The organism is Skermanella mucosa, assembly GCF_016765655.2.
Taxonomy (GTDB): Bacteria; Pseudomonadota; Alphaproteobacteria; order Azospirillales; family Azospirillaceae; genus Skermanella; species Skermanella mucosa.
Genome location: NZ_CP086106.1, coordinates 5,412,513 through 5,469,226 on the forward strand (window position 1 = coordinate 5,412,513; position 56,714 = coordinate 5,469,226).

At 67.9% G+C, this 56,714-nt stretch carries 51 protein-coding genes (2 of these 51 cut by a window edge); 21 read left to right on the top strand and 30 right to left on the bottom strand.

From position 1 onward, the window contains the following. Positions 1-507 carry the 3' portion of a sensor histidine kinase gene (locus JL100_RS25090; protein ID WP_202680604.1) on the top strand. 870 nt of this gene lie to the left of the window's left edge, so 507 of the gene's 1,377 nt are visible here — the last part of the coding sequence; the start codon falls outside the window, past its left edge; its stop codon occupies positions 505-507. Between the two features lie 16 nt (positions 508-523). On the opposite strand, the gene JL100_RS25095 is transcribed toward JL100_RS25090, so the two are convergent. Then, complete coding sequence (locus JL100_RS25095; RefSeq protein WP_202680605.1) at positions 524-1,126, bottom strand: TetR/AcrR family transcriptional regulator; 603 nt, start codon at positions 1,124-1,126, stop codon at positions 524-526. A 347-nt stretch (positions 1,127-1,473) separates the two neighbouring features. On the opposite strand from JL100_RS25095, the gene JL100_RS25100 reads away from it, so the two are divergent. Genes JL100_RS25100 through JL100_RS25115 form a run of 4 tightly spaced genes read left to right on the top strand, consistent with a single transcriptional unit; the run spans position 1,474 to position 7,599 of the window. Beyond that, positions 1,474-2,544: an efflux RND transporter periplasmic adaptor subunit gene (locus JL100_RS25100; protein WP_323378314.1), complete on the top strand. Its 1,071-nt coding sequence runs from the start codon at positions 1,474-1,476 to the stop codon at positions 2,542-2,544. Between the two features lie 27 nt (positions 2,545-2,571). Beyond that, positions 2,572-5,715 (top strand): efflux RND transporter permease subunit, encoded by a 3,144-nt coding sequence (locus JL100_RS25105; RefSeq protein WP_202680607.1) that lies wholly within the window; start codon positions 2,572-2,574, stop codon positions 5,713-5,715. Between the two features lie 28 nt (positions 5,716-5,743). Then, on the top strand, positions 5,744-7,246 hold the full coding sequence (locus JL100_RS25110; RefSeq protein WP_202680772.1) for an efflux transporter outer membrane subunit: 1,503 nt from the start codon (positions 5,744-5,746) through the stop codon (positions 7,244-7,246). Then, on the top strand, positions 7,243-7,599 hold the full coding sequence (locus JL100_RS25115) for a Lin0512 family protein (RefSeq protein ID WP_202680608.1): 357 nt from the start codon (positions 7,243-7,245) through the stop codon (positions 7,597-7,599). Before JL100_RS25110 ends, JL100_RS25115 begins: the two co-directional genes overlap by 4 nt. 57 nt (positions 7,600-7,656) lie before the next feature. On the opposite strand, the gene JL100_RS25120 is transcribed toward JL100_RS25115, so the two are convergent. From JL100_RS25120 to pip, 11 genes are all read right to left on the bottom strand, one after another. Then, positions 7,657-10,545: a PAS domain S-box protein gene (locus tag JL100_RS25120; protein ID WP_202680609.1), complete on the bottom strand. Its 2,889-nt coding sequence runs from the start codon at positions 10,543-10,545 to the stop codon at positions 7,657-7,659. Positions 10,546-10,725: 180 nt separating this feature from the next. Continuing rightward, positions 10,726-11,052: a hypothetical protein gene (locus JL100_RS25125; RefSeq protein WP_202680610.1), complete on the bottom strand. Its 327-nt coding sequence runs from the start codon at positions 11,050-11,052 to the stop codon at positions 10,726-10,728. A 193-nt stretch (positions 11,053-11,245) separates the two neighbouring features. Next, the gene (locus tag JL100_RS25130) at positions 11,246-12,190 is read right to left on the bottom strand and encodes a cation diffusion facilitator family transporter (protein ID WP_202680611.1); all 945 of its coding nucleotides are present in this window, start codon (positions 12,188-12,190) and stop codon (positions 11,246-11,248) included. Between the two features lie 111 nt (positions 12,191-12,301). After that, complete coding sequence (gene pheT / locus JL100_RS25135) at positions 12,302-14,707, bottom strand: phenylalanine--tRNA ligase subunit beta (protein ID WP_202680612.1); 2,406 nt, start codon at positions 14,705-14,707, stop codon at positions 12,302-12,304. A 12-nt stretch (positions 14,708-14,719) separates the two neighbouring features. Then, a complete protein-coding gene (gene pheS / locus JL100_RS25140) occupies positions 14,720-15,799 on the bottom strand; it encodes a phenylalanine--tRNA ligase subunit alpha (protein WP_202680613.1) in 1,080 nt (359 codons plus the stop codon). A gap of 135 nt (positions 15,800-15,934) precedes the next feature. Continuing rightward, positions 15,935-16,300, bottom strand: a complete 366-nt coding sequence (gene rplT, locus JL100_RS25145) for a 50S ribosomal protein L20 (protein WP_202680614.1) — start codon at positions 16,298-16,300, stop codon at positions 15,935-15,937. 16 nt (positions 16,301-16,316) lie between these two features. Continuing rightward, the gene (gene rpmI / locus JL100_RS25150) at positions 16,317-16,517 is read right to left on the bottom strand and encodes a 50S ribosomal protein L35 (RefSeq protein ID WP_158047224.1); all 201 of its coding nucleotides are present in this window, start codon (positions 16,515-16,517) and stop codon (positions 16,317-16,319) included. Between the two features lie 262 nt (positions 16,518-16,779). Continuing rightward, positions 16,780-18,528 (bottom strand): methyl-accepting chemotaxis protein, encoded by a 1,749-nt coding sequence (locus JL100_RS25155; RefSeq protein WP_202680615.1) that lies wholly within the window; start codon positions 18,526-18,528, stop codon positions 16,780-16,782. A gap of 264 nt (positions 18,529-18,792) precedes the next feature. After that, entirely contained in the window at positions 18,793-18,990 is a 198-nt protein-coding gene (locus JL100_RS25160) for a hypothetical protein (protein WP_202680616.1), read from the bottom strand. Between the two features lie 145 nt (positions 18,991-19,135). Further along, positions 19,136-19,690 (bottom strand): hypothetical protein, encoded by a 555-nt coding sequence (locus JL100_RS25165; RefSeq protein WP_202680617.1) that lies wholly within the window; start codon positions 19,688-19,690, stop codon positions 19,136-19,138. A gap of 91 nt (positions 19,691-19,781) precedes the next feature. Beyond that, positions 19,782-20,732, bottom strand: a complete 951-nt coding sequence (gene pip, locus JL100_RS25170; protein WP_202680618.1) for a prolyl aminopeptidase — start codon at positions 20,730-20,732, stop codon at positions 19,782-19,784. Positions 20,733-20,832: 100 nt separating this feature from the next. Between pip and JL100_RS25175 the strand changes: the two genes are divergently transcribed. Beyond that, positions 20,833-21,627, top strand: coding sequence for a thermonuclease family protein (locus tag JL100_RS25175; protein WP_228420899.1), 795 nt, complete (start codon positions 20,833-20,835; stop codon positions 21,625-21,627). A gap of 93 nt (positions 21,628-21,720) precedes the next feature. Here JL100_RS25175 and clpX read toward each other — a convergent pair whose 3' ends face one another. After that, entirely contained in the window at positions 21,721-22,965 is a 1,245-nt protein-coding gene (clpX, locus tag JL100_RS25180; RefSeq protein ID WP_202680620.1) for an ATP-dependent Clp protease ATP-binding subunit ClpX, read from the bottom strand. A 407-nt stretch (positions 22,966-23,372) separates the two neighbouring features. Between clpX and JL100_RS25185 the strand changes: the two genes are divergently transcribed. Next, positions 23,373-25,292 (top strand): adenylate/guanylate cyclase domain-containing protein, encoded by a 1,920-nt coding sequence (locus JL100_RS25185; RefSeq protein ID WP_202680621.1) that lies wholly within the window; start codon positions 23,373-23,375, stop codon positions 25,290-25,292. A gap of 33 nt (positions 25,293-25,325) precedes the next feature. Here JL100_RS25185 and htpG read toward each other — a convergent pair whose 3' ends face one another. Beyond that, a complete protein-coding gene (gene htpG / locus JL100_RS25190) occupies positions 25,326-27,206 on the bottom strand; it encodes a molecular chaperone HtpG (RefSeq protein ID WP_202680622.1) in 1,881 nt (626 codons plus the stop codon). A 167-nt stretch (positions 27,207-27,373) separates the two neighbouring features. Between htpG and JL100_RS25195 the strand changes: the two genes are divergently transcribed. Genes JL100_RS25195 through JL100_RS25205 form a run of 3 tightly spaced genes read left to right on the top strand, consistent with a single transcriptional unit; the run spans position 27,374 to position 31,186 of the window. After that, a complete protein-coding gene (locus JL100_RS25195; RefSeq protein ID WP_228420900.1) occupies positions 27,374-29,935 on the top strand; it encodes a helicase-related protein in 2,562 nt (853 codons plus the stop codon). After that, on the top strand, positions 29,932-30,366 hold the full coding sequence (locus JL100_RS25200) for an RNA-binding S4 domain-containing protein (protein WP_202680624.1): 435 nt from the start codon (positions 29,932-29,934) through the stop codon (positions 30,364-30,366). Before JL100_RS25195 ends, JL100_RS25200 begins: the two co-directional genes overlap by 4 nt. Before the next feature lie 58 nt (positions 30,367-30,424). Further along, the gene (locus tag JL100_RS25205; RefSeq protein WP_202680625.1) at positions 30,425-31,186 is read left to right on the top strand and encodes a TerC family protein; all 762 of its coding nucleotides are present in this window, start codon (positions 30,425-30,427) and stop codon (positions 31,184-31,186) included. Between the two features lie 38 nt (positions 31,187-31,224). Here JL100_RS25205 and JL100_RS25210 read toward each other — a convergent pair whose 3' ends face one another. Further along, on the bottom strand, positions 31,225-31,842 hold the full coding sequence (locus JL100_RS25210; RefSeq protein ID WP_228420901.1) for a DUF938 domain-containing protein: 618 nt from the start codon (positions 31,840-31,842) through the stop codon (positions 31,225-31,227). Between the two features lie 140 nt (positions 31,843-31,982). On the opposite strand from JL100_RS25210, the gene JL100_RS25215 reads away from it, so the two are divergent. The 5 genes from JL100_RS25215 (at position 31,983) to JL100_RS25235 (ending at position 35,762) form a co-directional block, all read left to right on the top strand. Further along, positions 31,983-32,504, top strand: a complete 522-nt coding sequence (locus JL100_RS25215; protein ID WP_228420902.1) for a tellurite resistance TerB family protein — start codon at positions 31,983-31,985, stop codon at positions 32,502-32,504. Positions 32,505-32,569: 65 nt separating this feature from the next. Then, positions 32,570-32,908, top strand: coding sequence for a ferredoxin FdxA (gene fdxA, locus JL100_RS25220; RefSeq protein WP_202680626.1), 339 nt, complete (start codon positions 32,570-32,572; stop codon positions 32,906-32,908). Positions 32,909-33,246: 338 nt separating this feature from the next. Beyond that, a complete protein-coding gene (locus tag JL100_RS25225) occupies positions 33,247-33,750 on the top strand; it encodes a CarD family transcriptional regulator (RefSeq protein WP_158047236.1) in 504 nt (167 codons plus the stop codon). A 134-nt stretch (positions 33,751-33,884) separates the two neighbouring features. Further along, positions 33,885-34,715, top strand: coding sequence for a metallophosphoesterase family protein (locus tag JL100_RS25230; RefSeq protein WP_202680627.1), 831 nt, complete (start codon positions 33,885-33,887; stop codon positions 34,713-34,715). A 219-nt stretch (positions 34,716-34,934) separates the two neighbouring features. Continuing rightward, positions 34,935-35,762, top strand: coding sequence for an RNA polymerase factor sigma-32 (locus JL100_RS25235; RefSeq protein ID WP_407696905.1), 828 nt, complete (start codon positions 34,935-34,937; stop codon positions 35,760-35,762). A gap of 66 nt (positions 35,763-35,828) precedes the next feature. On the opposite strand, the gene JL100_RS25240 is transcribed toward JL100_RS25235, so the two are convergent. The 6 genes from JL100_RS25240 to JL100_RS25265 all read right to left on the bottom strand — a co-directional run bounded on the left by JL100_RS25240 (position 35,829) and on the right by JL100_RS25265 (position 41,887). Beyond that, positions 35,829-36,650, bottom strand: coding sequence for a ferritin-like domain-containing protein (locus JL100_RS25240; RefSeq protein ID WP_202680629.1), 822 nt, complete (start codon positions 36,648-36,650; stop codon positions 35,829-35,831). 124 nt (positions 36,651-36,774) lie between these two features. Then, positions 36,775-37,191 carry a F0F1 ATP synthase subunit epsilon gene (locus tag JL100_RS25245; RefSeq protein ID WP_202680630.1) on the bottom strand — a complete coding sequence of 139 codons (417 nt, stop codon included), beginning with the start codon at positions 37,189-37,191 and terminating at the stop codon, positions 36,775-36,777. A gap of 72 nt (positions 37,192-37,263) precedes the next feature. After that, a complete protein-coding gene (gene atpD / locus JL100_RS25250) occupies positions 37,264-38,730 on the bottom strand; it encodes a F0F1 ATP synthase subunit beta (protein ID WP_202680631.1) in 1,467 nt (488 codons plus the stop codon). 60 nt (positions 38,731-38,790) lie between these two features. Then, positions 38,791-39,693 (bottom strand): F0F1 ATP synthase subunit gamma, encoded by a 903-nt coding sequence (locus JL100_RS25255; protein ID WP_202680632.1) that lies wholly within the window; start codon positions 39,691-39,693, stop codon positions 38,791-38,793. A 104-nt stretch (positions 39,694-39,797) separates the two neighbouring features. After that, positions 39,798-41,327 (bottom strand): F0F1 ATP synthase subunit alpha, encoded by a 1,530-nt coding sequence (atpA, locus tag JL100_RS25260; protein ID WP_202680633.1) that lies wholly within the window; start codon positions 41,325-41,327, stop codon positions 39,798-39,800. Continuing rightward, complete coding sequence (locus tag JL100_RS25265) at positions 41,327-41,887, bottom strand: F0F1 ATP synthase subunit delta (RefSeq protein ID WP_202680634.1); 561 nt, start codon at positions 41,885-41,887, stop codon at positions 41,327-41,329. Before JL100_RS25265 ends, atpA begins: the two co-directional genes overlap by 1 nt. 374 nt (positions 41,888-42,261) lie before the next feature. Between JL100_RS25265 and JL100_RS25270 the strand changes: the two genes are divergently transcribed. Next, the gene (locus JL100_RS25270; protein WP_202680635.1) at positions 42,262-42,591 is read left to right on the top strand and encodes a hypothetical protein; all 330 of its coding nucleotides are present in this window, start codon (positions 42,262-42,264) and stop codon (positions 42,589-42,591) included. 7 nt (positions 42,592-42,598) lie between these two features. Here the strand turns inward: JL100_RS25270 and JL100_RS25275 are convergent, their stop codons facing one another. The 3 genes from JL100_RS25275 to JL100_RS25285 form a co-directional block, all read right to left on the bottom strand. Next, positions 42,599-42,895: a BrnA antitoxin family protein gene (locus JL100_RS25275; protein WP_201074528.1), complete on the bottom strand. Its 297-nt coding sequence runs from the start codon at positions 42,893-42,895 to the stop codon at positions 42,599-42,601. Between the two features lie 4 nt (positions 42,896-42,899). After that, the gene (locus JL100_RS25280) at positions 42,900-43,184 is read right to left on the bottom strand and encodes a BrnT family toxin (RefSeq protein WP_202680636.1); all 285 of its coding nucleotides are present in this window, start codon (positions 43,182-43,184) and stop codon (positions 42,900-42,902) included. 97 nt (positions 43,185-43,281) lie between these two features. Next, positions 43,282-45,522, bottom strand: a complete 2,241-nt coding sequence (locus JL100_RS25285; RefSeq protein ID WP_202680637.1) for a primosomal protein N' — start codon at positions 45,520-45,522, stop codon at positions 43,282-43,284. A gap of 88 nt (positions 45,523-45,610) precedes the next feature. Here JL100_RS25285 and fsa point away from each other — a divergent pair, with 88 nt between their 5' ends. From fsa to JL100_RS25300, 3 genes are all read left to right on the top strand, one after another. Next, the gene (fsa, locus tag JL100_RS25290; RefSeq protein ID WP_202680638.1) at positions 45,611-46,282 is read left to right on the top strand and encodes a fructose-6-phosphate aldolase; all 672 of its coding nucleotides are present in this window, start codon (positions 45,611-45,613) and stop codon (positions 46,280-46,282) included. A 113-nt stretch (positions 46,283-46,395) separates the two neighbouring features. Next, positions 46,396-47,076: a DUF484 family protein gene (locus JL100_RS25295; RefSeq protein ID WP_228420903.1), complete on the top strand. Its 681-nt coding sequence runs from the start codon at positions 46,396-46,398 to the stop codon at positions 47,074-47,076. Then, on the top strand, positions 47,055-48,020 hold the full coding sequence (locus JL100_RS25300; RefSeq protein WP_202680639.1) for a tyrosine recombinase XerC: 966 nt from the start codon (positions 47,055-47,057) through the stop codon (positions 48,018-48,020). The genes JL100_RS25295 and JL100_RS25300 overlap by 22 nt, the downstream gene beginning before the upstream one ends. Before the next feature lie 38 nt (positions 48,021-48,058). Here the strand turns inward: JL100_RS25300 and JL100_RS25305 are convergent, their stop codons facing one another. Continuing rightward, positions 48,059-49,336, bottom strand: a complete 1,278-nt coding sequence (locus JL100_RS25305; RefSeq protein ID WP_228420904.1) for an MFS transporter — start codon at positions 49,334-49,336, stop codon at positions 48,059-48,061. After that, positions 49,314-50,720, bottom strand: coding sequence for a dihydrolipoyl dehydrogenase (lpdA, locus tag JL100_RS25310; protein WP_202680640.1), 1,407 nt, complete (start codon positions 50,718-50,720; stop codon positions 49,314-49,316). The genes JL100_RS25305 and lpdA overlap by 23 nt, the downstream gene beginning before the upstream one ends. A gap of 306 nt (positions 50,721-51,026) precedes the next feature. Here lpdA and JL100_RS25315 point away from each other — a divergent pair, with 306 nt between their 5' ends. Further along, entirely contained in the window at positions 51,027-51,845 is an 819-nt protein-coding gene (locus tag JL100_RS25315; RefSeq protein ID WP_202680641.1) for a hypothetical protein, read from the top strand. Between the two features lie 80 nt (positions 51,846-51,925). Continuing rightward, positions 51,926-52,507, top strand: a complete 582-nt coding sequence (locus tag JL100_RS25320; protein ID WP_202680642.1) for a hypothetical protein — start codon at positions 51,926-51,928, stop codon at positions 52,505-52,507. Positions 52,508-52,544: 37 nt separating this feature from the next. Here JL100_RS25320 and JL100_RS25325 read toward each other — a convergent pair whose 3' ends face one another. From JL100_RS25325 to JL100_RS25340, 4 genes are all read right to left on the bottom strand, one after another. Continuing rightward, positions 52,545-53,330: a response regulator gene (locus JL100_RS25325; RefSeq protein WP_202680643.1), complete on the bottom strand. Its 786-nt coding sequence runs from the start codon at positions 53,328-53,330 to the stop codon at positions 52,545-52,547. Next, positions 53,327-53,800 carry a chemotaxis protein CheX gene (locus JL100_RS25330; RefSeq protein ID WP_202680644.1) on the bottom strand — a complete coding sequence of 158 codons (474 nt, stop codon included), beginning with the start codon at positions 53,798-53,800 and terminating at the stop codon, positions 53,327-53,329. The genes JL100_RS25325 and JL100_RS25330 overlap by 4 nt, the downstream gene beginning before the upstream one ends. Before the next feature lie 91 nt (positions 53,801-53,891). After that, positions 53,892-55,151, bottom strand: a complete 1,260-nt coding sequence (gene odhB, locus JL100_RS25335) for a 2-oxoglutarate dehydrogenase complex dihydrolipoyllysine-residue succinyltransferase (protein WP_202680645.1) — start codon at positions 55,149-55,151, stop codon at positions 53,892-53,894. A gap of 89 nt (positions 55,152-55,240) precedes the next feature. Then, positions 55,241-56,714, bottom strand: partial view of a 2-oxoglutarate dehydrogenase E1 component gene (locus tag JL100_RS25340; RefSeq protein ID WP_202680646.1) — the 3' portion only. Its footprint extends 1,463 nt past the window's final position; the window shows 1,474 of its 2,937 coding nt (coding positions 1,464-2,937); its start codon lies off the right edge, out of view; the stop codon is at positions 55,241-55,243.

The window sequence follows — 56,714 nt, forward strand, 5'->3', positions numbered from 1 at the left end:
ATCCTGGACCTGCTGGACTATTCACGGGTCGGCCGGCGCTCGAAGCCGATGGCGCCGACCCCGGTGGCCGACGTCATCGCAACCGCCTGCCACAATCTCCAGGTGGCCCTTGACGAAAGCGCCGCCGTACTCCGGATACCTCCCGACCTGCCCGTGGTGCCGGCCGACGACAACGAACTGGCGCGGCTCTTCCAGAACCTGATCGGCAACGCGGTGAAATACCGCTCTCCAGGCACGGTGCCGGAAATCTCGATCGACTGGGCCGACGAGCCCGGCCGCTGGCGCTTCGGCGTGACCGACAACGGCCTCGGCATCGCGGTGGAGCATTTCGACCGCATCTTCATGGTGTTCCAGCGGCTCCACGGCCGCGGCGACTACGACGGCACCGGCATAGGCCTGGCGATCTGCCGCAAGATCGTCGAGCACCATGGCGGCCGGATCTGGGTCACCTCCGAACCCGGCCAAGGCAGCACCTTCCACTTCACCCTGGCGAAGTCGACGGAATGACCGCCCGAAGCGGCTGTCAGCGCACGCCGTCGAGGAAGATCCCGACCGCTGCCTCGACATGGCGGGCCATTTCCTCCGGCGTCGCCAGTTCGGACGGGCGCAGCAGCATCTTCAGGTACTGGTCGCCATGCAGCAGCCCCATGAAGGTGGCGGCGGCCCGGTCGGGATCGGCGACGTTCAGTTCGCCGCGCGCGGTGGCCGACCGCAGGTAATCGGACAGGATGCCCTTGATGGTGGCGGGGCCGCCCTTCAGGAAGGCGTCGATCGCCCTGGGCAGCTGATCGGCGTTGGCGATCATCAGGCGCATGATCTTCGGGCTGTCCGGCGACAGGATGCCTTGGACGAAGTTCATGCCGAAGTCCGCCAGGGCCCGCTCGGGATCACTGTGGTTGAACGGGATGTTGCGGAAACGCTCGACGAACTCCTCGCATTTCAGGGTGATCACGGTCTCGAACAGACCGTCCTTGTCGCCGAACGCCTCGTAGACGGTCGACCGCGACCCGCCCGACAGGGCTATGATGTCGGCCAGCGTGGTCCGCTCGAAACCCTTCTCCAGGAACAGCGTCCAGGCGGCGTCGAGTATGGCGCGGCGCCGCGCGTCCCCTCGCGGCCCGCACATCTTGAAACATCCCTCGAGCGTCATGAGCGCACCGCCGTGCCCCGTCCCCCATGCACCCCGTCGCCCCCTGCCATTCAGCATCCTCCGATCAGACAGACTTGTTCTTTGCACCTGCGCACTATACTGTATCGTACAGTACAGAGCCGTCCGGTTCAATGCGGGTGTGCGTCCTGCCGCCCGCCGGGTCGCTTCTTCAAGAAAAACAGACAGGTCATGGGGCTGCGATGATGAATTTCTGGTCAGTCAGGAACTCCTCGATTGCCGTTGCGATGCTTTTTCTCGCGACGGGGTGTGATGACACGGGCGCCGTAACCCAACAGGGTGGCCAGGGCCGCCCGCCGGCGGAGGTGGGTGTCGTCACGCTGCAGCCGCAGTCGGTCGATGTCACCACGGAGCTGCCGGGACGGACCACGGCGGCGCGGCTGGCCGAGGTCAGGCCGCAGGTCAACGGGATCATCCTGAAACGCCTGTTCGAGGAAGGCGCCGAGGTCGAGGCGGGGCAGCAGCTCTACCAGATCGACCCCGCCCCCTACCAGGCGTCGCTCGACACCGCCAAGGCCGAGCTCCAGCGCGCCGAGGCAGCGGCCAAGTCGGCCCGGACCAAGGCGGCCCGCTACCGCGACCTGGTCAGGTCGCGCGCCGTCAGCCAGCAGGACTACGACGACATCGCCGCGACCCTGCTGGAGAACGAGGCCCAGGTCGCCTCCGCCAAGGCGGCGATCCGGACGGCGCAGATCAACCTCGACTACACGAAGGTCGCCTCGCCGATCGCCGGCCGGATCGGCCGCTCGACTGTGACCGAAGGCGCCCTGGTCACCGCCAACCAGACCCAGGAGCTGGCGACGGTCACCCAACTCGACCCGATCTACGTGGACGTGACCCAGTCGAGCGCCGAGATGTTCCGCCTGCGCCAGGCCGTCAGCCGCGGCGCGATCCAGAGCGTCGAGGGCAAGGCGCCGGTCACCCTGCTGGTCGGGGGATCGAACGATGCCGCCTACCCGCACCAGGGCGAGCTCCAATTCTCGGAAGTCAGCGTCGACGAGACGACCGGCTCGGTCCGGCTGCGCGCCGTGTTCCCGAACCCGAACCAGGACCTCCTGCCGGGCCTGTTCGTCCGGGCCAAGGTCAACTGGGGCGCCGCCGAGGACGTCTTCATGGTGCCGCAGCAGGCGGTGGTCCGCCGGCCCGACGGCAGCGCCTTCGTCTGGGCGGTCGGCCCCGACGGCAAGGCCTCCCAGAAGACGGTGAGCGCGGAGCGGGCGATCGGCGACAAGTGGCTGGTCACCCAGGGCGTGGCCCCCGGCGACCGGGTCGTCGTCGAGGGCACCCAGAAGGTGGCGCCCGGCGCCCAGGTCAACGCGGTGGCGCTCGACGCCGGCCAGCCGGGCGCGGTCGCCCAGGCGGAAGACGCCCGGTAAGGGCCGGGCCTAGATCACGGATCCAACATGTCAAAATATTTCATCGACAGGCCGGTCTTCGCCTGGGTGATCGCGATCGTGATCATGCTGGCGGGCGGCCTGAGCATCCTCGGGCTGCCGATCGAGCAGTACCCTTCGATCGCCCCGCCGTCCATCCGCATCAGCGCCACATATCCGGGCGCATCGGCCCAGACGCTGGAAGGCACGGTGACCCAGGTCATCGAGCAGCAGATGAACGGTCTCGACCATCTGCGCTACATCTCTTCCAACAGCGACAGCTCCGGCACCGCCCAGATCACCCTGACCTTCAACCCGGAGGCCGACCCCGACATCGCGCAGGTGCAGGTGCAGAACAAGCTGCAGCTCGCCATGCCGCGCCTGCCGCAGGAAGTGCAGCAGCAGGGCGTCCAGGTCTCCAAGGGCAACAACACCTTCCTGATGGTCATGGGGTTCGTGTCGTCCGACGGCACGATGCCCCAGAACGACATCGCCGACTTCGTGGCCTCCAGCGTCCAGGACCCGATCAGCCGGGTGACCGGCGTCGGCACCGTCACCCTGTTCGGCGCCCAGCACGCCATGCGCATCTGGCTGGACCCGAACAAGCTGATCAGCTACGGCCTGACCACGACGGACGTGGTGGGCGCCATAACCGCGCAGAACGCCGAGGTGTCGGCCGGCCAGCTTGGCGGTGCCCCGGCCACCCCGGGCCAGCAGCTCAACGCCACCATCATCGCCCAGACCCGGCTGCAGACCCCCGAGGAGTTCAGCCGGATCCTGATCCGGGTCAATACCGACGGTTCCCAGATCCGGCTGTCCGACGTGGCCCGGGTCGAGGTCGGGGCGGAGAACTTCAACACGGTCGCGCGCTACAACGGCAAGCCGGCCGCCGGCATGGGCATCAGCCTGGCGACGGGGGCCAACGCGCTGGACACCGCCGCCGCCGTGCGGGAGCGGATCGAGGAGCTGAAGCCCTTCTTCCCCGCCGGGGTGGAGGTCGTCTACCCCTATGACACGACCCCCTTCGTCAAGCTGTCGATCGAGGGCGTGGTGCATACGCTGCTGGAGGCGATCGTCCTCGTCTTCGTCATCATGTACCTGTTCCTCCAGAACTTCCGGGCGACGCTGATCCCGACCATCGCGGTGCCGGTAGTGCTGCTGGGAACCTTCGGCGTGCTGGCGGCGGCCGGATTCACCATCAACACGCTGACCATGTTCGCCATGGTGCTGGCGATCGGCCTGCTGGTCGACGACGCCATCGTCGTGGTCGAGAACGTCGAGCGCGTGATGGCGGAGGAAGGCCTGTCGCCCAGGGAGGCGACCCGCAAGAGCATGGGCCAGATCACCGGCGCGCTGATCGGCATCGCGCTTGTCCTGTCCGCCGTGTTCGTGCCCATGGCCTTCTTCGGCGGCTCGACCGGCGCCATCTACCGCCAGTTCTCGCTGACCGTGGTGTCGGCCATGGCGCTGTCGGTGGTGGTGGCGCTGGTCCTGACACCCGCGCTGTGCGCCACCATGCTGAAGCCGGTCAAGGGCCACGGCCAGCCGCGCAAGGGCTTCTTCGGCTGGTTCAACCGCACCTTCGACCGCGGCAACGCCAAGTACCAGCGGGGCGTCGGCCACATGATCCACCGGCGCGGCCGGTACCTGCTGATCTACCTGCTGATCGTCGCCGGCCTGGGTGTGCTGTTCGTCCGCCTGCCGGCCGCCTTCCTGCCCAACGAGGACCAGGGAATCCTGCTGACCCAGATGGCCCTGCCGCCGGGCGCCACCCTGGAACGGACGCTGGAGACCGTGGAGGCGGTCGAGCGCCACTACCTCGAGGACGAGAAGGAATACGTCAACGGCATCTTCGCGGTCGCCGGCTTCAGCTTCAGCGGACGCGGCCAGAACACCGCCATCGCCTTCGCCAACCTGAAGGACTGGGAGGTCCGCGGCAGCGACGAGGGCGCCGTCAGCGCCATCGCCGCGCGCGCCATGGCGTCGCTGTCCAAGGTCCGCGACGCGATGATCTTCGCCTTCACCCCGCCGGCCATCATCGAGCTGGGCAACGCCACCGGTTTCGACATGCAGCTGGTCGACCGCGGCGGCCTGGGCCACGAGGCGCTGATGCAGGCGCGCGGCCAGCTCCTCGGCCTCGCGGCGCAGAACCCGTCGCTGGTCGGCGTGCGGCCCAACGGGCTGGACGACAATCCGCAGCTGAGGATCGACATCGACCGCGAGAAGGCGAGCGCGCTGGGCCTGTCGCTGGCGGACATCAACACGACCCTGACCGCCACCTGGGGCTCCAGCTACGTCAACGACTTCATCGAGAACGGCCGGGTCAAGCGGGTCTACCTGCAGGCCGACGCGCCCTACCGGATGCTGCCGTCCGACCTGGACCGCTGGTACATGCGGAACGCCGCGGGCGAGATGGTGCCGTTCTCCACCTTCTCGACCACCCACTGGGACTACGGCTCGCCCCGGCTGGAACGGTTCAACGGCGTCTCCTCGATCAACATCCAGGGCCAGGCGGCTCCGGGCGTCAGCTCGGGCGAGGCCATGGCGATCATGGAGGACCTAGCGCGCCAGCTGCCCGAAGGCATCAGCTTCGAGTGGCAGGGCCTGTCCTACGAGGAACGGCTGTCCGGCTCGCAGGCCCCGGCCCTGTACGCGATCTCGATCCTGGTCGTGTTCCTGTGCCTGGCCGCCCTGTACGAGAGCTGGTCGATCCCGGCCTCGGTCATCCTGGTGGTGCCGCTGGGCGTCCTGGGCGCCGTCGTCGCGGCGCACCTGCGGGGCCTGCCCAACGACGTCTATTTCCAGGTGGGCCTGCTGACGACCATCGGCCTGTCGGCGAAGAACGCGATCCTGATCGTGGAGTTCGCCAAGGACATGCATGACGAGGGCATGGGCCTGCTGGAGGCGACCATCGAGGCCTGCCGCCAGCGCCTTCGGCCGATCCTGATGACGTCCTTCGCCTTCATCCTGGGCGTGCTGCCGCTCGCGATCAGCACCGGCGCCGGCTCGGGCAGCCAGAACGCCATCGGCGTCGGCGTGATGGGCGGCATGATCTCGGCCACCGTGCTGGCGATCTTCTTCGTGCCGGTGTTCTTCGTGGCGGTGCTGAAGCTGGTCGCCCGCTGGGCGCCCAAGGAGCGCCAGGGCACACCCGAACCGGCCCAGGCCGACTGACGAGGCGAAGGAAATGACGGACAAGACCATGACGAAACGGCGCCTCGCCCCGGCATCCCTGGCCCTGCTGCTGCTCGGCGGATGCTCCTTCATCCCCGAGTACATCCGGCCCGCTTCGCCGTTGCCGCAGTCCTGGCCGGCGGGTCCGGCATACGCCGACTCGGCGGCGGCCGTGCCGGCGAGCGCGGGACCGATGCTGGCCGACCTGGGCTGGCAGGAATTCTTCCGGTCGCCGCGCCTGCAGGAGCTGATCGCGACCGCCCTGGACAACAACCGCGACCTGCGGGTCGCGGCGCTCAACGTCGAGCAGGCCCGGGCCCAGTACCGCATCGAGCGGTCCGCGCTGCTGCCGGCGGTCGATGTCGGCGGCAGCCTGACCCGCCAGCGCACGCCGGCCGACCTGTCGCGCACCGGGCGGGCGTCGGTCGGCAGCCAGTGGGAAGCCAGCCTCGGCACCACCTCGTTCGAGCTGGACCTGTTCGGCCGCATCCGCAGCCTGGAGCAGTCGGCGCTGGAGAGTTTCTTCGCGACCGAGCAGGCCCAGGCCGCCACGCGGATCGCGCTGATCGCCGAGGTCGCCAACGCCTACCTGACCCTGCTGGCCGACCAGGAGCTTCTGAAGCTGACCGAGGACACGCTGCGCACCCAGCAGCAGTCCTTCGACCTGACCCGGCGCAGCTTCGACCGCGGCGTCGGCACCCAGCTCGACGTGGCCCAGGCGCGCACCGCGGTGGAGACGGCGCGGGCCAACCGGGCGGCCTATGTCCGGCTGATCGCCCAGGACAAGAACGCCCTGGCGCTGCTCGCCGGCACTCCGATCGACGATTCCGTGCTGGACGGGGCGCCGTCGCTCGGCACCGGCGACTTCGTCGCCGACCTGCCGGTGGGACTGCCCTCCGACCTGCTCCGGCGCCGCCCCGACATCATCGAGGCGGAGTACAACCTGCGGGCGGCCAACGCCAACATCGGCGCCGCGCGCGCTGCCTTCTTCCCGACCATCGGGCTGACCGCCTCGGCCGGCACGGCCAGCGCCGCCCTGTCGGGCCTGTTCGACGGCGGCAGCGGCGCCTGGAGCTTTCTGCCCCAGATCGGGCTGCCGATCTTCGACTACGGCCTGCGGGAAGCGAACCTGGAGAGCACCAAGGTGCAGCGGGAGATCGGGGTCGCCCGGTACGAGCGGGCGATCCAGGTCGCCTTCCGCGAGGTTTCCGACGCGCTGGCCGCCCAGGGCACGCTGGACGACCAGCTGGAGGCCCAGAGCGCCCTGGTCGACGCGACCCGGTCGAGCTATGACCTGTCGATCCTGCGCTACAACCGCGGCCTGGACAGCTTCCTCAACGCGCTGGACAGCCAGCGGTCGCTCTACGCGGCCCAGCAGGACCTGATCAACGCGCGCTTGTCCCAACTCGGCAATCTCGTCACCCTGTACAAGGTGCTGGGTGGCGGCGTCCCGGCCGAACCCGTGAGGATGGCGGGCGATCCGGGACAAGCCCCGCCGACCCGGATTGCAAAGGGAGGAGACCAGCCATGAAGCAGGTGATGTTCGTCGAGCTCGGCATGGGCGCCGACCTTCACGGTCAGGACGTGACCAAGGCGGCGGTGCGGGCGGTGCGGAACGCGATAGAGCGCAACTCCATGCCGGGGATGCGCACCCTGGTGGACGGCGACACCAGCCGCATGCAGGTGCGGGTACATCTCGCCGTGCCGGCGGACGCCGAGAAGCTGGACCACGACGCCGTGCGCGCCGTCTTCCCCTACGGCCAGGTCAGCATCGAGGTGGTCGCCGGCGGCATGCTGGCACCCAGCGGCATCTTCCTGGCGGACAAGGGCGACGCCAACGAGATGATCTACATCGTCAACGCCGCCGTCGAGGTCGGCATCTGAAACCGATGCGGAGGGGCGGCGTCACGCCGCCCCTGGCGCTCGGGACGCGCACCCTCCCTAGATCCGGCACAGGTCTTCCAGCTTCCGGCGCAGTTCGTGGGAGGCCACCGGCTTGTGCAGGAGGTCGAAGCCGCCGCCCTCGACCTCGTCGAGCAGTTCCTGCGCCGTGTCGCCGGTCAGGATGATGCCGGGAATTTCCGCACCCGTGGCGGCCCGCAGCTTTCCGATCGCATCGGGTCCCTTGACCCCGTCGCCCAGGCGGTAGTCGGCGATGATCAGGTCGGGCACCCCGTCGTCCGCCACCCGGCGCAGGGCGTCGCCCGGGTTCCGGGCCGACAGCACCCGGTAGCCCCAGCTCTCCAGCAACAGCCTCAGCCCGATCAGGATCACCGGCTCGTCGTCGAGGATCAGGGCGAGTCCCCGTCCGCGGGGGTGCTCGGGCACCGGCGGCGCGGTGACGGCCGCGGCGACCGAAGCGACCAGCGGCACGTCGATCGAGAATCGCGAGCCCCGGCCCGGCGTCGAGGTCACCGAAACGGGATGGCCGAGCAGCCCGGCGAGCCGGCGCACGATGGCGAGACCCAGCCCGACGCCCTGTGCCTCCTCCGCGGCATCGCCGCCCTCCCCCGGGTTGATGCGGTGGAACTCTTCGAAGATGGACTCGGCCTGGTCGGCCGGGAAGCCGATGCCGGTGTCCCGCACCTCGATGCGCAGGGTGTCCAGGTCGATCCGGCGGCAGCCGATCAGGATGCGTCCCCGCTCGGTATAGCGCAGCGCGTTCTCGATCAGGTTGCGCAGGATCCGCTCCAGCAGAATGGCGTCGCTCCGCACGGTGCCGTTGGACAGCACGACCTTGAGCCGCAGCCCCTGCCGTTCGGCACGGTGGGCGTATTCGGCCCCGAGGCGGCGGAGCAGGTCGTCGGCCGGCATGTCGGTCACCTGCGGCGTGATCACGCCGGCATCCAGCTTGGAAATGTCGAGCAGCCCGTCGAGCAGCAGCTTGAGCGCCTCGGTCGCCTGATTGATGCTGCCGACCAGCGGCAGCATGGGATGGTCCTGAAGCCCGTTGGCCAAGGCCGATCCCAGGAAGAACAGGGATTGCACGGGCTGGCGCAGGTCGTGGCTCGCGGCTGCCAGGAACTTCGATTTCGCCAGGACGGCCCGCTCCGCCTCCGCACGGGCGGCCACCGCCTCGTCGCGCGCCGCCTGGATCGCGGCGTCGGTCCGCTGGCGCGCGGTGATGTCGCGCATGAAGCCGGTGAAGAACCGCTGCCGCCCGTCGGACCACTCGGCGACCGACAGTTCCAGCGCGAAGACCGTGCCGTCCTTGCGCCGCCCCTCCAGGTCGCGCTTCCGCCCGATCACGTTGCGGTCGGCGCCGTGCCGGTAGTTCCAGATGTGGCCGTCATGGACCGCGGCGTCGCGGTCCTGCATCAGGACGGTGACGTTCCGGCCGATCACCTCCGCGGCGGCATGGCCGAACATGCGCTCGGCCGCCGGGTTGAACGACTGGATGATCCCGGTGTGGTCGATCACGACCATCCCGTCCACGGCGGTGTCGACGATCGCCCGGTAATGGGCCTCCGCCCGCTCGATGCAGAGTTCCGTCTCGCGCCGCTCCGTGATGTCCTGGAAGGAGACCAGCAGGCCGTCCCGGCATGGCATCAGCCTGACCGACAGCCAGCGCGAGAGCGGCGCCGGATAGGCCTCGAAGCTGACCGGGACCTGGTCCGCGAGGGCCCGGGCGCATTCGGTCCGGAAGGTGTCGGCCAGCGCTTCCGGAAGGGCCTCCAGCAGCGGCATGCCGACCAGTTCCCGGTCGCCGCCCAGCAGGGTCCGGCACTGCTGGTTGGCGTAGGTGATCAGCCCGCCGCCGTCGATCTCGCAGATCCCGTCGGCGGTGCCTTCCAGGACGGCGGCCATCCGGTCGGCCGCCGCTTCGGCCCGCTCCCGTTCCTGCCGGCTGCGCTCCAGCGCGTCGGCCATGGCGTCGAAGGTCCTGCCCAGGGTCCCGAACTCGGACGTGTCGTCGCTGGAGAAGGCGCCCGCCCTTGCATCGCCGGCACGCCACAGGTCGGCGGTACGGACCAGGGCCGCGACCGGGTGGAGGACGAGACGGTAGGCCAGCGCCGCGGCGGCGGCCAGGGCCGCCAGCAGCCCGGCGCCGATCATCAGCGTCCGATGCCGCATCACTTCGTCGAGCCGCTGGCGGATCTGCTCCGGGTCGATGCCGATGCCGATGCCGACGAAAAGCCCCCGGACCGCGGCGGAGGGACGGACCGTCGCCATTACCTCCGGGGTCTCGGAGCCGGGCGCCTTCGCGTGGGCCGACCGGACCGCCAGGATGGTCCCGGCGCGGTCGGTGACGATCAGGGAAACGCCGTCGGGCAGCGGGACCTCGTCGGGAACGGCGTTCCACCATGCCACATCGAGCAGCACGGTCACGATGCCGCCCGCCTGCCCGGCATCGTCACCGTAGCGCAGGGCGAACGGCAAGGCGCCGCCGCCGGCCGTCGAGTCCGGTCGGATGAACTCGCCGACCACCATCTCCTCGGTCTTCAGCGCCGCCATGATGTCGGACCGGTCGCCGATCGAGCGCCCGACCTGGTCGGGCCGGCTGGAGCAAAGCAGGACGCCCTGCCGATCGGTGACCGAAATGGTCAGGTGGGGAGACAGCCGCTGGACGGTCCTGTTCAGCTGCGCCTGGCATTGGGCATGGTCGGCGGTGCGGACGGCATCGGTGGCCGCGACCAGGGCCGCGATCTGGCGGATGCCGTCGAAGACGCGCGCCTGCTCCCCCTGGACCCGGTCGAGCAGCCTTGAAGCCTCCTCCCGAACGGCCGCCTCGGCCAAGTTCCGGGCCTCGTGATCGGTGAAGATGCCGATACCGACCCCGGGGACCAGGATGGAGAGGAAGATCAGGATCAGGCGTGAGAGCAAGCTCATCTGGACGCGCCGCGGCCGATCGGCAGTTGAGGGGCGTGAGGCGCCGGTTGTCGATGGATTGCGCCGCCGGTTCGAATCGGCCCGTCCCTCGGGGACGAGACGGAAAGGTCGTTTCGGTATCGCTACGGATCCGAAGACTCGACCATCATAGTTAATATACATTTAATCTGATCCGGAGCGTCAGCGCCCCGGCACCGCGCCGGATCGCCTGGGCACCGGCGCCGCGTGCCAGACGCCGAGGCATTCCTCCGCCGTCGCGGCCGACCCGATGCAGCGCGTGCCGCCTTCCCGGAACCACAGCCGGTAACGGCCGCTTCCATCGCGCTCGAAGATGAAGACGGGATCCTCGATCCCAGGCAGCGAGATCAGCAGCCTGTCATGGTGCCGGCCGGTCTGGCGGGCGACGGCGGCCCAGGCGCCCCGCGAGCATTTGGGCAGCGCGATCCGGTAGAAGGCTACCAGATCGGCAGGCGTGAAGCGGCAGGCGGGAAACGGGATCACAGTCATCGCGGCGCTCCTGGCTTTCCTGGTGCCCTTCGACTTCCGATAGAAATCCAAGGGATGAGGACTGGCGGGAGAGTGGCCCCGGATCGGGGGCCGCGCTGTGAAATGGTTCACTACACGTTGACGCCCCTCGTTTTTTTTTCAGTCGACGGTTTTTCGGGCGCCGCTTCGCGCCCTGGTTGCCCGGCCGGTCGCCTCAGGCGAAGGTCCTGCCCCGGCAGGGCTCGACCTGGCACGGGTCCCGCTCCAGCTGGATCGTCGAATGCTCGATGTCGAAGCGGCGCGCCAGTTCCTGGCGGAGCCGTCGCAGCACCTCGTCCTGGTCGGCGCCTGCGGCGAGGCTGGCGTGGAAGGTGATCAGCGGACGGTCGGGCGTCAGGGACCAGGCATGGACATGGTGGACGTCCGCCACGCCGGGGACGGCGTCGGCCAATTCCCGGCTGAGCCGGTCGATGTCCAGCCCTTCCGGCGTTCCCTCCATCAGCACGTGCCAGGACCTGGAGACCAGGGTCCAGGCGCTGCGGAGGATCAGCAGGGCGACCAGGACCGAGAGGATCGGATCTATCGGGGTCCAGCCGGTCCACAGGATGACGCCGGCGGCCAGGATGGCGGCGACCGAGCCCAGCAGGTCGCCCAGGACGTGGAGCGCCGCCCCCCTCATGTTGAGGTTCTCCTGGTCGCCGCCGTGCAGGATCAGGAACCCCGCGACGTTGACCGCAAGGCCGGTCGCGGCGATGGCGAGCATGGTGGTGCCCATGACGGGGACGGGATCCAGCAGCCGCTCGGCCGCCTCCAGGACGATCCAGGCGGCCACGGCGATCAGCGTGACGCCGTTGATCAGGGCGGCCAGCACCTGGAACCGGTGCTGCCCGTAGGACCGGTCCGCCGTGGCCGGCCGCCGGCTGACCCTGAAGGCGTACCAGGACAAGGCCAGCGCCGCGGTGTCGGTCAGCATGTGCCCGGCATCGGCGAGCAGGGCGAGCGAGCCGGCCAGGATCCCGCCGACCGCCTCCACCACCATGAAGCCCCCGGTCAGCAGCAGGGCCAGCAGCAGACGGCGCTCGTTATGGGAATGGCCATGGGAGTGGCCGTGCCCGCCGCCATGATCGTGGTGGGGATGGGGGTGGGAGTGGGAGCCCATGCCAGGCACCTCCGAGGTTCAGGAGACCGTCGGTGGCCGGCGGCGGGCATCGGGCTGCCCGCCGCCGGCCGAACCGTTTCTCCATTAAACCATGGACGGAGCCGATCGTTGTCAACCGCGCAAAGTGCCGCCGGTCGCCTTCGATACCGCGGCGACGATCTTGGTGCCGATCGCGTCGATCTCCTGCTCCGTCAGCGGCTTGCCGGTGGGCTGGATGGTGACCGTGATGGCGAGCGACTTGGTGCCCGGTTCGATCCCCTGACCCTGGTAGACGTCGAACACGGATACCTCGGTGATCAGCGCCTTGTCCGCCCCCTTGGCCGCCCGCACCAGCTTTTCGGCCTCGACCGAGGCGTCGACCAGGAACGCGAAGTCGCGCTGGATCGGCTGGAACAGGGAGAGCCGCAGCAGGGGCTTGGCCGTCCCGCCCTTCTTCTTCGGCACCGGCACCGCGTCGAGCATCACCTCGAACGCCGCGACCGGCCCCTTGGCGCCCAGGGCGTCCAGCACTTCCGGATGCACCTCGCCGAACCGGGCGAGCACCGTCGGGCCGAGCCGCAGGACGCCGGAGCGCCCGGGATGGTACCAGGCAGGAGCGTCGGCCGTGACCTGCAGGTTGCCCGTCGGGGCGCCCGCCGCTTCCAGCACCGCCAGGGCGTCGGCCTTGACGTCGAAGGCGTCCACCGGGCGCTGCTTCTCCGCCCACTGGCGCGGCACCAGGGTGCCGGACCGGACGCCGGCGGCGACCGTGTCCTGCCCCTGCGGCGACGGGTCGCGGAAGACCGGCCCGACCTCGAACAGGCCGACATCGGGATAGCCCCGGTCGGCATTGCGGCCGACGGCCTGGATCAGGTTGGGCAGGATCGAGGGACGCATGACGTCCAAGTCGGCGCTGATCGGGTTCAGCAGGCGCAGCCCGTCCGTCACGCCGCCGAACAGGTCCACATGGGCCGACGACATGAAGGACCAGGTGACCGCCTCCGACAGGCCGCGCACCGCCAGCACGCGCCGGGCCATGGCCGTGCGCTTCTGCCTGGTGTTCAGCGCGGGGCGGGTGATCGCCGCCGTCCGCTCCAGCGGGATCGCCGGGATGTGGTCGTAGCCGTGGACGCGCAGCACTTCCTCGACCAGATCCGCCTCGCCATGGATGTCGGCGCGCCAGCTCGGCGGCAGCACGGCCATGACGCCGTCGCTCCGCCCCGTCACGCCGAAGCCCAGTGCCTCCAGGATGCGCACCTGTTCCGGAACCGGAACGTCCACCCCGCCCAACTCCAGGATGCGGCCGGGACGCAGCGTCAGCTCGCGCCGCCAGGACGGCTCGGACCCGGCGACCACCAGTTCGCTGGCAGCACCGCCGCAGGCCTCCAGGATCAGCCGCGTCGCGATCTCGACGCCGGGGATCACGAAGGCGGGATCGACGCCGCGCTCGAACCGGTAGCGGGCGTCGCTGTCGATCGACAGCTTGCGGCCGGTCCGCGCCGTGCGCACCGGGTCGAACAGCGCCGCCTCCAGGAACACGTCGGTCGTCGTCTCGGTGACGCCGGTGCTCTCGCCGCCCATGACGGCACCCAGGCTGACCACGCCGCTGTCGTCGGCGATCACCGTCATGCCCTCGTCGAGGGTGTATTCCTTGCCGTTCAGGGCCAGCAGCGTCTCGCCCGCGCGGGCCGGCCGGACCGTCAGCCCGCCCCGCAGCTTGCCCGCGTCGAACACGTGCAGCGGCCGGGCGATGTCATGGGTCAGCAGGTTGGTGATGTCGACCAGGGCCGAGATCGGCCGCAGCCCGATGGACAGGAGCCGATCCTGCAGCCAGCGCGGACTCGGCCCGTTCCTCACGCCGCGGATCAGGCGGCCGACGAACATCGGGCAGGCCGACACGTCCCCGGGCCCGAAATCGAGCGTGACGCCGATCGGGCTGGCGAAGGTGCCCGGCACCGGCGTGGTCTCCAGCGGCCTCAACTCGCCCAGGCCGGCCGCGGCGAGGTCGCGGGCGATGCCGCGCACACCGGCGCAATCGGCCCGGTCCGGCGTCAGCGAGACGTCGATCAGCGGATCGTCCAGGCCGACCACCGTCGCGAAGGGGGCACCCACGGGGGCGTCGCCGGGCAGGTCGATGATGCCCTCGTGGGCATCCGACAGCCCCATTTCACGCTCCGAACAGAGCATCCCGTTGGACTCGACGCCGCGGATGACGCCCTTCTTCAGCTCCACCCCGGTCGCCGGGATGACCGAGCCGGTCGGCGCGAAAACGCCCTTCATGCCCGTGCGGGCATTGGGCGCGCCGCAGACGACCTGGACCGTTTCGGACCCGGTATCGACCATGCAGACGCGCAGCTTGTCGGCGTCGGGGTGCTTCTCGGCGGAGACCACGTAGGCCACGCGGAAGGCTTCGAGCCCCTTGGCGCGGTCCACGACCTCCTCGACCTCCAGGCCGAGTGATGTGAGCTTCGAAGAGATCGTCTCGACGTCGGCCCCGGTGTCCAGGTGGGCCTTCAGCCAGGAAAAGGTAAGCTTCATCGTCGGCTGTCCTTATCGGTTCAGGCCCTGGGCCAGGGAAGGCACGTCGAGGGGCACGAAGCCGTAATGCTTCAGCCAGCGCAGGTCGGCCTCGAAGAAGGTGCGCAGGTCGGGAATGCCGTATTTCAGCATGGCGATGCGCTCGATGCCCATGCCGAAGGCGAATCCTTGGTACTTCGTGCTGTCGATGCCGCAGTTCTCCAGCACGTTGGGATGCACCATGCCGCAGCCCAGGATCTCCAGCCAGTCGCCGAAGTTCCCGATCTTCAGTTCGCCGCCGCGGCGCAGGCAGCCGATATCGACCTCCGCAGACGGTTCGGTGAAGGGGAAGAAGCTGGGCCGGAAGCGCAGCGGCAGATCGTCCACGTCGAAGAAGGCGCGGCAGAACTCGATCAGGCAGCCGCGCAGGTGCGCCATGCTGGTCTTTTCGTCCACGACCAGCCCCTCGACCTGATGGAACATCGGGGTGTGGGTCATGTCGTAGTCGGACCGATATGTCCGGCCGGGGATGATCACGCGGATCGGCGCCTTGTCGGCCAGCAGCGAGCGGACCTGCACCGGCGAGGTGTGGGTGCGCAGGAGCATGCGGCTGCCGTCCGTCGGACGGTCCGGCAGGTAGAAGGTGTCGTGCATGTCGCGCGCCGGATGGCCGGGCGGGAAATTCAGCGCGGTGAAGTTATGGAAGTCGTCCTCGATGTCCGGCCCCTCGGCCACCGAGAATCCCATGTCGGCGAAGATCGCTGTCAGCTCGTCGATGGTCTGGGTGATCGGATGGACGCGGCCCTGGCTCTCCGCCCGGACCGGCAGGGTGACGTCGATTCGCTCGGCCTCCAGGCGCCGGGCCAGTTCCGCCTTGTGCAGCTCGGCCTTGCGGGCGTCCAGCGCCGCGCCGACCTCGTCCTTCAGGGCGTTCATCAGCTGGCCGCGTTCCTTGCGCTCCTCGGGCGAGAGGCTGCGCATGTCGGCCATCAGGCCCGTGATGCGGCCCTTCTTGCCTAGTGCGGCGACGCGGACCTCTTCCAGCGCGGCCAGATCGGCGGCCTGGCTCACCGCCGTCAGCAATTCCGTCTTCAGCGCTTCGAGAGCGGACATGGGTTCCTCGTCAAGGTTGGGCGCCGCCGGAAACCGGTGCGGCAAGCGCGAAAAGGGGGCCAGCCCAGCCGGGCGGCCCCCTAGTCAATCGCCGTCGATCGCTCTGGCGCCCCTATGGATGGGCGCCCGAAGGGATCAAGCAGCCTGGGCGAGAGCGGCCTGGGCCTTGTCGACCAGGACCTTGAACGCTTCCGGCTCGCGGGCGGCGATATCGGCCAGGACCTTGCGGTCCACGTCGATGCCTGCCCGCTTCATGCCGTTCATGAAGCGCGAATAGGTCAGGCCGTGCTGACGGACGCCGGCGTTGATACGCTGGATCCACAGGCCACGGAACTCGCGCTTCTTGTTGCGGCGGTCGCGATAGGCGTAACGGAGCGCCTTCTCGACCTTCTGGATCGCAATGCGGAAGCACTTGCTGGACCGGCCGCGATAGCCCTTGGCCAGCTTGAGGATCTTACGGTGACGGGCGTGAGTGGTTACGCCCCGCTTGACACGTGCCATGGTTCAGGTCTCCCGATCAGGCGTTGCGCAGGAAGTTCTTCAGGATGGTCTCGCCATCCTGCGGCGCCAGCACCATGGTGCCGCGCGCGTTGCGCTTCATCTTCTGGGTACGCTTGACCATGCCGTGGCGCTTGCCGGCGGCCTGGGCCTTGACCCGGCCGGAGGCCGTCACCTTGAAGCGCTTCTTCGAACCGCTGTGGGTCTTCAACTTGGACATTTCTGCTCCCAAGAACCTGGAGTGAGATATCAGAGCGGTTGGGCATGTCCGTAGGGTCCAACGACCCGGCCTCGCCGCCCGAATGAGCCGTGGGTTATAGTGGGGCGCGTGGGCGAAAGCAAGCAGCCAGTGCGCCGGCCGGCGACTCCTCCCGCAGTCCCGGTCCGCGGAGTCCGGGCGACCGTCAGGCCGCGCGGACCCCAGAGGCCGTCAGGCCGCGCGGACCCCAGAGGCCGTCAGGCCGCGCGAACCCCGGAGGCCGTCAGGCCGCGCGAACCTTGGCGAGGAACGCCGTGACCTCCTCGCGCAGGCCGGATGCCGACCGGGACAGTTCCCTGGCGCTCGACAGCACGCGGGTCGCGGCCGAACCACCCTCGGCGGCGGCCCCGCTGACCTGGACGATCGCGTCGGAGACCTGGGAGGTGCCGGCGGAAGCCTGCTGGACGTTGCGGGCGATCTCCTGGGTCGCCGCGTCCCGCTCCGCGACCGCCGTGGCGATTTCGGACGCGATGGCGCTGCTTTCGGCGATCACTTCGGCGATCTCCCGGATCGAGCTCACCATGCGCTGGGTGACGCTCTGCACGTCCGCGATCTGGGCCGTGATGTCCTCGGTCGCCTTGGCGGTCTGGTTGGCCAGGTTCTTCACCTCCGACGCGACGACGGCGAACCCCTTGCCCGCCTCCCCCGCCCGCGCAGCCTCGATCGTGGCATTCAGGGCCAGCAGGTTGGTCTGCTGGGCGATGTCGTTGATCAGCTTGACCACTTCCCCGATGTTCCGGGTGGCGGAGACGAGGCCCTCGGTCGTGCCCTGCGTCGCTTCGGCGTTGCGGACGGCGCGGTTCGAAATCTCCGACGACTGCCGGACCTGAAGCCCGATATTGCGGACCGATACCGCCAACTCCTCGCAGGCCAGCGCCACCGTCTCGACGTTGGCCGTCGCCTGGGTGGCCGCCGTGGCCACGGTGCCGGCCTGGTCGTTGGTCTTCTCCAGCGTTCCGTTCAGGATCTGGGCCGCCGCTTCCAGTTCGGACGCGGCGGACGAGACGAGGCTGACGATGGAGCCGACGCTGCGCTCGAACTGATCGGCCAGATCGTTCATGGCCCGCCGCTTCCCGGCTTCGGCGCGCCGCTCGGCCTCGGCCGTCTCCTCCTCCAGCCGCTTGGCGCGGACCATGTTGTCCTTGAACACCTGCACCGCCTGGATGATGTCGCCGACCTCGTCCCTGCCGGTCGCCTTCGGCAGTTCGGTCGTCAGATCGCCGCCGGCCAGGCGGAGCGTCGTCTCGGTCAGCCGGCGCAGGGGCTTGACCGAGTGGATGGACCACCACGCCAGTCCGGCGCCGACGCAAAGCGTCGCGCCGCACAGGGCGAACATCAGCATCTGGAATCGCTGCGCGATCGATCGGGCGTCTTCCGCGACCTTGCGGTTGTCCTCTTCCTGCAGGTCGATGAACCGGTTGATCCGGGCAAGCCACTCGATGAACGCCGGACGGGCCTGCCCGACCAGGATATCCCTGGCCTGGGCGACATCCCCCGCCTGGCGGGCATCGATCACCCTCCGGATCAGCGGCAGGGTCTTGGCCTCGGTCTCCTTGATGCTCGCGAGGATCTCGCGTTCCCGGGGCGAGACGTCGCTGCGCGCAAGGAACATCCTGTCCAGCAGATCCGCCGACCGGGCATAGTCGGCGGAGAGCCGGTCGATAGTGCCGAGTTCGGCCCCGATCTCTCCGCCGTCGGCCAGCAGCGTGACGTCGCGCAGGCTGATCGCCCGATCATGGACGCTTCCCCGGAAATTGATCGCGTATCTCTGTTTGACATTGTTGACGTCGTTGATCGTCGACAAACGGCTGCTGATAGTGTTCACCTCCTGAACGGCTATCTGCGTCAAGACGAGCAGCAGAACGAGAATGCCGCCGAAACTGAATACAAGCCGGGCGGCTATCTTTGAATTCTTGAACGCGCTGAGCACGTTTCCCCCAGAAGCATGAGATTTCGCCGTCAAGCCGCTCATTCACATCGTTGTACGGCTGCGACGCCCAGTCATGTCTAGGGAAAATAGGTTAACTGTCTCTTGAGATAATTATTTATGGAACATGCCGGCGCTTTCGCGCCCCGCTCCGGCCGTGGCGTCCCTCAGGACATCACGCCGGGTGGTCGAAGCCGCGCACTCGGCCCATGCCAGGCGGGCGATACGCTCGGCCGGCGACTGGGTATGGCTACCGTCCGTCGGGGACGGCAGTGCCGGAGGTTCGCAGGATGCCACGGCCCCCTCCCCTCAGAAGACGGCGTCGAGCAGGCGACGCGTCAGGCGGTCGGCCGGAGGGATCGGGCGGTCGGCACCGAAGTCGCGGAGCGGCTTTGCCGATTCGAAGCCCCGAAGTTCGGGAATTGACGGGAACGCTACCGCCGCCTGCGGCGATCCGTCGGAAGCCGGATCCTGATAGGGTCTGCGAAATGCGCGATGGTCCGACATGGCTGTTCTCCGGTCTGCATATCCGAATAAAGGATACGCGCGGAGCCCCGGCCGATTAACCCGGACGCGGTAGTATACTGCTAAAATTAGAGGCATATGCGCCCGCGCACCGTCGTTTCAGGTGCGCCGGGCCCGGCGACCGCCGTTACTTCGCGCCGAACGGCACCGCCAGCGTGAAGTTCAGCACGTCCCCGCCATATCCCATCGAGGTGCCGTCCTGGGCCGGGTTGGTCACGTGGAAATATGTCGCGCCCAGCCGCCAGTCGTTCGAGAACTCATAGGCGGCGGCGATGCCGGTCCGGATCTCGATCTGCCCCCGGTGCGGATCGGTCGGGTCGCGCACCTCCCCCTTGTCGGCGACTCCGGCGGCGATGCTCGGCGTGAAGATGAAGCTGTCGCCCAGCGACAGTTCAAGGCCGATGCCGCCCTGGGTGCCGCCGGGCGTTACCGCGTTGCGGTCGCTGGGCGCCAGGGCGGAGCCGGCGGATTCGGGCACGAACAGCCAGTATTTGAGGCCCAATCCCCACTCCAGCTGGACATTGGAGCTGGGCTCGGCCGGCTTGAGGTCGAAATAGCCGACGCCGCCGGTGATGTATTCCGGCTTCGGCTGGGTGGAACCGACCTGGGCCGCAGCCTCGACTGCCGTCAGGCAGAATCCAAGCGCGACCACGACTGCCATCATGCGACGCATCTGGATCACGGAGCCCCCTGTGAACAACGACGGGACCAGCATATAGGTCAAAATGTAACATCTGGTAAATGGTTCATGCGGCGCCGCGATACACTCACCGTCAGGCCAGATTCCTGAATTTTTCCGTAGCCGAAACGAGGGCAGCCCGAATGCCCGGCTCCATGGCCGAATGTCCCGCATCCGGAACGACCACGTAGTCCGCTTCGGGCCAAGCCCGGTGCAACTCGTCCGCGGTGGCGATCGGGCAGACGATGTCGTAGCGGCCCTGGACGATCACCGCGGGGATGCCGCGGATCCGGTCGATGCCTTCCAGCAGGCGGTTCTCCGGCGTGAACATGTTGTTCCGGAAATAGTGGGCCTCGATCCGCGCGAGACCGAGCGCGTGGGTATCCTCGCCGGAAGCCGAGAGAAGCTCCGGGCTGGGAAGCAGGGTCGAACAGGCGCCCTCATAGACGCTCCAGACCCGCGCCGCCGCCATGCGCATGCCGTAGTCCGAGCCGGTCAGACGGCGGTAATACGACTCGAGCAGGTCCCCGCGCTCTTCCGCGGGCAGGAAGTTGGAAAAGTTGGCCCAGGCTTCGGGAAAGATCGTCCTCATGTGGTACAGGAACCACTGGATCTCGGACCGGCGCATCAGGAAGATGCCGCGCAGCATCAGGCTGATGCAGCGCTCCGGGTGCGCCTGCGCGTAGGCCAGCCCCAAGGTGCTGCCCCAGGACCCGCCGAACACGTGCCAGCGCTCGATGCCCAGTTCGGTCCGGAGTTGTTCCAGGTCGGCGATAAGATGGTCGGTGGTATTGTCCCGGATCTCTCCCAGGGGAGTCGAGCGTCCGGCGCCGCGCTGGTCCATGATGACGATGCGGTAGTGGGACGGGTCGAAGAAACGCCGGTGCGTGGGCGACGCCCCGGCGCCCGGGCCGCCGTGAAGGAAAACCACCGGTACGCCGCGCGGGTTGCCGGACTGTTCCCAATAGAGGGTATGGACCGCATCGACCTGGAGCAGACCGGTCTGGTATGGATCGAGCGGGGGGAACAACTCGGTGCGGGGCATAGGAGCGGGCCGTATGAAGTGGAGCGGATTCAAGTTTATGGGACGGCGCGCACCGTGGCAAAGCCGCGTTGCGCGGGCAACAGAAAACGGACCGGCCATTTTGGCGCGGGCGGTCGCGCTGTCCATCCTGCTGTTCCAGTCCTGGACCGGCGCGGCCTCGGCGGATTTGACCCAGGACTTGGCCAGCGACCTGGCCAGGGGAGCGAGCGCGACCGTAGTGGAGGTGATCGACGGCGACACCGTGGTGCTGGACACCGGCGGCGAGGTGCGGCTGGTCGGCATCCAGGCGCCCAAGCTCCCGCTGAGCCGGCCGAATTTCAAGGAATGGCCGCTCGCGCGCGAAGCGAAGCAGGAGTTGGAAAAGCTGGTGCTCGACCGGCGCGTGACACTGTCCCACGGCGGCGCCCGGGGCGACCGGCACGGCCGCACGCTTGCCCACCTGCATACCGACGACGGCACCTGGGCGCAGGGGGAGATGCTGAGCCGTGGCCTCGCCCGAGTCTATACCTTCCCCGATAACCGCGCCGCTGCGCGGGAGATGCTCGACCGGGAGGCGGCGGCCAGGGCTGCGAAGCGCGGGATCTGGGCGCTCGGCTACTACCGCGTACAGGACGCGGACGGCAGGGTCGGGCCGCCGGACACGTACCAGCTTGTCGAAGGTACGGTCAGGCAGGTCGCGGACGTACGGGGCCGGATCTTCTTGAATTTCGGGGAGGATTATCGCACGGACTTCACCGCCACGATCGCGCCCCGGGACGCGCGCACCTTCTCGGCGTCCGACATGGACCTCAAGGCCTTGGAAGGAAAGAGGCTGAGGCTGCGAGGCTGGCTGTACGAGCGGAACGGTCCCGCCATGGACCTGACGCATCCGGAACAGGTCGAGGTGCTGGACTGACGGCACCCTGGGGCCGGCCCGCCGGATCGGCAAAGAAAAAGGGCGGCCGGGTCTTCCGACCCGGCCGCCCTCCACCCGAAAGGTTCGGTCCCGTCAGGCCGTACGGCGCTGGGACAGCAGGCGCAGCGGCTTGGCTTTGCCTTCGACGGCCTCGCGGTTGATCACCACGCTGTCGACGCCGGTCATGCCCGGCAGCTCGAACATGATGTCAAGCAGCACGGCTTCCATGATGGACCGCAGGCCGCGGGCGCCAGTCTTGCGCTGCATCGCCTTGCGGGCGATCGCCGCCAGGGCGTCCTCGGTGAACTCGAGGCTGACCTGCTCCAGTTCGAACAGCCGCTGGTACTGCTTGACCAGGGCGTTCTTCGGCTCGGTCAGGACCTTGATCAGGGCGCCCTCGTCCAGGTCCTCCAGGGTCGCGACCACCGGCAGGCGGCCGACGAATTCCGGGATCATGCCGAACTTGAGCAGATCCTCCGGCTCGACCTCGCGCAGCAGTTCGCCGACGCCCCGTTCGTCCGGCCCCTTCACGTCGGCCCCGAAGCCCATGACGGTGCCGCGGTTGCGCTGCGCGATGACCCGGTCCAGGCCGGCGAACGCGCCGCCGCAGATGAACAGGATGTTGGAGGTGTCGACCTGGATGAACTCCTGGCCCGGATGCTTGCGGCCGCCCTGGGGCGGAACCGAGCAGACGGTGCCCTCGACGATCTTCAGCAGGGCCTGCTGCACGCCCTCGCCAGACACGTCGCGGGTTATCGAGGTGTTCTCGCCCTTGCGCGAGATCTTGTCGATCTCGTCGATATAGACGATGCCGCGCTGCGCCCGCTCGACATTGTAGTCGGCCGCCTGGAGCAGCTTCAGGACGATGTTCTCGACGTCCTCGCCGACATAGCCGGCCTCGGTCAGCGTGGTCGCGTCGGCGACGGCGAAGGGCACGTCGATGATGCGGGCCAGGGTCTGGGCGAGCAGCGTCTTGCCGGAGCCGGTCGGGCCCAGCAGCAGGACGTTGGACTTGGCGATTTCAACCTCGCCCCGCCCGGCGCCCGCCCCGTTGGCGAGGCGCTTGTAGTGGTTGTGAACCGCTACCGCCAGCACCTTCTTGGCCTGGGCCTGCCCGATGACATAGCTGTCGAGCGTCGCCGCGATCTCCCTCGGCGACGGGGTGCCGACCGCCTTGGTGTCCCGTTCCTTGTTCTCCTCCCGAATGATGTCGATGCACAGATCGACGCATTCGTTGCAGATGAACACGGCCGGGCCGGCGATCAGCTTCACCACTTCATGCTGGCTCTTGCCGCAGAAGGAGCAGTAAAGGGTCTGGTTCGAGTGTTCTTTCGTCATATCCGGGCTGTACCTTGGTCCCTGCGAGCAACCGGAACTGCATCACGACTCGATGCGGCGAAGCGGTGTGGATTATCCGCGTCTATCCACAATGTATGGTGCATCCCCAACAGTTAACAGTTCCGAGGTGGATTTTCTGCGTAGAAGGTTCCAGCCTGTTGCAGCACTGCATGATCATACCAGTCCTGCACACCTTTCATGCCAGCGTCAACACGACGCATGACATAGAACGCCTTGGGCCTGTAAGCGGTTCGGCATGCCGTGGCACGCATGACACGTTATCACGCCTCCGGTCACACGCCATCATGCAAATCCTCCATAAGCGCTGGCGGACCAGCCGAAGCAGCCGGTCGCCCCCCCTACGATCGCGATTGCCGCCCAGGTCCCCACCGGGTAAGTTCCCGGCCATGACCGAAGCGGCCAACGACGCACCGACACCCTTGGTCGCTCCCCCCGCCGCCCTGATGACGACCTCCCCGATCACCGGTCAGGTCGTCGGACGGCGCCGCCGCCTGCGTCTGCCGATCGCCGCCGTCCTGGTGGCGGGGTTCGGCACCCTGATGCTGGCCGCGGTGGCAAGCGTCCTCATCCTGGGGCTCAGCAGCGCCGGGCGCAATACTTTTGCCTTGCTGAACGACAAGGCCGACCTGGCGATCGACAACGTCGTGGTAAGGGTCCGCCATCAGCTCGATCCGGCGCGCGATCAGATCACGTACCTGAACGGGTTGATCGAAAGCGGAAAATTGGATCCGGACGATCCGGAAGCGATGCGCGACACATTGCGCGGGGCGCTGGCCGCGACACCCCAGGTTACCGGGATCGGCTTCACGCCTCTGAACCAGATAATGACGAGGGCCGGCCGAATCAACGGCGAGATGGTGGAGAGCAAGCTCGACCTCTCCGCCTCGCCCGATATGGCGGCGGCCCTGGCTGAAGCCAGGGACCGACAGGGTCCTTTCTGGGTCGAACCGGTCTGGTCGCCCGACGTGAGGACGACCCTGCTGACCGTACGCATGGGGGTGCGGCGCGACGACCGCTTCATCGGCATGCTGATCGTCGGGGTCTCCATCGGGGACCTGTCGCGCTTCCTGTCCGAACTGTACGTCGACGAGGGGCTGAGCGCCTTCGTGCTCTACGGCCGGGAACACGTACTGGCCCACCAGGCCCTGCGCTACAAGGAGTTCGACTTCTCCGACCATGGCGCCGGGCTGCCGCTGCCGCGCATCGACCAGGTCGACGATCCCGTCCTCGCCAGCCTGTGGCGCGACAGCCGGCCGGCGGACACCTTCGTGATCCCCGGACGCAACTCCGCCAACACGGAGGTGGTCGAGATCGGCGACGACAGCCACCTGTTCCTGCTGCGCACCTTGGAAGGCTACGGCGCCCAGCCCTGGACCGTCGGAATCAACTATCGCCTGGACGAGGTCGGGGTCGAGATCGAGCGGCTGTGGACGACCGGGCTGGTCGGCCTCGGCATCCTGCTGGTGTCGGTCGGCGCCGCCCTCTGGATCGGGCGCGCCATCAGCCGCCAGATCTCCCGGCTGGCCGCCGCCGCCGCCAGCGTCAGCGCGCTCGACTTCCGAAGCGCCCCGACCCTGCCCGACAGCCGCTTCCGCGAGCTGGCGAACGCGGCGGACGCCTTCAACGCCATGGTCGCCGGGCTGCGCTGGTTCGAGACCTATGTTCCCAAGGGGCTGGTGCTGCGCCTGATCCGCCGGAGTGCCCAGGGCGGGGCAACGTCGGCCCTGGTCTCGGAGGAGCGGCAGGTGACCGTGATGTTCACCGACATCCGGGGATTCAGCACCCTGGCCGAGGATCTCGGCGCCGCCGAGACCGCCGCCCTTCTGAACAGCCACTTCACCCTGCTGGCCACCTGCATCGAAGCCGAGGGCGGCACGGTGGACAAGTTCATCGGCGACGCGATCATGGCGTTCTGGGGCGCGCCGGAGGTGCAGCACGACCATGCCGCCCGGGCGCTCCGCGCGGCCCGCGCCATGGCGCTGGCGCTCCGGGCCGACAACGCCAAGCGTCTCGCGGTCGGCCTGCCGGCGGTCCGCATCCGCGTCGGGCTGCACAGCGGCCCGGTGGTGGTCGGCAATATCGGCTCGGCCAGCAGGATCAACTACACGATCGTCGGCGACAGCGTGAACACCGCCGCGCGGATCGAGGAATTGGGCGCCGCGATGCAGGGCGACGCCGAGATCATCGTGCTGGTGGGCGCCACGACCGCGGAGGAGAGCGGCGGCTGCGTTCCCCTCTGCCCCCTGGGTGCCCAGAGCCTGCGCGGCCGGAGCGGCCGGGTCGAGGTGTTCAGGCTGGACGCCTGATCACCCCGGGCCCTTGTCCTTCCCGGCCGGCGCCTACGCCGCCAGGCCCAGCCCCTTCTCCATCACCAGCGCCAGCCGGCGCGAGAACGCGGCCGGATCGGGGATCGGCTCGCCCTCGACGATGCGGGCCTGGTCGAGCAGCAGCCAGGCCACGTCCTCGATATTGTCGGATATCCCGTCCTTCGCCGCCATGCCCGTCAGCCGGCGGATCAGCGGGTGGGTCGGGTTGACCTCCAGGATGCGCTTGGCGCCGCCGTCGAGCTGGCGATGCTGCTTCAGCAGGCGCTCCAGGTGCATGTCCATGTCACCCTCGTCCGCCACCAGGCAGACCGGGCTGTCGGTCAGCCGCTCGGAGATCCGGACGTCCTTCACCGAGTCGGCCAGGGTCAGCTTCAGCGCCGCGACCAGGCTGCCCAGGTCGTTCTCGGCGGGCTTCTCCTCGTCCTTCTTCTCCGGCTCGCTCTCCGCCTTGATCTTCGACAGGTCGGCGCCGCCGCGGGTGACCGACTTGAACTTCTTCTCCTTGTATTCGGAGACCGACGGGATCCAGAACTCGTCCACCGGGTCGGTCAGGAGCAGCACCTCGACGCCCCGCGCCTTGAAGCCTTCGAGCTGCGGGCTGCGGCGAAGCGCCTCGATGTCGTCGCCGGTGATGTAGAAGATCGCGTCCTGGCCTTCCTTCATGCGGCCGACATAGTCGTCCAGCGAGACCAGCCCGTCGGAGCCCGTGGAGCGGAAGCGCATCAGCTTGGTGAGCTGCTCGCGGTGCTCGTAGTCCTCGTACAGGCCCTCCTTCAGCACCGCGCCGAAGTTTTCCCAGAACGACGCATACGACTCGGCCTGCTCGGCGTCGTCGGCCTTCTTCACGAGGTCGCCCAGCACGCGGCGGACGATGCCGGCGCGGATCTTGGCCAGCATGGGGTTGTGCTGGAGCATCTCGCGGCTGATGTTCAGCGGCAGGTCCTCGCTGTCCACCACGCCGCGCAGGAAGCGCAGGTACGGCGGCAGCAGCCCCTCGGCCTCGTCGGTGATGAAGACGCGCTTGACGTACAGCTTCACCCGGTGCCGCCGGTCGGGGTTGAACAGGTCGAACGGCTTCGCCGAGGGGACGAACAGCAGGCTGGTGTACTCGATCTTGCCTTCGGCCCGCCAGTGCAGGGTCAGCCAGGGATCGTCGAAGGCGTGGCCGACATGGTGGTAGAATTCCTTGTACTCGTCGGCCGTGATCTCGTTCCTGGACCGGGTCCACAGCGCCGAGGCCTTGTTCAGCGCCTGGGCGTCGGCGGCGTCGCCGAACAGGATCGGCAGAGCGATATGGTCGCTGTATTTCTGGACGATTCGCCGCAGCCGGTGCTCCTCCAGGAACTCGCCCTCGTCGGCCTTCAGGTGCAGCACGACGCGGGTGCCGCGCGGCGCATCCTCCGCCTCGCTGACCGTGAACTCGCCGCGTCCGTCGGAGACCCAGCGCCAGCCCTGGCTCTCGCCCGCCTTGCGGGTCAGCACCTCGACCTTTTCGGAAACCATGAAGGCCGAATAGAAGCCGACGCCGAACTGGCCGATCAGGCCGATGTCCTTCTTGGCGTCGCCGGTCAGCTTGTTCATGAAGGCGGCGGTGCCCGACCGGGCGATGGTCCCCAGGTTCTCGATCAGGTCCTCGCGGTTCATGCCGATGCCGTTGTCCGCCACCGTCAGGGTCTTGGCTTCGGCGTCGGTCAGCAGGCGGATCTTGAGGTCGGGATCGTCAGCCGAAAGCTCCGGCTGGGTCAGGGCCGCGTAGCGCAGGCGGTCGCACGCGTCGGATGCGTTCGAGATCAGCTCGCGCAGGAACACCTCCTTCTCGCTGTAGAGGGAGTGCGCGACCATGTCGAGCAGGCGGCTGACCTCGGCCTGAAAACTGAGCCGTTCCTCGGACATTGCAGTATCACCTTCGGATATAGGTTTGGTGCCTTGACCAGGCTGATGCGTAAGGTGCGCCAGATATGTGAAATGCCGCGAAAAGCTGCAACCCCTTCCCGCTCCGGAGCTGGACGGGGTGATAACGGCCCTTGCAATGCAGCACCCGAACCCCAATGCTCTCCCCCATGAGCGCAGCATCTTCCGGCGTGGCCTTTCAGCACCAGGGTCAGCATCAGGGGCGGGTCACCGCCGTTCTTGGGCCGACGAACACCGGCAAGACCTTTCTCGCCATCGAGCGGATGCTGGGGCACCGGTCCGGCATGATCGGATTTCCACTGCGCCTCCTGGCGCGCGAGAACTACGACAAGATCGTCAAGGCGAAGGGCCGCCACGCCGTGGCCCTGGTCACCGGCGAAGAGAAGATCATCCCGCCGCGCGCCGTCTATTTCGTCTGCACGGTCGAATCGATGCCGCTGGACCGGCCGGTCGCCTTCATGGCGGTGGACGAGATCCAGCTCTGCGCCGACCCCGAGCGCGGCCACATCTTCACCGAGCGGCTGCTCCACGCCCGCGGCATGGACGAGACCATGTTCCTGGGCGCCGACACGATCCGGCCGCTGATCCAGAAGCTGGTGCCCCGGGCCGAGTTCATCAGCCGGCCGCGGTTCTCGTCGCTCACATATGCCGGGCACAAGAAGCTGACCCGGCTGCCGCCGCGGTCCGCCGTGGTCGCCTTCTCCGCGACCGACGTCTACACCATCGCCGAACTGATCCGCCGCCAGCGGGGCGGCACCGCCGTGGTGCTGGGGGCGCTCAGCCCGCGCACCCGAAACGCCCAGGTGGCGCTCTACCAGGCGGGCGAGGTCGATTACCTCGTCGCAACCGACGCCATCGGCATGGGGCTGAACATGGACGTGGACCATGTGGCCTTCGCCCGGTTGACCAAGTTCGACGGGCATGCGCCGCGCAAGCTCCGCCCGACCGAGATCGCCCAGATCGCCGGCCGCGCCGGCCGCCACATGACCGACGGCACCTTCGGCACCACCGGCGACCTCAACGGCCTCGACTCGGAGACGGTCAACGCGGTCGAGAACCACCATTTCGAGTCGCTCAAGGCGATCATGTGGCGGAACACCGCGCTGCGGTTCGAGACCCCGGGCGCGCTGATCAAGTGCCTGGAGCAGCGCCCTCCCCGGCCGGAGCTGATGCGCGCGCGGGATGCCGACGACTACCTGTCGCTGGTGGCCCTGTCGCGCGACCAGGAGATAGCATCCCTGGCGACCAACCGCGCGGCCGTGCGGCTGCTGTGGGAGGTCTGCCAGATCCCCGATTTCCGCAAGGTGCTGTCGGACGCCCATACCCGGCTGCTGTCACAGATCTATCGCCACCTGATGACGCCGGAAGCCCGCCTGCCGGAGGACTGGGTCGCCAAGCAGGTGGCGCGGATGGACAGGACCGAAGGCGACATCGACACCCTGGTCTCGCGAATCGCCCATATCCGGACCTGGACCTACATCTCGCACCGGCCGGACTGGCTGACCGACCCGGCCCACTGGCAGGCCGTGGCCCGCGCGATCGAGGACAAGCTGTCCGACGCCCTGCACGAGCGGCTGACCCAGCGCTTCGTCGACCGGCGCTCCGCCGTGCTTGCCCGCACGCTGGCGGGCGGCGGCGAACTTCTCGCCGCCGTCACCGCCGCGGGAGAGGTGCTGGTCGAGGGCCACCATGTCGGCCGGCTGGAGGGTTTCCACTTCACCCTCGACCCGGAGGTGCGGGAAGACGACGTGCGCGCCTTCATGAGCGCCGCGCGCCGGGCGCTCCGCGACGAGATCGGCCGGCGCGTCCGCCTGCTGGAGCAGGCGGGCGACGACAGGATCGGCATGGGTCCCGACGGCATCCTGACCTGGGACGGGCATCCCGTGGCGCGCCTGGGGCCGGGAACCTCGGTGCTGACCCCGGCGGTGATCCCGCTGCACGACGACCTGTTCGAGTCGGGCCAGCGCGACCGGGTGCGGGCGCGGCTCGGCCGCTGGGTCGAGCAGTTCGTCAAGGACCGGCTGGCGCCCTTGTTCAAGCTGCGCGAAGCCGACCTGTCCGGCCCGGCGCGCGGGCTGGCCTTCCAGATTTCCGAGTCGCTGGGCAGTCTCGCCCGGCCCGACCTGGAGCCGCTGATCACTGGCTTCAGCAAGGCCGACCGGCAGGCGCTCAACCGGCTCGGCGTGCGACTGGCGACCAGCCAGGTGTTCATGCCGGCCCTGATCAAACCCAGGGCCGTGGAGATCCGCGGCCTGCTGTGGGCCGTCCTGCACGGCGGGCACGCGGCGATGCCCCTGCCCCCGCCCACTCCGCCGGCCGGCCGGGTCTCGGTCGCGACCGACGCCGTGCCGCCCGGCTTCTGGGAGGCGGTGGGCTATCCGCCCGTGGGGCCGCGGGCGCTCCGGGCCGACATCCTGGAGCGGTTCGAGCGCGAACTGTACAAGCGGTCCAGCGAAGGCCCGTTGACCGCGGCGCCCGATCTGGCCCAGATGATCGGCAGTACGCCCCAGGACCTGGAAGGGGTGCTGGCGGCCATGGGATATCGCCGCAGGCAGGACGAGGCCGGCGCCGTCACCTGGGCGCGCGGCAAACCGCCGCGCCGCGACCAGGCTCGCAAGGGCCGGCGGCGCGGCGCCCCGGCCAAGCCACGCGCCGACTCGTCCCCGGACTCTCCTTTCGCCAAGCTGAGGCAGATCGAGTTCATGCGATGACAACGGAAGAGGATCGGGACGACGATCAGGGCGACGGCGGGGCCGCCACCGCCCAGGAGCTGGCATCCGGCCGGCTGCGCCTCGACAAGTGGCTCTGGTACGCCCGCTTCTTCAAGACGCGAAGCCTGGCCGCGAAGCTGTGCGCCGCCGGCGCCGTCCGCATCGGCGGCGCGCCGGTCACCAAGGCGCATCACGCGGTCAAGCCGGGCGACGTGCTGACCTTCGCCCAGGGCCGTCATATCCGGATCATCAAGGTGATGGCACTGGGAACCCGGCGCGGCCCGGCTCCGGAGGCCCAGGCGCTGTACGAGGACCTGTCGCCGCCGGCGCCCGAGACGGCGATGGCCCGCCCGGCGGAACGTCCCCCCGGTGCCGGTCGGCCGACCAAGGCGGAACGGCGGGCGACCGAAAGGCTCCGCTCGGACTCCTGAGTCGATTCCCTGGAAAAGGCGAGGAACTTACCTGCTGCTGCCCGGTTCTCAGCGCGCCATGCCAGACATCCTCGCAGATCCCCAGACCTGGGCCAGCCTGTTGACATTGACCGTGCTCGAGATCGTGCTCGGCATCGACAACATCATCTTCATCTCGATCATGGCCGGGCGCCTGCCGCCGGAGCAGCAGGCTCGCGGACGGCAGGTGGGCCTGGCGCTGGCGCTGGTCACCCGCCTGGGCCTGCTCGCCTCGATCGCCTGGATCTCCACCCTGACCAACCCGCTGTTCACGATCGCCGGGTACGACGTGTCGATACGCGACCTCGTGCTGATCGTCGGCGGCCTCTTCCTGCTGGCCAAGGGGACCACCGAAATCCATCACAACCTGGAAGCCGAGGACGAGGAGACCTCGGGGAAAGGCACCGCGACCTTCACCTCCGTCGTGGTCCAGATCATGTTGCTGGACATCGTCTTCTCGCTGGACTCGGTGATCACCGCGGTCGGCATGGCCCAGCACCTGGAGGTCATGATGGCCGCCGTCATCATCGCCGTGGGCGTCATGCTGTTCGCGTCGGGTCCCGTCGGCCGGTTCGTCAACACCCATCCCACCGTCAAGATGCTGGCGCTCAGCTTCCTGCTGCTGGTCGGCGTCGCCCTGATCGCCGACGGCCTGCACTTCCACATCCCGAAGGGCTACCTGTACTTCGCGATCGCCTTCTCGATGCTTGTCGAGTCGCTCAACCTGCTGGCCAACCGGAGGCGGCGGCGCAAGCGCGACCTGGTCGGCAGGCCCTCGTCGAGCCGGCGGGTCGCGGAGTGACGGACGGCGATCGCGGGCCGGCCTGCGGAACTCGCCCCTCAACCCCGGCGGAAGACCACGGACAGGTTGTTGGCCGGCATCTCGATGACCTCGTCCAGGGTCAGCCCGGCGTCCGCCGCCACGGCGCAGACCTCTTCCAGGTCGCGCACCCCCCACTCCGCATTCTGAGCCCTCAGGGATTGGTCGAAATCCTCGTTGCTCGGCGCGGTGTGCCGCCCGTCCCGCTTGTACGGGCCGTAGAGATAGAGCGGCGCTCCCGTCGGCAGGGTGCGCCCGGCCCCCGCCATCAGGCCCAGGGTCGCGGGCCAGGGCGAGATATGGATCATGTTGATGCAGACGATGGCGTCGGCGTGGGTGACCGGCCAGGCGCGCGCCGAGGCGTCCAAGTTGGCCGGGACCGTGACGTTGGTGACGCCGGTCTCGGCGATCCAGTCGCGGATGCTGGCCCGGTTGTCCGGGTCCGGGTCGGTCGGATGCCAGATCAGGTCGGGCAGCGATCCGGCCAGGAAGACGGCGTGCTCGCCGCTTCCGCTGGCGATCTCGAGCACGGTGCCGGCGGCGGGAAGCACGCGCCGCAGCACATCCAGGATGGGTTGCCTGTTGCGCTGGGTCGCCGGGGCGTGGCGGCGGTGGTCTGGGCCGGCTGCGGTCATCATGCCTGCAGGCTAGTGCCTCCCGCACCGGAGGGCAAGGGTCGGCAGGGGTCGTCATCGTCAGGACAGTCCCCATATCAGACGGACTGCATGGTTTCGCGATACCGGCCGCATGGACAGGCCGCAAGGATGGGATTTCTTTGATGCTGGCTCGATTGAAAGCGCTGTTGATGGATGCCGACGACACGACCCGGCGGGCCGGTCGGCACTCTCGCGACGAGGTGCAATTGGCCGCCGCGACGCTGCTGGTCGAGGCGGCCCGCATGGACGACCAGATCGGCGACCGCGAGCGCTCCCGCATCCGCGGCCTGCTGGAACAGCGCTTCTCCCTGTCGGGCGCCGAGGCGGACGAACTGCTGGCCTCGGCCGAGACGGTGACGGAAGGGCCGGCCCAGTGGCATCGCTTCACCTCCACCCTGAAGGACCGTTTTTCCGACGAAGAGCGCATTCAGATGATTGAAATGCTCTGGGAAGTGGTCTACGCCGATGGCGAACTGCACGATCTGGAAGCCAGCCTCTTGCGCAGGGTGGGCGGACTGCTCTACGTCTCCGACCGCGACCGTGGTGCGGCCCGGATGCGCGTGCTTCAACGACTGGGCATCGCCGACTCCACGCTGGAGGCGCCGACCGGAGAGAGCTCGATCCAGAGATCTCCATCTGATTGAACTGCTGCCGGCACCCGGAACGAGGACGAAGTCCGGGTGTCTTAAGAGGAAAAGGGAAAGCGAGCATGCCCTACGTCGTCACCGAACAGTGCATCAAGTGCAAATATACCGACTGCGTCGAGGTGTGCCCCGTCGATTGCTTCTACGAGGGGGAGAACATGCTTGTGATCCACCCCGACGAGTGCATCGACTGCGGCGTTTGCGAACCGGAGTGCCCGGCCGAGGCGATCGTTCCGGACACCGAGCCCGATGCCGAGAAGTGGCTTGAGCTGAACCGGGAATACTCCCTGCAGTGGCCGAACCTGACCCGCAAGAAGGACGCGGCGCCCGAGGCCGAAGAGTTCAAGGGAGCTTCGGACAAGTTCGAGAAATTCTTCAATCCCAAACCGGGATCCGGCAACTGAACGTTGGGCTGACGATTTTTTCGTCACCCTGAAAGTTTATTCTTACATTCCGCCATGCAATTCCCGCAGGTCCGCCATCGGGCGACCGGCGGGAGCTTGCTTATGACCAAGACGTTATATCTTTGTAACGCCCTCCTCACTTCCTATATAATGGCGGCCCTAAGCCCGGTCGCTTTCTCGCGCGTTCCGGGCTTGCGATGCTCCAGGCTCGAATTGCCTAATTCGTCGGCCCTTACCCGTCATGGGGGCTGGTGGATGGCGCTTCAGCCTTTCGTTGTCCCGAGGCATCCGGCCGGGACAGCCGGGTGCCAGCGAGCGTGAAGTGAGAGCCAACAGGAATGATGAACAAGCTTGAGTTCACGGCCGGTGATTTCGTCGTCTACCCGGCCCACGGGGTCGGTCGTGTCGAGGGAATCGAAACGCACCATATCGCCGGCCAAACCGTAACGCTTTACGCCATCACCTTCGAAAAGGAGCGCATGACGCTGAAGGTACCGGTGGGTAAGGCCAAGGACTCAGGTCTCCGCCGCCTCAGCTCCAAGGACCGGATCAAGGTCGCGCTCGAGACGCTCCAGGGCCGCTCGCGCGCCCGTCGCGCCATGTGGAGCCGCCGCGCTCAGGAATACGAGGCCAAGATCAATTCCGGCGACCCTGTCTCGATCGCCGAAGTGGTGCGTGACCTGTATCGCGGCAGCGACCAGCCCGACCAGTCCTACAGCGAACGCCAGATCTATCAGGCGGCGCTGGAGCGGCTCGCCCGGGAGCTGGCCGCGGTCGAGAAGATCGACGAGATGAAGGCTACCGAACGGCTCGAAGCCGTCCTGACCAAGACCGCCGCCTGAACTGCGGAGAGGCTGGAGGCCGGGGACCGCAACAATCCCCGGCCACTCCCTTTTATCGGCTTTTGCTGGGCACGCCGGGCGCCTAAACTCCGGCCACAGTCCAAGCCGGACCGGAGTTGCGTTTACGCGTCCTGATGTCAGACAATCAGAAATTTGCAGATATCGGCCATCCCAAGCGGATCTGGGCCGTCGGTGCCGTCCATGGCGAAGTCGACCGGCTGGCGGCATTGCATGCCGACATCGGCCGACGCTTCACGCCGGGCGATCGGCTCGTCTACACCGGCAATATGATCGGCCGCGGGGCCGCGGTGCGGGAAACGATGGACGAGTTGCTGTCGTTCCGCCGCGCCCTGATCGCCATGCCGGGCATGCTGGCGGAGGACGTGGTCTATCTCCGCGGCGCCCAGGAGGAGATGTGGCAGAAGCTGCTCCAGCTCCAGTTCGCACCAGATCCGGCCGTCGTCCTGCGCTGGATGCTCCGGCAGGGCGCCGAGTCGACCCTTCATGCCTACGGCGGAAATCCGGACCAGGGATTGGCCGCCGCGCGTGACGGGGCCGTCGCGATCACGCGTTGGACCAACAGCCTGCGGGGCGCCATGCGTGCCCATCCCGGTCACGAAAACGTGATGAGCGCGCTGCGCCGCGCCGCCTACACCAGCCAGCCGGGCGGCGGGCCGGCCGAACGGGTCCCGGTGGGCGTACTGCTGGTCTCCTCCGGTATAGAGATCTCCCGGCCGCTGGCAGCCCAGGGCGACACCTTCTGGTGGGGCGGTACCGGATTCGGGCGCATCGACCAGCCCTACGACCAGTTCCGCCGCATCGTCCGCGGGTATGACCCAGGGCGCGGAGGTATCCAGGCTGGTGATGTCACGGTCACCCTGGATGGCGGGTGCGGTTTCGGCGGCCCGCTGGTTTGCGGTTGCCTCGCCGCCTCAGGAGAAATCCTGGAGCTGATCGAGGTCTGAAGAGGCATCGGACCGGCTGAAAAAAACCTTCTTCCCCATGTGATCCGGCCTTGTCCGGGCTGCGTATCTGAAGCAACAGACGGCACCAGCCGGTGTTGACCCTGCCAGGACAGGGCCATCGCCGAGGTCGCGCGTCCACCAGGGGGAAGGGACAGGACGATGGCGCATATCGATGACCCGGAGACACAGCGGGCCAATCTGACTTTCATCAAGGCCTCTATGCGGGAACCTCTCCTGTCCCGCGACCACGAATTCGAACTGGCGCGCAATTGGCGGGAAGACGGCGACGAGGCGGCGCTTCACGACCTCGTCCGCGCCTACACGCGTCTTGTCGTTTCCACCGCGTCGCGCTTCCGGAACTACGGCCTGCCTATGGGCGACCTGGTCCAGGAGGGCAATGTCGGCCTGATGCAGGCTGCCGCCCGGTTCGAGCCGGACCGCGAGGTGCGGTTCTCGACCTACGCCGCCTGGTGGATCCGCTCGGCCATGCAGGACTATATCCTGCGCAACTGGTCGATCGTGCGGACCGGCACCACCGCGGCCCAGAAAAGCCTGTTCTTCAACCTGCGCCGGCTGCGCGCGAAGATCGAGGACGCCTCCAACAACGGCGCCCTGACGCAGGCCGGCCGGATGAAGATCGCGACCGAGCTGAAGGTCGAGGTCCATGAGGTCGAGGCGATGGAGATGCGCCTGAGCGGCGCCGACCAGTCGCTGAACGCCCCGATCAGCGACAGCAGCGAGGACGACTGGCAGGACTTCCTTGCCGACCAGCGGCCAAGCCCGGAAGACGTCGTGATCGGCATGCGCGACAGCAATACACGCTCCAAGTGGCTCGCCGAAGCCCTGGGCGAGCTGAGCCCCCGCGAACGGACCATCATCTCTCAGCGCCGCCTGCGCGACGACGGCGCCACCCTCGAGGAACTGGGCAGGGAACTGGGCGTCAGCAAGGAGCGCGTCCGGCAGCTTGAGCATCGCGCGATGCTCAAGCTCAAGGAGTCGATGATGCGCCGGGTGGAACTGTCCAGCGATCTTCTGCTGGAGATGTGAGGATCCACCCGAAGTGCGGTCCTGCGCCCCGGAGGGCGCGGGGACCTCACCGGAAGGGTGCAGCGCTTATGCCGCTTCCTTGGTCAGCTTCTTGAGCCTGCTGTCCAGGTACCACCAGGCCATCCGCGTGGCCGCCCGGTACAGCGTCGTATGGGGCTTCAGGCCGACCGCCTTGAAGATCATCGCGACACCTCGGTCCACGTGGGTCGGCCGGTAATAGGCATAGGCCCGGCGCATATAGGCGCGGGTGTTGGTCTCGCGGTCGTAGGGCGCGCCGGAGCCGTTGGCCGCGTAATAGGCGTAGGCCAGTTCGTCGTCCTCGGACTCGTTGATCCGGCCCAGCGCAATGCGCAAACGGGACAGCCGTCCCAGGTCCTCGCGCTCCATGTAGCGCTTGAGATGCTGGTAGAACAGCTTGTAATGGCGGAGTTCGTCGGTCGCGATGCGCCGGCAGATCTCCTTGAGCACCGGCTCGTCGGTGGCATCGCCCAGCGCCGTATAGTATGAGCTGGTGCCGGTCTCGACCATGCATCGGGCGATCAACTCCCCGCTCCGCGATCCGCGAACCGACTCGGTCGCTTCGAGCTTGATCTTGTAGCCGTCGGTGAACCGCCTGAAGGCGTCTTCCAGGGAGAAGGACGGATCGATGACCTCGGCCCAGCGGCCGAGCGCAGCACCGTGCTGGACCTCCTCCTCCGCCCAGTCCCGCGCCACCTGCTGGAACTCGGGATCGTCGTTGAAGACGTTGCACAGGTAGGTCGCGTAGTCCCTGCCGTTGTACTCTACCAGGGCCGCGGCCTTGATGATCTTCAGGATCTCAGCGTCCGCTTTGGACCGGTCGATCCGGTCCCAAGGGAGATCGTCCAGCGTCCAGTGTTGATAGCCCATTCTTCCCCAAGCCGAATTTGTTGACCCCCGAAACACCGATGGCCCGGCCTCGGCGGCCAGGCCATCGATATCAGGTCTGCAGATTATCCCTCTATGCACGTTTTACAACGGCATGGCGGGCATATCAGTGCGCGGTGGTGCCGGTGATCGCCTCGAGCTTGGCGCGGGCGACCGCCAAGCGGCCTTCCGCGACGGCGCGCTCGCTGTCCGACTTGGCATCCTCCACGTCCTCGCCCACGTCCTTGACCTCCTGCTCGACCGCGGCGCGGTCCAGTTCGTTCAGGTTGGTCGCCTGCTCGGCCAGGACCGTGCAGCGGGTCTCGGTCACCTCGGCGAAGCCGCCGGCGACGAAGATCCGGTCCACGACCCGGTCACCCTCGAAGATGTCGATGACGCCGGGGCGCACCGTGGTGATCATCGGCGCGTGACCGGCCAGCACACCGAAGTTACCCTCGCCGCCCGGCACCACGACCATGTCGACCGGCTGGGAAACCAGCAGCTTTTCCGGCGAAACCAGCTCGAACTCGACTTTGTCGGCCATGGATAGCTCTCGTTCCTGAGTTAGGCGTCAAACAAGGCGAAGGGGCAACGAAGCCCCCTCGGCCTCCGGTACTTAGGCGGCCTCGGCGGCCATCTTGCGGGCCTTCTCGACCGCTTCCTCGATCTTGCCGACCATGTAGAAGGCGGCTTCGGGGAGGTGGTCGTACTCGCCGTTGACGATGCCCTTGAAGCCCTTGATCGTGTCTTCCAGGCTGACCAGCACGCCCGGGGTGCCGGTGAACACCTCGGCGACGTGGAACGGCTGGGACAGGAAGCGCTGGATCTTGCGGGCGCGGGCGACGACCAGCTTGTCGTCTTCCGACAGCTCGTCCATGCCCAGGATCGCGATGATGTCCTGCAGCGACTTGTAGGTCTGCAGGACCTTCTGGACCGACCGGGCGACCTGGTAGTGCTCGTCGCCGACGACGCGCGGGTCGAGGATCCGGCTGGTGCTGTCCAGCGGGTCGACAGCCGGGAAGATCGCCATTTCGGCGATCGAGCGCGACAGCACGGTGGTGGCGTCCAGGTGGGCGAACGACGTGGCCGGCGCGGGGTCGGTCAAGTCGTCGGCCGGCACGTAGATGGCCTGCACCGAGGTGATCGAGCCCTTCTTCGTGGAGGTGATGCGCTCCTGCAGGGCACCCATGTCGGTCGCCAGCGTCGGCTGGTAACCCACGGCGGAGGGGATGCGGCCGAGCAGCGCGGACACTTCCGAGCCCGCCTGGGTGAAGCGGAAGATGTTGTCGACGAAGAACAGGACGTCCTGGCCTTCCTCGTCGCGGAAATACTCCGCCAGGGTCAGGCCGGTCAGGCCGACGCGCGCGCGGGCACCCGGCGGCTCGTTCATCTGGCCGTAGACCAGCGCCACCTTGGAGCCCGGGCCGTCGGTCTTGATGACGCCGCCCTCGATCATCTCGTGGTAGAGGTCGTTGCCCTCGCGGGTCCGCTCGCCCACGCCGGCGAAGACCGACACGCCGCCGTGCGCCTTCGCGACGTTGTTGATCAGTTCCATGATCGTGACGGTCTTGCCGACGCCGGCGCCGCCGAACAGGCCGATCTTGCCGCCCTTGGCGTAGGGCGCCAGCAGGTCGATGACCTTGATGCCCGTGACCAGCACCTGGGCTTCCGTCGACTGGTCGACGAAGTCCGGGGCGGAGCGGTGGATCGGCAGGGTCGAGGTGTGACCGACGTCGCCACGCTCGTCGATCGGCTCGCCGATCACGTTCAGGATACGGCCCAGGGTGGCCGGACCGACCGGCACCGAGATCGGGCTGCCGGTGTCGTTGACGGGCTGGCCGCGGACGAGACCGTCGGTCGTGTCCATCGCGATCGCGCGCACGGTGTTCTCACCCAGGTGCTGGGCCACTTCGAGCACCAGCGTCTTGCCCTCGTTCTGGGTGTGCAGGGCGTTCAGGATCGCGGGCAGGTCGGCTTCGAACTGGACGTCGACGACCGCGCCGGTGATCTGGGTGATCTTGCCGATGGCGTTGCTGGGCGCGGCGTTGCTCGGCGTGGTGCCGGTCTGGATTGCAGCAGTCATGTGGGTTCGCTCCCTCGGAACCAGATATCAGTGTCGGACGCTCGGTGAACCTGACGGGCCTCAGATCGCCTCGGCACCGGAGATGATCTCGATCAGCTCCTTGGTGATGACGGCCTGGCGGGTCCGGTTGTAGGTCAGCGTCAGCTTGTTGATCATGTCGCCGGCGTTGCGCGTGGCGCTGTCCATCGCGGTCATCCGGGCGCCCTGCTCGCTGGCGGCGCTTTCCAGCAGCGCCCGATAGACCTGGATCGACAGGTTCTTCGGCAGCAGGTCGGCGAGGATCTGGTCCTCCTCCGGCTCGAACTCGTACAGCGCCTTGGCCTCGCCCTGGTCGGCGGCCTCGGCGGCCCCGGCGGCGTCGCCTTCCGGCATGGCGAACGGGATCACCTGCTGGACGGTGACGACCTGGGTCATCGCCGACTTGAACTTGTTGTAGATCACCGACGCAACGTCGTATTCGCCGGCCTCGAACAGCTCGAGCACCTTGGCGGTGATCATGTCGGCCTCGGCGAACGACAGCCGCTTGCGCCCGATGTCCTCGTAGGACTGGACGACGGTCTTGGGATTGGTCCGGCGGAGCTGGTCGCGGCCCTTGCGGCCGACGGTCAGCACCTTGACGGTCTTCCCCTCGCTTTCGAGCCGGGCGATCTGGCGCCGCGCCTCGCGCACGATGGTTCCGTTGAAGCCGCCGCACAGGCCGCGGTCCGACGTGATGACGACCAGCAGGTGCACGTCCTGCTTTCCGGTACCGGTCATCAGCTTCGGACCTTCGCCGTTGCTCGACACGTTGGCGGCGAGCGACGCGAGCATACGGCCCATGCGCTCGGCATAGGGACGGCCGGCCTCCGCCTGCTCCTGCGCGCGGCGCAGCTTGGAGGCGGCGACCATCTTCATGGCGGCCGTGATCTTCTGCGTCGACTTGACGCTGGCGATACGGTTTTTAAGGTCCTTAAGGCTTGGCATTCGAGGCCTTCATCACACCGGGGGTTGGAGCCCTGCCTTCCTGGTCCCCGACGCCGGCTTCCTGAAATGCTTCCGGAAGCCAGCGTGCAGGAACCGCTTCGAGCTTAGACGAACACCTTGGAGAAGTTGTCGAGGAAGCCCTTCAGCTTCTCCTCGGTCTCCTTGGACAGCGCCTTCTCGGTGCGGATGGCGTCGAGGATGTTGGCCCCCTTGGAGCGGACCTCATCCAGCAGCTTCGCTTCGTACCGGTTGACGTCCTCGACCTTGACCTTGTCGAGGTATCCGCGCACGCCGGCGAAGATCGAGACCACCTGCTCTTCCACCGGCATCGGCGAGAACTGGCCCTGCTTCAGCAGTTCGGTCAGGCGGGCGCCGCGGTTCAGCAACCGCTGGGTCGAGGCGTCCAGGTCCGAGGCGAACTGCGCGAAGGCGGCCATCTCGCGGTACTGAGCCAGTTCCAGCTTGATGGTACCGGCGACCTGCTTCATCGCCTTGATCTGCGCCGCCGAACCGACGCGGCTGACCGACAGGCCGACGTTGATGGCCGGGCGGATGCCGCGGTAGAACAGGCCGGTCTCCAGGAAGATCTGGCCGTCGGTGATCGAGATGACGTTCGTCGGGATGTAGGCGGACACGTCGCCGGCCTGCGTCTCGATGATCGGCAAGGCGGTCAGCGAACCGGCGCCCTTGCTGTCGTTCATCTTCGCCGCCCGCTCCAGCAGGCGGGAGTGCAGATAGAACACGTCGCCCGGGTAGGCTTCGCGTCCCGGCGGACGGCGCAGCAGCAGCGACATCTGGCGATACGCGACGGCCTGCTTGGACAGGTCGTCGTAGACGATCAGCGCATGCATGCCGTTGTCGCGGAAGAACTCGCCCATGGCGCAGCCGGTGTAGGGCGCCAGGAACTGCAGCGGCGCCGGCTCCGACGCGGTCGCGGCGACCACGATCGAGTATTCCAGCGCGCCGGCGTCTTCCAGGGTCTTGACGATCTGGGCGACGGTCGAGCGCTTCTGGCCGACGGCGACATAGATGCAGTAGAGCTTCTTGCTCTCGTCGCCGCCCTGGTTGATGCCCTTCTGGTTCAGGAAGGCGTCGATGGCGACGGCGCTCTTGCCGGTCTGGCGGTCGCCGATGATCAGCTCGCGCTGGCCGCGCCCGATCGGAACCAGGGCGTCGATGGCCTTCAGGCCGGTCTGCATCGGCTCATGGACCGACTTGCGCGGAATGATGCCGGGTGCCTTCACCTCGACGCGGCTCATGACCACGTCGGTCAGCGGACCCTTGCCGTCGATCGGATTGCCCAGGCCGTCCACGACGCGGCCCAGCAGGCCGCGGCCGATCGGAACCTCGACGATGGCGCCGGTGCGCTTGACGACGTCGCCTTCCTTGATGTCACGGTCGTCGCCGAAGATCACGACACCGACGTTGTCGGTCTCGAGGTTCAGCGCCATCCCCTTCAGACCGTTGGGGAACTCGACCATCTCGCCGGCCTTGACGTTGTCGAGGCCGTAAACGCGGGCAACGCCGTCGCCGACCGAGAGGACCTGGCCGACTTCGGCGACATCCGCCTCATTCCCGAAATTCGCGATCTGTTGCTTGAGGATCGCGGAAATCTCCGCGGCGCGGATTTCCATCAGCCAACCCCTTTCATGGCGATTTGCAGCTTGTTCAGCTTGGTGCGCACGGAGCTATCGACCATGCGCGAACCGACTTTGACGATCATGCCACCGATCAAGGAGGGGTCGACGGTGACCCGGACCTCGATCTTGGACCCCATCTGGGCCCTGAGGACATCGGTGAGGGCCTGGACCTGAGGATCGGACAGGCGGTAGGCCGAGGTCACGTCGGCGGTCATCTGACCGCGGCGGCGCGCCAGTTCGGCCAGGTAGCCCTCGATCATGCCGCGCAGCGCGAACAGCCGGCGGTTCTGGGCGACCAGACCGATGAACCGCTGGGTCAGCTCGGATACGCCGGCCTGTTTGAGGAGAGCGCCCATCGCCCGGCTCTGGTCGCCGCGGGACAGCACGGGGCTGCGCACCATGCGGTCCAGTTCGGGACTCTCGACGAGCATCTGCTTGATGGCGGCCAGATCCTGGGCGACCTGGTCCAGCGCCTTGTTTTCGTCCGCAAGCTCAAACAGGGCAGTCGCGTATCGCCCTGCCAGCCCGGATACTCCTGTACCTTCGGATGCCACGCGGTACCTCGGTTCGGTCCATAGACCTTGTTGATTTTTAGGGCCTTGGAGGAGAAGACATGCGTCGGGCAGGCCCCCTCCCCTGACGGCGAGCGGTCACATAACACAGGGAGCGGGTGCGCGCAACCGACTCAAGTCCAGCAAAACCGGGCAGTTGGGGCCGAAACGCTCCCGGCTTTACCGTTCCGGTGGCCTCTCCGCCCAGCCTGCGACACTAAGGCCGGGGCAAGGGAGCGATCCGCCCTCCGATTAAGCGCAAATTAACTTTGGATGCGCATCATTGGTGGTGCCGCCGGCTGGCGGCGCGGCGACCGGTCCCGCCGGCATCGCCACTTCGGATTTTCCCTCTGATCACGCCACCGGATCACCTGACCATGACCGTCGTCGCCTTCAGCCTGGCCCGCTTCACCCCGGCCGACCTTGCGGAGTTCTACGAGATCGCCCGGCCGCGCATGGAGCGCGGACTGTGGGCCGGCGTGTCCCGCCAGACCAGCCCCGACGGCGACCTGCTGCTGGTCACCTTCCCTCACATGGACCGCCCGGTCTTCCGGTTCGAGCGCGACCGGCGGGGGACCTATACCCTTTGGTTCCACGACCGCCAGGGCTGGCACAGCATCGGCTCCGGCTCCACCTCGACCGAGTGCCTGTCGATCTGGCGCACCCGCCCGGCCCGCGTCCCGGCCCCGGCGCTGCGGGAGGCGTGAGGGCGGCTCAGCGGGACCGGCCGCCGTTCCGCTGGCTTTCCACGAAGGCGCGCAGCACGGCGTTCATGCGGCTCTGCCAGCCGCGCCCCTGGGCCTTGAAGAAATCCACCACCTCGGCGTCGTAGCGCACCGTGACCTGGCGCTTGTTCTCCCGCGACGGCAGGGGAAAGGGAAAGCCGGGCACGGAAAGCTCCTCCCAGTTGTCCGGCACCGCCAGATCGGGATCGGAAGCGATCTGGGCCTCGATCTCCTCGTCGGTATCCTCGCGCGACCAGTCGGTTCGATCCTCGCCCCTCGCGATCATCGCGTCAATTTCCGATGCCGTATACCGTACGGTATCGTCTCTCTTCACCATACCTTGCCCTCCTGGCGGAAATGATCCGGATGCGCTCTTCCCGGATCGTCCAGACCACGGCAAAAAACTTGTCCTCGATCCGGCCGACACTGACCCAGCGTTCTTCCGCGCCACGGGCCGAAGGATACATGACCACCGGTCTTCCATCGAAAAGCTCGCGCATGCGGAGAAAATCCACGCCACGAGTTTCCAGCTTCGCTTGCCGCTTAGCCTCGGACCACTCGAACTCCAGGTCCATGACGCCTCGCGTGTAGGTGCATTGTAGTTACAAATAGAGCTGAATCGCAAGGCTGGCCTATAACACTTTCGATGGGCCGAACACAATCGCAGGCTCCCTATAGAAAGCTGTAGGGGTCGATATCCACCTGCACCCTGACCGTCCCCGGCACCTCCACCCGCGCCAGCCAGTCGGCGATCAGCGGTTGGACCGACACGGCGCGGGGCGCCTTCAGCAGCAGCCTCCGCCTGTGCCGGCCGCGCAGCAGGGCATAGGGCGCCGGCGCGGGTCCCAGCACCTGGACGGTTTCGGACCTCGGCGCCACACGCCCCAGGGCCCGGGCGACGGCGTCCACCGCCCCCTCCTCCTCGCCGGACACGATCAGCGCGGCCAGCCGGCCGAAGGGCGGCATGGCGTGGACATGGCGTTCCTCCGCCTCGCGCTCGTAGAAGGAATCCCGGTCCCCCGACACCAGCGCCTGCAACACCGGATGCTCCGGCATGTAGGTCTGGAGGAAGACCCGTCCCGCCCGCTCCGCCCGCCCCGCCCGGCCGGCGACCTGCTGGAGAAGCTGGTAGGTCCGCTCGGCCGCCCGCAGGTCGCCGCCGCCCAGGCCCAAGTCGGCATCGACCACGCCGACCAGCGTCAGCATGGGAAAATGGTGGCCCTTCGCCATCACCTGGGTGCCGATCAGCAGGTCGATCTCGTGGTCCTGGACGCGGCGGACCATCTCGCGGATCGCATGCGGGCCGACCAGGCTGTCGCTGGTCATCAGCGCGGTGCGCTGGTCGGGGAACAGCTGGGTCACCTCCTCGGCGATGCGCTCCACGCCGGGACCGCAGGCGGTCAGCGAGCCCTCGGCGCCGCAGGACGGGCAGACGTCCAGCAGCTTCACCGTGAAGTCGCAGTGGTGGCATTGCAGCTTGCCGGCCAGCCGGTGCTCGACCAGCCAGGCGGTGCAGTTCGGGCATTGCAGCCGGTGGCCGCAGTTGCGGCACAGGGTCAGCGGCGCATAGCCCCGCCGGTTGAGGAACAGCATACCCTGTTCGCCAGCCGCAAAGGTCTCGGTCAAGGCCTGGACCAGCGACGGCGCCAGCCAGCGGTTGCGCGGAGGGCGGTCCAGCCGCAGGTCGATCAGCTTCATCTCCGGCATGCTGGCGCCGCCGTGGCGGGCCGGCAGGTCGATCCGGCCATAGCGGTGGGACTCGGCGTTGATCGCCGATTCGAGCGACGGAGTCGCCGAGACCAGGACGATCGGGATGCCGGCCAGATGCGCCCGCGCCACCGCCATGTCGCGGGCGTTGTAGATCACCCCGTCCTCCTGCTTGAACGAGGGATCGTGCTCCTCGTCGATCAGGATCAGGCCCAGCTCGGGATAGGGCAGGAACAGGGCGGACCTCGCTCCCACCACCACGCGCGCGGCGCCGGTCGCGACGTCCCGCCAGGTGGCGCGCCGCTGGGCTCCGGACAGGTCGCTGTGCCACTGGTGCGGCGGCGCCCCGAAGCGGAGGGCGAACCGCTCCAGCCATTGGGCCGACAGGGCGATCTCCGGCAGCAGGACCAGCACCTGCCTGCCTGCCTCCAGCGCTGCCGCGATCCCTTCGAAATAGACCTCCGTCTTGCCCGACCCGGTGACGCCGTCCAGCAGGGTGGCGCTGAAGGCGTCGGCCGCGACGCGGGCGCGCAGGGCAGCCGCCCCGACAGCCTGCTCGCCCGACAGATGGGGGCCGGGAAGGCTCCAGTCCGGAAGCGGCAGGTCGCGGGTGGGATGCAGCAGCACCGGCTCCAGCACCCCGGCGTCGGCCAGCCCGCGGACGACGCCGACGCTGCATCCGGCATCCAGCGCCAGTTCGGCCGGCGGACGCGGCGGACCGTCCGCCAGAAGGTCGAGCACCCGCCGTCGGGCCGGGGTCATGCGCAGCTCGGCCAGCCGCCCGGGATCGCCCAGGCGATAGGCGGTCACCGGCTTGGGCGGCTCCATCCCGCCGATCGCGCTCAGCGCCATGCGCAGGACGGCGCCGGGCGGCGCCATGGTATAGGCCGCCACCCAGTCGATGAAACGCCGCTGGATTTCCGGCATCGGCGGCACGTCGAACCGCTGGGCGATCGGCCGCAGCTTGCCGTCGGCCACCTCCCCCGCTCCCGGCCCCCAGACGACGCCCAGCAGGTGGCGGGGGCCGAGCGGCACCTCGACATAGTCGCCGGGAGCGATGTCGAACCCGGCCGGCACCTTGTAGTCGTAGGCTTCCGGCAGAGGTAGCGGCAGCAGCACGGCGACCCGCTTCGGGGCCGAGGGCCGCGCCTCCGCGCCGTCGCCGAAATCGAATCCGGGGGCGGAACTGGAACCCTGGTCCACCATGGGCTAGAGTGTTCCCGAGTTTCCGGGCCGGCCGCCGCCCAGGCGCCCGCCGCAATCGCCGCTTCGTTTTTTCAAGGATCTTTTCCTGATGAAGTTCTTCATCGATACCGCCGACCTCACCGAAATCCGGGACCTCGCCGATACCGGCCTCCTGGACGGTGTTACCACCAACCCTTCCCTGGTTGCCAAGTCCGGCCGCAACTTCATCGAGCTGGTCAAGGAAATCTGCCAGATCGTTCCCGGCCCGGTTAGCGCCGAGGTCGCCGCGATCGATTTCGACACCATGCTGGCCGAGGGCAAGTACCTTGCGACCCTGGCGCCGAACATCGCGGTCAAGGTGCCGCTGACCCCGGCCGGGCTGAAGGTCTGCAACATCCTGTCGTCCGGCGGCACGATGGTCAATGTCACCTTGTGCTTCTCCGCCGCGCAGGCGCTGCTGGCGGCCAAGGCCGGCGCCACCTTCATCTCCCCCTTCGTCGGCCGGCTGGACGACATCGGGTATGACGGGCTGTCGCTGATCTCCGACATCGTGCAGATCTACGACCAGTATCCCGGCATCACCACCGAAGTGCTCGTCGCCTCGATCCGCCACCCGATCCACATCGTCGAGAGCGCCAAGATGGGCGCCCACGTCGCGACCATGCCGCCGTCGGTGCTGCGCCAGCTGTTCAAGCATCCCCTGACCGAGAAGGGCCTGGACCAGTTCGTCGCCGATTGGGCGGGCACTGGACAGACGATTCTGGACAAGGCCGCCGAGTAGGCTCACAACGTTAACGCCTGATGGAGTAAGTTCCGCTCGGAACGGGCATGGAGTTCGACAATGGGAGAGGGCCGACGCTGATGGCTCGGGAAACCGGACATAGCCAAAGGACGATGGACGCGCTGACTGCGGAGGATGTCGCGGCTTATCTGCGCGAACATCCCGATTTCCTGACCCAGCACGCCGACCTTGTCCAGCACCTGACGCCTCCGGCCATGGCGCACGGCAAAGGGGTGGTGGATTTCCAGTACTTCATGGTCGAGCGGCTTCGGGGCGAGGTCGGGCGCCTGAAGGAGCAGCAGCGGGAGCTGATCACCACCACCCGCGCCAACATCAACAACCAGAACCGGATCCACGCCGCCGTGCTGTTCCTGCTGGACGCGCGGTCGTTCGAGCAGCTGATCCAGACCATCACGACGGATCTGGCGGTTCTGCTGGACCTGGACGTGGCCGGCCTGGTGGTGGAGGCGAACGGCGAGGACCGGCCGCACGTACACACCTCGGGCGTACGGGTGGTCGAGGCGGGTACGGTCGACGGCTGGCTCGGCCGGCGCGACGTGATGCTCTATTCCGACACCCGCGGCGATCCGGCGATCTTCGGCGCTGCGGCCGGGCTGGTGCGCTCCCAGGCGCTGATCCGCATCCAGGTCAGCGAGGATACGCCGCCGGGGCTGCTCGCCTTCGGCAGCCGCGATCCCGACATGTTCCATTCCGGCCAGGGCACCGAACTGGTCTGCTTCCTGGGCCGGGTGATCGAGCGCAGCATCCGGGCATGGCTCGACCTGCCGGAGTAATCGGCTTCTCCTGCGCCGAGGACGTCACGGCGGCCATAGCCGCCTGGCGCCGCTGGCTGGAGATCGAGAAGCGCGTGTCGCGCCACACGCTGTCGGCGTACACCGCCGACCTCTCCGGATTCCTGGAGTTCCTGACCGGATATCATGGCCGCCCGCCGGCGCTGAACGACCTCAGCGCCGCCCGGCTGATGGACTTCCGTGCTTGGCTGGCCCGGCAGGCGGCGGACGGGCTGGGCACGGCGAGCCGGGCGCGAGCGCTGTCGGGCATCCGCAACTTCTTCCGCTGGCTCGACCGCAGCGGGCGCATGCACAATGCCGCCGTCGGGCTGATCCGGGCGCCCAAGCTGCCCGACCGGCTGCCCAAGCCCCTCACGGTGGCCGACGCCGCGGCGTTGCTACCCAATGCCGAGGCCTGGGCCAACGAGCCCTGGGTCGGCAAGCGCGACCGCGCGCTGTTCACCCTGCTCTATGGCTGCGGGCTGCGCATCGACGAGGCGTTGAGCCTGAACCGGCGCGACATGCCGGCCGACGATACCCTGATGGTGACGGGCAAGGGCAGCAAGCAGCGCATGGTGCCGGTGCTGCCGGTGGTGCGCGACGCCCTGGCGGACTACGTCGCCGCCTGCCCCTATGCCCTGTCCGCCGACGGGCCGCTGTTCGTCGGCGTGCGCGGCGCCCGGCTCCAGGCCGCCGTCGCCCAGAAGCAGATGCGGGAGATCCGGCACCTGATGGGCCTGCCCGACACCGCGACTCCCCACGCCCTGCGCCACAGCTTCGCGACCCACCTGCTGGCCGACGGCAGCGATCTGCGGGCGATCCAGGACCTCCTCGGCCACGCCTCGCTGTCGAGCACCCAGCGCTATACCGAGGTGGACGCGGACCAGATGCTGGGCGTCTACGACAACGCCCACCCCCGTGCCCGGAAGAAGACCACCGAGGATTAATGGCCGAGGATTAACGGCCGAGGATTGGCGGCCGAGTATCAGCGCTTGTCGCCGCCTCCCATGTCGCCCAGGACGAGCAGGGCCACCGGCCCCAGCGCCACCATCAGCCCCTGGGAGACGAAGGCCAGCCCCCAGGCCAGCTGGCTGCTTCCACCGCCCGCCGCGTCCAGGACCACGCCGAACATGACGGAGCCCACGAAGGCCGCCGTGAAGCCGAGGAAGGAGTGGACCGCCATGGTGGCGCCCCGGCGGCCCGGCTGGGCGTTGGTGACGGCGCCGACGGTCAGCGACGCGCTGTCGGCCGTCACGGTGACGCCGTACAGCGCCACCACGCAGACCGCCAGCCAGAACGGCAGGCTCGCCGCGAAGCCGACGCCGCAGGCCAGCACCGCCGACCCCGCCATGATCGCGATCAGGACGCGGCGCCGGCCGTACCGGGTCGCGGCCTCGTTGCCGAGGATGCTGGCCGGTAGCCCCAGCAGGAGGATGACGGTACCGATGGTCGTCACCACCGCCGGCACGCTTCCGTCGGGCACGGTCCCGGCGTTGGTCGCCAAGGCGAAGGCGAGGAAGGCCACCAGCCAGGCCCGCAGGCCGAACAGCTCGTAGCAGTGCGCCGAATAGGCCAGGATGTAGCCCATGGCCGCCCGGTGGCGCAGCACGGGCCGGAAATCCAGCAGCGCCGTCTCGGCCGCCGGACGGTCGGCCGGTGCCCGCGGTATTCCCCACCAGGCCAGCGCAAGCGCCACGGCGGTCGCCGCCGAGGAGGCCAGGAAGGCTGCCCTCCAGCCGAACTCGGCCCCCGCCAGCCCGGCGATCAGCACGGACGCGCCGGAGCCCAGAGCGTAGCTGGCCGTGTAGAAGGAAAGATAGCGCCCCTGCCGCGGACCGGCGGTATGGTCGGACAGGATGCGCAGCCCGGGCATATAGGTCCCGGCCAGACCCACGCCGCCCAGGGCGCGGAACAGCATGGCGGTCCAGAACCCGTCCGCGAACAGGGCGAAGCCCAGCAGCGCCAGGGCGGCCAGCGCCGTCGAGAACAGGTATATCCGCCGGGGATCGATCCGGTCGGTCAGGGTGACCAGGACCGGCACGGCGGCCACGTAGCCACCATGGAACACGCCGTTGATCCAGCCGGCCTCCACCGTGCCCAGGCGCCACTCCGCGAAGAAGGTCGGCAGCAGCGCCGGAAAGCTCATGGTGCCGGCCATGCCGAGGACCTCGGCAAGGCACAGCACCAGGGCCAGCCGGCCGGGAGAAGCCCTCCCGACCGCCGGTCCGGATGGCGCCGGATCAGATGTGGAGGGCTCGGCCATCCACCGCCAGGGCCGCTTCCTTGACCGCCTCGTTCAGGGTCGGGTGGGCGTGGCAGGTCCGCGCGATGTCCTCGGCGGACGCACCGAACTCCATTGCCAGGGCCAGCTCGGCGATCAGGTCGCCGGCGCTGGCGCCGACGATGTGGACGCCCAGCACGCGGTCGGTCGCGGCGTCGGCCAGCATCTTCACGAAACCGTCGGTCATGCCGAGCGCGCGGGCGCGGCCGTTGGCGGTGAAGGGGAACTTGCCGACCTTGTACTTAACGCCGGCGGCCTTCAGCTGCTCCTCCGTCTTGCCGACGGTGGAGGCTTCCGGCCAGGTGTAGACCACGCCGGGAATGGCGTCGTAGTTGATGTGGGCCGACTGGCCCGCGATCAGCTCGGCCACCGCGACGCCCTCGTCCTCGGCCTTGTGGGCCAGCATCTGGCCCTCGATCACGTCGCCGATGGCATAGACGCCGGGAACGTTGGTCTCCCAGTGGTGGGTGGTCACGATCCGGCCGCGCTGGTTGATCTCGACGCCGATCTCCTCCAGGCCCAGCCCGGCGGTGTAGGGCCGGCGGCCGATCGCGACCAGGACCACGTCGGCCTCGATCTGCTGCGCGTCGCCGCCCTTGGACGGCTCGACCGTCAGGGTGACTCCCTCGTTGCCCACCGCGGCCGCCGTGACCTTGGTGTTCAGCTTGAAGGTCATGCCCTGCTTGCCCAGGATGCGCTGCATCTGCTTGGACACCTCGCCGTCCATGCCGGGCAGGATGCGGTCCAGGAACTCGATGACGGTGACTTCCGCGCCCAGCCGCCCCCAGACCGAGGCCATCTCCAGCCCGATCACGCCGCCGCCGATCACCGCGAATCGCTTGGGCACCTCGGCCAGTTCCAGCGCGCCGGTGGAGGTGACGATGCGCTGCTCGTCCACCTCGACGCCGGGGACCGGCATGGATTCCGAACCGGTGGCGATGATGATGTTCTTGGCGCCGACCGTCTCGCTGCCGCCGTCGCCCTCGATCGTCACCTCGTTCCTGGCGGAGATGCGGCCGCGGCCCTTCAGCCAGTCGACCTTGTTCTTCTTGAACAGGAACTCGATGCCCTTGGTGTTGTCGTCGACGACCTTGTTCTTGTTGGCCATCATCGCGGGCAGGTCCAGCTCGACCGACCCCAGCTTGATCCCGTGCGACGCGAAGCTGTGCTTGGCTTCCTCGAACTTCTCCGAACTGGTGAGCAGCGCCTTGGACGGGATGCAGCCGACATTGAGGCAGGTGCCGCCCAGTGTCTTGCGCATTTCCACGCAGGCCGTCTTCAGGCCGAGCTGAGCTGCGCGGATCGCGGCGACATATCCGCCGGGACCGCCGCCGATGACTACAACGTCGTAGGTTTTCTCAGGCATTTTTCTTCTTCGCCTCCGTGGGCAGCTCGCGAGCGTGGCCGTGCTTTGCGGATGCGATTTATGGCCTCTGGAGCGGTCCGTGGCAATCGTCGTGACAGTCACAAGTCCATGGAAATGCCCGAAAACCTTGATATCCGGCGGGTCTCGCGCCGCGCAGGGCAGCTACGCGGCGATGGGTCGCACGCTCGCCGCCGGAGCCATGGCATCGCCGTAAATCTTCCTTAACCGGGACGGCGCTCATCATGGATGCGCAATGGGACGGAGCGCATAGGACGTCGCATTCCGGCACACATTTGAAGCAAGAACATGGCCGACGAGACGTTTCATCAGACCCAGCACGATCTGGCGAGGACGCTGATCCGTACCTTCTACGAGGCGCTGGCGGTCCAGTTCGAGCGCAAGGACCACATCACCCGCGACGAACTGGACCGCGCCTTCACCCTGATCGAGGGGTTCTGGCCGAAGACGCTGCCCGCCTTCAAGGCCAATTGCCGGCTGTGCCTGGACAAGCACGGCGCCCGCGCCTACAACCCCGACGCCCGGCGCAAGGACTTCCTGACCCGCTTCGTCTTCTCTCTCCTGATCACCAACATCCCGTCCCGCATGGACCCGATCAGCGGCAAGTATTTCCCCCAGGTCATCGTCCGCGGCATCCAGCGCAACGTCACGACCCTGTTCAGCAACGCCGAGTACGAGATGCTGAACAGCCAGGCCCAGGCGATCTTCGCCACCATCGGGACCGACGACGATACCCAGATGTGGCCGCTGATCAGGGCGGACGAGACCATGAGCATGCTGGCGGACAAGATCTTCATCCGCATGCTGCTGCGCTTCAGGCAGTTCAACCACCAGCGCCAGACCTTCACCGCGGCGATCGTCGGTAGCATCGAGCCCAGCGTCTACAAATTCACCGACCAGGATTTCTGTACCGTCTTCGAAGTGATGTTTAGCCGCTACGAGTCCCTGATCCGCACGCCCGAGGGGCGGATCAAGATGGACGTCTATTACGGCGACGGCACGGCGGACGGGATCTCCAGCATCTTCTTCGCCTTCGAGCAGTTCAAGAAGGATCTGGCCGCCCGCGAGGGCCGGACCAAGGGGATGCTGTCGGCGCGCCGCCGCTAACCCCGGGTGATTTCGGTAGGATTTTATTAACCATACAGCGGCCATTCTCCCTCTGGTTGATTTGCCAGTTCGGGGAACCCATGACCTGCATCGTTGGATTGATCGAAGGCCGCCGCGTATGGATGGGCGGCGACAGCGCCGGAGTTTCCGGTCTGGACATCACCGTGCGCGCCGACCCCAAGGTCTTCCGCAACGGCGACTTCCTGATCGGCTTCACCAGTTCGTTCCGCATGGGCCAGCTGCTGGCGTTCCGGCTGCGTCCGCCGAAGCGGCCCGAGGGGATGGACGTGTTCAGGTTCATGGTCACCGACTTCGTGGACGAGGTCCGGAACTGCCTGAAGGAGGGCGGCTACGCCCAGCGCAACAACGACGCCGAACAGGGCGGCAGTTTCCTGGTGGCCTACGAGGGTCGGCTGTTCTCGATCCAGAGCGATTACCAGGTCTGCGAGACGACCCGCGGCTTCCACGCGATCGGCTGCGGCGCCGACTACGCGCTGGGCTCGCTGGCCTCCACCGCCGGCCAGCCGGCCGAGCAGCGCGTCCGCAAGGGGCTGGAATGCGCCGAACTGCTGAACGGCGGTGTCCGAGCGCCTTTCCGCATCGAATGCCTGGACGCCGAGGAGGACAACCTGACCCTGCCGCTGCTCAGCGCCGTGGCTTAGCCCGGTTCGGAAGGCCCGGTTCGGAAGATAGCCCGGTTCAGAAGATGGTCTGGCCATGACCGACATATTGCGGCGCCATGACGCGGAAGCGTGACCAGACCTTCTTGAGGTTGGGCTGCTGGACGGGCTTGAGCAGGTAGTCGTCCGCCCCCATGGACCGCGCGTCGCGCACGGTGTCCATGGATGCGTCCGACGTCACCATCACCACATAGGCGTCGCGCCGCAGCGCCTTGATCGCCTTCAGCGCCTGGATGCCCGTCATGTCCGGCATGTGGACGTCCAGGAAGACGATGTCGAAATATTCGCGGTTGCAGGCCTCGACCGCCATCCGGCCGTCGTCGGCGCCGGTCACCATGCTCTCGATCCCCAGCAGGTCGAGCCCGCGCTTCAGCAGCGCCTGGCCGGTGCGGCTGTCGTCGGCGGTCAGCACGGCGAAGGGCCGCCGGATCTCCTCCAGGCTGGTCATGATCCGGCTCAGCGACCCGGCGCTGATCGGCTTGGTCACGAACCCCAGGGCGCCGTAATCCTGGGCGGTCCCGCTGGCGGCCGCGCTGGTGTCCGACGATATCATGAACACCAGCGCGCAAGCATCGTACGACCGGATCGCGTGCAGCACCTGCAGCCCGTCCATTCCCGGCATGTGGATGTCGAGCAGCACGAGGTCGTACCGCCGCGCGCGGTAGGCGGCCAGCGCGTCGGTCCCATTGTCCACTTCGGTGAACTGGAAGCTGGTGCCCGGCCAGACGAAATTGCCCTTGATGAGCGCCCGCATGGCCCGTGAATCGTCGGCCAGCAGGACTTGGACCTTGGCGGGAAGCTTCACGGCTCGCCGACCCGATGCTCGATGATTTGAACCACGATGAACCGCCCCAGGAATGGATGGACCAGATTAACCGCGACGCCGCCCGCAGGGGATGCGGTATGGTGGCCCACCGCCTCGGGTCCGCGCTCGGCCACGGAAGGCAGCGACAGGACGGCGGCGCCGCGGACCAGCCCCTTCACGTTTCCCGCGACCGTGTTGCACAGCTCGGCCACCACGTCGGTCCGCTCGGCGGGCGTGGTCTCCTCGGCGGGGATTCCGAACAGGGCGGAGGCGAGGCAAGCCGCCAGCGGCGCGGGCACCCGGAAGGCGACGGTACCGTTCCAGGCGCCGGAAATCCTGGCCTGGGCAAGCACGACCCGCGCGTCGGTCCGGCTCAGCGTCGGCGACGGCGGCTCCGGAAACGACGCCAGCGCCTCGGCGACGAAGGCGGTGACCACCTCCTCGGTGATGCCGTGCTCCAGAGCGTTCATGCTGCCTTCCGCCCCTGCCCGATGGGGATAGAACGACGCCCCGGCCATGGGATGGCCGGGGCGTGGACTTCAACTGCGCCGTGACGCGGGATCAGACATCCAGCAGGATGCGCTGCGGGTCCTCGATGCACTCCTTGACGCGGACCAGGAAGGTCACCGCTTCCTTGCCGTCGATGATGCGGTGGTCGTAGCTCAGCGCCAGGTACATCATCGGGCGGGCCTCGATCTTGCCGTTGACCACCATCGGGCGCTCCATGGTCTTGTGCATGCCCAGGATGGCCGACTGCGGCGGGTTGATGATCGGGGTCGACATCAGCGAGCCGTAGACGCCGCCGTTGGAGATCGTGAAGGTGCCGCCGGACAGCTCCTCCATGGACAGCTTGCCGTCCCTCGCCTTCTTGCCGAGCGCGCCGATGGTCTTCTCGACCCCGGCGAAGTTCAGCTTGTCGGCATCGCGCACCACCGGAACCACCAGGCCGCTCGGCGTGCCGACGGCGACGCCGATGTCATAGTAGTTCTTGTAGATGATGTCGGTGCCCTCGATCTCGGCGTTGACCGCCGGGAGCTCCTGGAGCGCCGTGATGCAGGCCTTCACGAAGAAGGACATGAAGCCCAGCTTGACGCCGTGCTTCTTCTCGAACACGTCCTTGTAGGAGTTGCGCACGGCCAGCAGGTTGGTCATGTCCACCTCGTTGAAGGTGGTCAGCATGGCCGCGGTGTCCTGGGCCTCCTTCAGGCGCTCGGCGATGCGCTGGCGCAGGCGCGTCATGCGGACGCGCTCCTCCTGGGCGGCACGGGCGCGCGGGCCGGCCGGAACGGCGGGCTTCGGCGCCGGCTTGGCCGCGGGGGCCGGAGCGGGGGTGGCCGGCATCTCGGTCGGGCGGCTCTCCAGGTAGCGCAGCACGTCTTCCTTGGTCAGGCGGCCGTCCTTGCCGGTCGCCTGGATGTCCGACGCCTTAAGCTTGTTGTCGTCGATCAGCTTGCGCACCGCCGGGGACAGGGTGTCGTGCTGCTCGGCGGCCGGGGCGGCGGGAGCGGCCGGCGCGGGGGCCGGGGCGGGCTCGGCCTTGGCTTCCGGCTTCGATTCCGCGGGCTTGGCGGCCGGGGCGCCGGCGCCGTCGGACAGGGTGCCCAGCAGGGCCCCGACCTCGACCGTGGCGCCTTCCTCGGCGACGATCTCGGCCAGCGTGCCGGCGGAGGTGGCGTTGACCTCCAGCGTGACCTTGTCGGTTTCCAGCTCCAGCAGGGGCTCGTCCATGGCGACCGAGTCGCCGACCTTCTTCAGCCACTTCGCGACGGTGGCTTCGCTGACCGATTCACCGAGGACGGGGACCGTGATTTCCAGGGCCATGATTTCAAACCTTTTTATGTGAGCGGTTCGCTCGGATTTGTTGGGAAGTGCGGGGGGCGGCCGCCGGGCGGCGCCCCCCGCAGGTCCGGTTACTTGACGGTCAGCGCCTCGTCGACGAGCTGGGCCTGTTCGCGGTTGTGCCGCTTCAGCAGGCCGGTCGCCGGGGAGGCCGCCTCGATGCGGCCGGCATAGAGCGGACGGCTCGCCTTGAGCTGGGCCGCCACCATGCAGTCCTCGAGCCGGCGGTCGATGAAGGTCCAGGCCCCCATGTTGCGCGGCTCTTCCTGGCACCAGACCACGTCGGCGTTGGCGTAGCGGGACAGCTCGCGGGTCAGCGAGGTGCGCGGGAACGGATAGAGCTGCTCCAGCCGGACGATCGCCACGTCCTTGATGCCCCGCGTCTCGCGCTCCTGCAGCAAGTCGTAATAGACCTTGCCGGTGCACAGGACGACCCGCTTGACCTGATCGTCGGCGACCAGCTCGTACGGCTCGCTCAGGATGCGGTGGAACGAGGTGCCCGGACCGAAATCCTCCAGCTTCGACACCGCCAGCTTGTGGCGCAGCAGCGACTTCGGCTCGAACACGACCAGCGGCTTGCGGAAGTCGCGGCGGACCTGCCGGCGCAGCGCGTGGAAATAGTTGGCCGGCGTCGTGCAATTCAGGATCTGCCAGTTATCCTCGCCGCACATCTGCAGGTACCGCTCCAGCCGGGCGGAGCTGTGCTCCGGCCCCTGCCCCTCGTAGCCGTGGGGCAGCAGCATCACCAAGCCGGACATGCGCAGCCACTTGGACTCGCCCGAGCTGATGAACTGGTCGATGATCACCTGGGCGCCGTTGGCGAAGTCGCCGAACTGCGCCTCCCAGATCACCAGCTCGTGCGGCTCGGCCAGCGAGACGCCGTACTCGAAGCCCAGCACCGCCGCTTCCGATAGCGGGCTGTCGTGGACCTCGTAGATCGCCTGCCCGTCGCGGATGTTGTTGAGCGGGATGAACCGCTCCTCGGTCTCCTGGTCGACCAGAACCGAGTGGCGCTGGGAGAAGGTGCCGCGGCCGACATCCTGGCCGGACAGGCGGACCGGCGTGCCCTCGACGCACAGGGTGCCGAACGCCAGCGCCTCGGCGGTCGCCCAGTCGATGCCCTCGCCGCTCTCGATCGCCTGGGCCTTGGCCTTGAGCTGGCGGGCGATCTTGGAGTTGATCTTGATGTGCTTCGGCTCGGCCGAGATCGCCTTGCCGACCTCGCGCAGGACGTCCAGCTCGACCGCGGTGTTGCCGCGGCGGTCGTCGCCCGACGCCGCCTCCAGGCCCGACCACTTGCCTTCCAGCCAGTCGGCGCGGTTGGGCTTGTAGTGGCTGGCGACCTCGAACTCGTCCTCCAGCTTCTTGTAGAAGTCGGCGACGATCTTCTCCGACTCCTCGGCCGTGATGACGTTCTCGTCGACCAGCTTCTTCGCGTAGATCTCGCGCGTCGTCGCGTGGCTGCGGATCGCCTTGTACATCAGCGGCTGGGTGAACGCGGGCTCGTCACCCTCGTTGTGGCCGTGGCGGCGGTAGCAGAACAGG

Excerpts from the sequence above, each read along its gene's own strand:
- JL100_RS25095 (WP_202680605.1), bottom strand. The coding sequence starts at position 1,126 with ATGTGCGGGCCGCGAGGGGACGCGCGGCGCCGCGCCATACTCGACGCC.
- JL100_RS25105 (WP_202680607.1), top strand. The coding sequence starts at position 2,572 with ATGTCAAAATATTTCATCGACAGGCCGGTCTTCGCCTGGGTGATCGCG.
- JL100_RS25110 (WP_202680772.1), top strand. The coding sequence starts at position 5,744 with ATGACGAAACGGCGCCTCGCCCCGGCATCCCTGGCCCTGCTGCTGCTC.
- JL100_RS25115 (WP_202680608.1), top strand. The coding sequence starts at position 7,243 with ATGAAGCAGGTGATGTTCGTCGAGCTCGGCATGGGCGCCGACCTTCAC.
- JL100_RS25120 (WP_202680609.1), bottom strand. The coding sequence starts at position 10,545 with ATGAGCTTGCTCTCACGCCTGATCCTGATCTTCCTCTCCATCCTGGTC.
- JL100_RS25125 (WP_202680610.1), bottom strand. The coding sequence starts at position 11,052 with ATGACTGTGATCCCGTTTCCCGCCTGCCGCTTCACGCCTGCCGATCTG.
- JL100_RS25130 (WP_202680611.1), bottom strand. The coding sequence starts at position 12,190 with ATGGGCTCCCACTCCCACCCCCATCCCCACCACGATCATGGCGGCGGG.
- pheT (WP_202680612.1), bottom strand. The coding sequence starts at position 14,707 with ATGAAGCTTACCTTTTCCTGGCTGAAGGCCCACCTGGACACCGGGGCC.
- pheS (WP_202680613.1), bottom strand. The coding sequence starts at position 15,799 with ATGTCCGCTCTCGAAGCGCTGAAGACGGAATTGCTGACGGCGGTGAGC.
- rplT (WP_202680614.1), bottom strand. The coding sequence starts at position 16,300 with ATGGCACGTGTCAAGCGGGGCGTAACCACTCACGCCCGTCACCGTAAG.
- rpmI (WP_158047224.1), bottom strand. The coding sequence starts at position 16,517 with ATGTCCAAGTTGAAGACCCACAGCGGTTCGAAGAAGCGCTTCAAGGTG.
- JL100_RS25155 (WP_202680615.1), bottom strand. The coding sequence starts at position 18,528 with ATGAGCGGCTTGACGGCGAAATCTCATGCTTCTGGGGGAAACGTGCTC.
- JL100_RS25160 (WP_202680616.1), bottom strand. The coding sequence starts at position 18,990 with ATGTCGGACCATCGCGCATTTCGCAGACCCTATCAGGATCCGGCTTCC.
- pip (WP_202680618.1), bottom strand. The coding sequence starts at position 20,732 with ATGCCCCGCACCGAGTTGTTCCCCCCGCTCGATCCATACCAGACCGGT.
- clpX (WP_202680620.1), bottom strand. The coding sequence starts at position 22,965 with ATGACGAAAGAACACTCGAACCAGACCCTTTACTGCTCCTTCTGCGGC.
- JL100_RS25185 (WP_202680621.1), top strand. The coding sequence starts at position 23,373 with ATGACCGAAGCGGCCAACGACGCACCGACACCCTTGGTCGCTCCCCCC.
- htpG (WP_202680622.1), bottom strand. The coding sequence starts at position 27,206 with ATGTCCGAGGAACGGCTCAGTTTTCAGGCCGAGGTCAGCCGCCTGCTC.
- JL100_RS25195 (WP_228420900.1), top strand. The coding sequence starts at position 27,374 with ATGAGCGCAGCATCTTCCGGCGTGGCCTTTCAGCACCAGGGTCAGCAT.
- JL100_RS25200 (WP_202680624.1), top strand. The coding sequence starts at position 29,932 with ATGACAACGGAAGAGGATCGGGACGACGATCAGGGCGACGGCGGGGCC.
- JL100_RS25205 (WP_202680625.1), top strand. The coding sequence starts at position 30,425 with ATGCCAGACATCCTCGCAGATCCCCAGACCTGGGCCAGCCTGTTGACA.
- JL100_RS25210 (WP_228420901.1), bottom strand. The coding sequence starts at position 31,842 with ATGATGACCGCAGCCGGCCCAGACCACCGCCGCCACGCCCCGGCGACC.
- JL100_RS25215 (WP_228420902.1), top strand. The coding sequence starts at position 31,983 with ATGCTGGCTCGATTGAAAGCGCTGTTGATGGATGCCGACGACACGACC.
- fdxA (WP_202680626.1), top strand. The coding sequence starts at position 32,570 with ATGCCCTACGTCGTCACCGAACAGTGCATCAAGTGCAAATATACCGAC.
- JL100_RS25225 (WP_158047236.1), top strand. The coding sequence starts at position 33,247 with ATGATGAACAAGCTTGAGTTCACGGCCGGTGATTTCGTCGTCTACCCG.
- JL100_RS25230 (WP_202680627.1), top strand. The coding sequence starts at position 33,885 with ATGTCAGACAATCAGAAATTTGCAGATATCGGCCATCCCAAGCGGATC.
- JL100_RS25235 (WP_407696905.1), top strand. The coding sequence starts at position 34,935 with ATGCGGGAACCTCTCCTGTCCCGCGACCACGAATTCGAACTGGCGCGC.
- JL100_RS25240 (WP_202680629.1), bottom strand. The coding sequence starts at position 36,650 with ATGGGCTATCAACACTGGACGCTGGACGATCTCCCTTGGGACCGGATC.
- JL100_RS25245 (WP_202680630.1), bottom strand. The coding sequence starts at position 37,191 with ATGGCCGACAAAGTCGAGTTCGAGCTGGTTTCGCCGGAAAAGCTGCTG.
- atpD (WP_202680631.1), bottom strand. The coding sequence starts at position 38,730 with ATGACTGCTGCAATCCAGACCGGCACCACGCCGAGCAACGCCGCGCCC.
- JL100_RS25255 (WP_202680632.1), bottom strand. The coding sequence starts at position 39,693 with ATGCCAAGCCTTAAGGACCTTAAAAACCGTATCGCCAGCGTCAAGTCG.
- atpA (WP_202680633.1), bottom strand. The coding sequence starts at position 41,327 with ATGGAAATCCGCGCCGCGGAGATTTCCGCGATCCTCAAGCAACAGATC.
- JL100_RS25270 (WP_202680635.1), top strand. The coding sequence starts at position 42,262 with ATGACCGTCGTCGCCTTCAGCCTGGCCCGCTTCACCCCGGCCGACCTT.
- JL100_RS25275 (WP_201074528.1), bottom strand. The coding sequence starts at position 42,895 with ATGATCGCGAGGGGCGAGGATCGAACCGACTGGTCGCGCGAGGATACC.
- JL100_RS25280 (WP_202680636.1), bottom strand. The coding sequence starts at position 43,184 with ATGGACCTGGAGTTCGAGTGGTCCGAGGCTAAGCGGCAAGCGAAGCTG.
- JL100_RS25285 (WP_202680637.1), bottom strand. The coding sequence starts at position 45,522 with ATGGTGGACCAGGGTTCCAGTTCCGCCCCCGGATTCGATTTCGGCGAC.
- fsa (WP_202680638.1), top strand. The coding sequence starts at position 45,611 with ATGAAGTTCTTCATCGATACCGCCGACCTCACCGAAATCCGGGACCTC.
- JL100_RS25295 (WP_228420903.1), top strand. The coding sequence starts at position 46,396 with ATGGACGCGCTGACTGCGGAGGATGTCGCGGCTTATCTGCGCGAACAT.
- JL100_RS25300 (WP_202680639.1), top strand. The coding sequence starts at position 47,055 with ATGGCTCGACCTGCCGGAGTAATCGGCTTCTCCTGCGCCGAGGACGTC.
- JL100_RS25305 (WP_228420904.1), bottom strand. The coding sequence starts at position 49,336 with ATGGCCGAGCCCTCCACATCTGATCCGGCGCCATCCGGACCGGCGGTC.
- lpdA (WP_202680640.1), bottom strand. The coding sequence starts at position 50,720 with ATGCCTGAGAAAACCTACGACGTTGTAGTCATCGGCGGCGGTCCCGGC.
- JL100_RS25315 (WP_202680641.1), top strand. The coding sequence starts at position 51,027 with ATGGCCGACGAGACGTTTCATCAGACCCAGCACGATCTGGCGAGGACG.
- JL100_RS25320 (WP_202680642.1), top strand. The coding sequence starts at position 51,926 with ATGACCTGCATCGTTGGATTGATCGAAGGCCGCCGCGTATGGATGGGC.
- JL100_RS25330 (WP_202680644.1), bottom strand. The coding sequence starts at position 53,800 with ATGAACGCTCTGGAGCACGGCATCACCGAGGAGGTGGTCACCGCCTTC.
- odhB (WP_202680645.1), bottom strand. The coding sequence starts at position 55,151 with ATGGCCCTGGAAATCACGGTCCCCGTCCTCGGTGAATCGGTCAGCGAA.